This window comes from Mesorhizobium sp. CA5 (assembly GCF_020165105.1).
In the GTDB taxonomy this organism is placed as follows: Bacteria; Pseudomonadota; Alphaproteobacteria; order Rhizobiales; family Rhizobiaceae; genus Mesorhizobium.
Genome location: NZ_JAIUHJ010000002.1, coordinates 1 through 57388 on the forward strand (window position 1 = coordinate 1; position 57388 = coordinate 57388).

General features: G+C 63.3%; 51 protein-coding genes and 2 pseudogenes (1 of these 53 cut by a window edge). 26 read left to right on the top strand and 27 right to left on the bottom strand.

The window, feature by feature from the left end; genetic code table 11:
* Nucleotides 1-381: 381 nt before the first annotated feature.
* On the bottom strand, nt 382-1500 hold the full coding sequence (locus tag LB529_RS02960) for an NAD(P)/FAD-dependent oxidoreductase (RefSeq protein ID WP_224710128.1): 1119 nt from the start codon (nt 1498-1500) through the stop codon (nt 382-384).
* Between the two features lie 111 nt (nt 1501-1611).
* Here LB529_RS02960 and LB529_RS02965 point away from each other — a divergent pair, with 111 nt between their 5' ends.
* The 5 genes from LB529_RS02965 (at nt 1612) to LB529_RS02985 (ending at nt 8333) form a co-directional block, all read left to right on the top strand.
* Nucleotides 1612-2517 (top strand): LysR family transcriptional regulator, encoded by a 906-nt coding sequence (locus tag LB529_RS02965; protein WP_224710129.1) that lies wholly within the window; start codon nt 1612-1614, stop codon nt 2515-2517.
* 90 nt (nt 2518-2607) lie between these two features.
* Nucleotides 2608-4683 (top strand): hydantoinase/oxoprolinase family protein, encoded by a 2076-nt coding sequence (locus LB529_RS02970; RefSeq protein WP_224710130.1) that lies wholly within the window; start codon nt 2608-2610, stop codon nt 4681-4683.
* A gap of 4 nt (nt 4684-4687) precedes the next feature.
* Nucleotides 4688-6673: a hydantoinase B/oxoprolinase family protein gene (locus LB529_RS02975; protein ID WP_224710131.1), complete on the top strand. Its 1986-nt coding sequence runs from the start codon at nt 4688-4690 to the stop codon at nt 6671-6673.
* The gene (locus LB529_RS02980) at nt 6670-6969 is read left to right on the top strand and encodes a (2Fe-2S)-binding protein (protein WP_224710132.1); all 300 of its coding nucleotides are present in this window, start codon (nt 6670-6672) and stop codon (nt 6967-6969) included. The genes LB529_RS02975 and LB529_RS02980 overlap by 4 nt, the downstream gene beginning before the upstream one ends.
* Nucleotides 6966-8333: an NAD(P)/FAD-dependent oxidoreductase gene (locus LB529_RS02985; RefSeq protein WP_224710133.1), complete on the top strand. Its 1368-nt coding sequence runs from the start codon at nt 6966-6968 to the stop codon at nt 8331-8333. Before LB529_RS02980 ends, LB529_RS02985 begins: the two co-directional genes overlap by 4 nt.
* 2 nt (nt 8334-8335) lie before the next feature.
* Here LB529_RS02985 and LB529_RS02990 read toward each other — a convergent pair whose 3' ends face one another.
* The gene (locus LB529_RS02990; protein WP_224710134.1) at nt 8336-9661 is read right to left on the bottom strand and encodes an NAD(P)/FAD-dependent oxidoreductase; all 1326 of its coding nucleotides are present in this window, start codon (nt 9659-9661) and stop codon (nt 8336-8338) included.
* A 224-nt stretch (nt 9662-9885) separates the two neighbouring features.
* On the opposite strand from LB529_RS02990, the gene LB529_RS02995 reads away from it, so the two are divergent.
* The gene (locus LB529_RS02995; RefSeq protein ID WP_140541160.1) at nt 9886-10362 is read left to right on the top strand and encodes an Lrp/AsnC family transcriptional regulator; all 477 of its coding nucleotides are present in this window, start codon (nt 9886-9888) and stop codon (nt 10360-10362) included.
* A gap of 15 nt (nt 10363-10377) precedes the next feature.
* On the opposite strand, the gene LB529_RS03000 is transcribed toward LB529_RS02995, so the two are convergent.
* From LB529_RS03000 to LB529_RS03035, 8 genes are all read right to left on the bottom strand, one after another.
* Nucleotides 10378-12033, bottom strand: a complete 1656-nt coding sequence (locus LB529_RS03000; protein ID WP_224710135.1) for an ABC transporter ATP-binding protein — start codon at nt 12031-12033, stop codon at nt 10378-10380.
* On the bottom strand, nt 12030-12881 hold the full coding sequence (locus LB529_RS03005) for an ABC transporter permease (protein ID WP_140841411.1): 852 nt from the start codon (nt 12879-12881) through the stop codon (nt 12030-12032). The genes LB529_RS03000 and LB529_RS03005 overlap by 4 nt, the downstream gene beginning before the upstream one ends.
* On the bottom strand, nt 12878-13828 hold the full coding sequence (locus LB529_RS03010) for an ABC transporter permease (protein WP_224710136.1): 951 nt from the start codon (nt 13826-13828) through the stop codon (nt 12878-12880). The genes LB529_RS03005 and LB529_RS03010 overlap by 4 nt, the downstream gene beginning before the upstream one ends.
* Nucleotides 13829-13911: 83 nt before the next feature.
* On the bottom strand, nt 13912-15522 hold the full coding sequence (locus LB529_RS03015; RefSeq protein WP_224710137.1) for an ABC transporter substrate-binding protein: 1611 nt from the start codon (nt 15520-15522) through the stop codon (nt 13912-13914).
* A 64-nt stretch (nt 15523-15586) separates the two neighbouring features.
* A complete protein-coding gene (locus tag LB529_RS03020) occupies nt 15587-16279 on the bottom strand; it encodes an HAD-IA family hydrolase (protein ID WP_411962430.1) in 693 nt (230 codons plus the stop codon).
* Between the two features lie 58 nt (nt 16280-16337).
* Nucleotides 16338-16550 carry a hypothetical protein gene (locus LB529_RS03025; protein ID WP_224710139.1) on the bottom strand — a complete coding sequence of 71 codons (213 nt, stop codon included), beginning with the start codon at nt 16548-16550 and terminating at the stop codon, nt 16338-16340.
* Complete coding sequence (locus LB529_RS03030; RefSeq protein ID WP_224710140.1) at nt 16547-17920, bottom strand: aspartate aminotransferase family protein; 1374 nt, start codon at nt 17918-17920, stop codon at nt 16547-16549. Before LB529_RS03030 ends, LB529_RS03025 begins: the two co-directional genes overlap by 4 nt.
* Before the next feature lie 14 nt (nt 17921-17934).
* A complete protein-coding gene (locus tag LB529_RS03035) occupies nt 17935-18774 on the bottom strand; it encodes a GNAT family N-acetyltransferase (protein WP_224710403.1) in 840 nt (279 codons plus the stop codon).
* Nucleotides 18775-19095: 321 nt separating this feature from the next.
* Between LB529_RS03035 and LB529_RS03040 the strand changes: the two genes are divergently transcribed.
* The gene (locus LB529_RS03040; RefSeq protein WP_224523329.1) at nt 19096-19764 is read left to right on the top strand and encodes a haloacid dehalogenase type II; all 669 of its coding nucleotides are present in this window, start codon (nt 19096-19098) and stop codon (nt 19762-19764) included.
* 16 nt (nt 19765-19780) lie between these two features.
* Nucleotides 19781-21055 (top strand): NAD(P)/FAD-dependent oxidoreductase, encoded by a 1275-nt coding sequence (locus LB529_RS03045; protein ID WP_224625823.1) that lies wholly within the window; start codon nt 19781-19783, stop codon nt 21053-21055.
* Between the two features lie 12 nt (nt 21056-21067).
* Here LB529_RS03045 and LB529_RS03050 read toward each other — a convergent pair whose 3' ends face one another.
* The 6 genes from LB529_RS03050 to argE (LB529_RS03075) form a co-directional block, all read right to left on the bottom strand.
* Complete coding sequence (locus tag LB529_RS03050; RefSeq protein ID WP_224523327.1) at nt 21068-22525, bottom strand: NAD-dependent succinate-semialdehyde dehydrogenase; 1458 nt, start codon at nt 22523-22525, stop codon at nt 21068-21070.
* Nucleotides 22526-22542: 17 nt separating this feature from the next.
* Nucleotides 22543-23586: a tartrate dehydrogenase gene (locus LB529_RS03055; protein WP_224523326.1), complete on the bottom strand. Its 1044-nt coding sequence runs from the start codon at nt 23584-23586 to the stop codon at nt 22543-22545.
* Nucleotides 23587-23596: 10 nt separating this feature from the next.
* Nucleotides 23597-25060 carry an aldehyde dehydrogenase family protein gene (locus tag LB529_RS03060; protein ID WP_224523325.1) on the bottom strand — a complete coding sequence of 488 codons (1464 nt, stop codon included), beginning with the start codon at nt 25058-25060 and terminating at the stop codon, nt 23597-23599.
* A gap of 150 nt (nt 25061-25210) precedes the next feature.
* Nucleotides 25211-25564: a cupin domain-containing protein gene (locus LB529_RS03065; RefSeq protein WP_224523324.1), complete on the bottom strand. Its 354-nt coding sequence runs from the start codon at nt 25562-25564 to the stop codon at nt 25211-25213.
* A gap of 23 nt (nt 25565-25587) precedes the next feature.
* A complete protein-coding gene (locus LB529_RS03070) occupies nt 25588-26511 on the bottom strand; it encodes a 2-hydroxyacid dehydrogenase (RefSeq protein WP_224710141.1) in 924 nt (307 codons plus the stop codon).
* A gap of 13 nt (nt 26512-26524) precedes the next feature.
* Nucleotides 26525-27649 carry an acetylornithine deacetylase gene (gene argE / locus LB529_RS03075; RefSeq protein WP_224710142.1) on the bottom strand — a complete coding sequence of 375 codons (1125 nt, stop codon included), beginning with the start codon at nt 27647-27649 and terminating at the stop codon, nt 26525-26527.
* A 200-nt stretch (nt 27650-27849) separates the two neighbouring features.
* Here argE (LB529_RS03075) and LB529_RS03080 point away from each other — a divergent pair, with 200 nt between their 5' ends.
* On the top strand, nt 27850-28782 hold the full coding sequence (locus LB529_RS03080) for a GNAT family N-acetyltransferase (RefSeq protein WP_224710143.1): 933 nt from the start codon (nt 27850-27852) through the stop codon (nt 28780-28782).
* A 489-nt stretch (nt 28783-29271) separates the two neighbouring features.
* On the opposite strand, the pseudogene LB529_RS29190 reads toward LB529_RS03080, so the two are convergent.
* Nucleotides 29272-29765, bottom strand: a pseudogene (locus LB529_RS29190) (SDR family oxidoreductase).
* A gap of 364 nt (nt 29766-30129) precedes the next feature.
* Between LB529_RS29190 and LB529_RS03090 the strand changes: the two are divergent.
* The 3 genes from LB529_RS03090 (at nt 30130) to LB529_RS03100 (ending at nt 32932) form a co-directional block, all read left to right on the top strand.
* Complete coding sequence (locus LB529_RS03090; protein ID WP_224600501.1) at nt 30130-31113, top strand: ABC transporter substrate-binding protein; 984 nt, start codon at nt 30130-30132, stop codon at nt 31111-31113.
* A gap of 134 nt (nt 31114-31247) precedes the next feature.
* On the top strand, nt 31248-32051 hold the full coding sequence (locus LB529_RS03095) for an ABC transporter permease (RefSeq protein WP_140839372.1): 804 nt from the start codon (nt 31248-31250) through the stop codon (nt 32049-32051).
* A gap of 122 nt (nt 32052-32173) precedes the next feature.
* Nucleotides 32174-32932, top strand: a complete 759-nt coding sequence (locus tag LB529_RS03100; RefSeq protein ID WP_210239545.1) for an ABC transporter ATP-binding protein — start codon at nt 32174-32176, stop codon at nt 32930-32932.
* Between the two features lie 83 nt (nt 32933-33015).
* Here LB529_RS03100 and LB529_RS03105 read toward each other — a convergent pair whose 3' ends face one another.
* A complete protein-coding gene (locus LB529_RS03105; RefSeq protein WP_224710144.1) occupies nt 33016-34635 on the bottom strand; it encodes a GMC family oxidoreductase in 1620 nt (539 codons plus the stop codon).
* Nucleotides 34636-34992: 357 nt separating this feature from the next.
* Here LB529_RS03105 and LB529_RS03110 point away from each other — a divergent pair, with 357 nt between their 5' ends.
* The 5 genes from LB529_RS03110 to LB529_RS03130 are packed head-to-tail and all read left to right on the top strand — an operon-like array spanning nt 34993 to nt 39898.
* On the top strand, nt 34993-36267 hold the full coding sequence (locus LB529_RS03110) for a flavin-containing monooxygenase (protein WP_224710145.1): 1275 nt from the start codon (nt 34993-34995) through the stop codon (nt 36265-36267).
* A 35-nt stretch (nt 36268-36302) separates the two neighbouring features.
* Nucleotides 36303-36719, top strand: coding sequence for a RidA family protein (locus tag LB529_RS03115; RefSeq protein ID WP_140839364.1), 417 nt, complete (start codon nt 36303-36305; stop codon nt 36717-36719).
* Nucleotides 36720-36724: 5 nt separating this feature from the next.
* Nucleotides 36725-37399, top strand: coding sequence for a DUF1028 domain-containing protein (locus tag LB529_RS03120; RefSeq protein ID WP_140839362.1), 675 nt, complete (start codon nt 36725-36727; stop codon nt 37397-37399).
* A gap of 22 nt (nt 37400-37421) precedes the next feature.
* A complete protein-coding gene (locus tag LB529_RS03125; protein WP_224710146.1) occupies nt 37422-38912 on the top strand; it encodes an aldehyde dehydrogenase in 1491 nt (496 codons plus the stop codon).
* A 50-nt stretch (nt 38913-38962) separates the two neighbouring features.
* Nucleotides 38963-39898 carry a LysR family transcriptional regulator gene (locus LB529_RS03130; protein WP_224710147.1) on the top strand — a complete coding sequence of 312 codons (936 nt, stop codon included), beginning with the start codon at nt 38963-38965 and terminating at the stop codon, nt 39896-39898.
* Nucleotides 39899-39904: 6 nt separating this feature from the next.
* On the opposite strand, the gene argE (LB529_RS03135) is transcribed toward LB529_RS03130, so the two are convergent.
* Nucleotides 39905-41062, bottom strand: coding sequence for an acetylornithine deacetylase (argE, locus tag LB529_RS03135; protein WP_224710148.1), 1158 nt, complete (start codon nt 41060-41062; stop codon nt 39905-39907).
* Between the two features lie 208 nt (nt 41063-41270).
* Between argE (LB529_RS03135) and LB529_RS03140 the strand changes: the two genes are divergently transcribed.
* Nucleotides 41271-43340, top strand: a complete 2070-nt coding sequence (locus LB529_RS03140; RefSeq protein WP_224710149.1) for an FAD-dependent oxidoreductase — start codon at nt 41271-41273, stop codon at nt 43338-43340.
* Nucleotides 43341-43514: 174 nt separating this feature from the next.
* Here the strand turns inward: LB529_RS03140 and LB529_RS03145 are convergent.
* From LB529_RS03145 to LB529_RS03155, 3 genes and pseudogenes are all read right to left on the bottom strand, one after another.
* Nucleotides 43515-44046 (bottom strand): annotated as a pseudogene (locus LB529_RS03145) (enolase C-terminal domain-like protein); the annotation flags it as partial.
* Nucleotides 44047-44206: 160 nt separating this feature from the next.
* Nucleotides 44207-44875 carry a DUF1236 domain-containing protein gene (locus LB529_RS03150; RefSeq protein ID WP_224710150.1) on the bottom strand — a complete coding sequence of 223 codons (669 nt, stop codon included), beginning with the start codon at nt 44873-44875 and terminating at the stop codon, nt 44207-44209.
* Between the two features lie 280 nt (nt 44876-45155).
* The gene (locus tag LB529_RS03155) at nt 45156-45491 is read right to left on the bottom strand and encodes a hypothetical protein (protein ID WP_224710151.1); all 336 of its coding nucleotides are present in this window, start codon (nt 45489-45491) and stop codon (nt 45156-45158) included.
* A gap of 617 nt (nt 45492-46108) precedes the next feature.
* Between LB529_RS03155 and LB529_RS03160 the strand changes: the two genes are divergently transcribed.
* On the top strand, nt 46109-47626 hold the full coding sequence (locus tag LB529_RS03160; protein WP_224710152.1) for a PAS domain S-box protein: 1518 nt from the start codon (nt 46109-46111) through the stop codon (nt 47624-47626).
* A 15-nt stretch (nt 47627-47641) separates the two neighbouring features.
* Here the strand turns inward: LB529_RS03160 and LB529_RS03165 are convergent, their stop codons facing one another.
* Entirely contained in the window at nt 47642-48280 is a 639-nt protein-coding gene (locus LB529_RS03165) for a hypothetical protein (RefSeq protein ID WP_224710404.1), read from the bottom strand.
* Nucleotides 48281-48450: 170 nt separating this feature from the next.
* On the opposite strand from LB529_RS03165, the gene LB529_RS03170 reads away from it, so the two are divergent.
* The 5 genes from LB529_RS03170 (at nt 48451) to LB529_RS03190 (ending at nt 51632) form a co-directional block, all read left to right on the top strand.
* Complete coding sequence (locus LB529_RS03170) at nt 48451-49014, top strand: DUF1003 domain-containing protein (RefSeq protein WP_224523298.1); 564 nt, start codon at nt 48451-48453, stop codon at nt 49012-49014.
* A 70-nt stretch (nt 49015-49084) separates the two neighbouring features.
* The gene (locus LB529_RS03175; protein ID WP_095770219.1) at nt 49085-49450 is read left to right on the top strand and encodes a VOC family protein; all 366 of its coding nucleotides are present in this window, start codon (nt 49085-49087) and stop codon (nt 49448-49450) included.
* A 29-nt stretch (nt 49451-49479) separates the two neighbouring features.
* Nucleotides 49480-50250: an exodeoxyribonuclease III gene (gene xth / locus LB529_RS03180; RefSeq protein WP_224706949.1), complete on the top strand. Its 771-nt coding sequence runs from the start codon at nt 49480-49482 to the stop codon at nt 50248-50250.
* A gap of 162 nt (nt 50251-50412) precedes the next feature.
* The gene (locus LB529_RS03185; protein ID WP_224710153.1) at nt 50413-50766 is read left to right on the top strand and encodes a hypothetical protein; all 354 of its coding nucleotides are present in this window, start codon (nt 50413-50415) and stop codon (nt 50764-50766) included.
* Nucleotides 50767-51344: 578 nt separating this feature from the next.
* Complete coding sequence (locus tag LB529_RS03190) at nt 51345-51632, top strand: hypothetical protein (protein ID WP_224710154.1); 288 nt, start codon at nt 51345-51347, stop codon at nt 51630-51632.
* Nucleotides 51633-51723: 91 nt separating this feature from the next.
* Here the strand turns inward: LB529_RS03190 and LB529_RS03195 are convergent, their stop codons facing one another.
* Together LB529_RS03195 and LB529_RS03200 are read right to left on the bottom strand one after the other, a co-directional pair.
* Complete coding sequence (locus LB529_RS03195) at nt 51724-51945, bottom strand: hypothetical protein (protein WP_176477092.1); 222 nt, start codon at nt 51943-51945, stop codon at nt 51724-51726.
* Between the two features lie 286 nt (nt 51946-52231).
* Nucleotides 52232-52453, bottom strand: coding sequence for a hypothetical protein (locus LB529_RS03200; RefSeq protein WP_095768511.1), 222 nt, complete (start codon nt 52451-52453; stop codon nt 52232-52234).
* A gap of 653 nt (nt 52454-53106) precedes the next feature.
* Between LB529_RS03200 and LB529_RS03205 the strand changes: the two genes are divergently transcribed.
* Nucleotides 53107-55809: a PAS domain S-box protein gene (locus LB529_RS03205; RefSeq protein WP_224710155.1), complete on the top strand. Its 2703-nt coding sequence runs from the start codon at nt 53107-53109 to the stop codon at nt 55807-55809.
* A complete protein-coding gene (locus LB529_RS03210; RefSeq protein WP_224710156.1) occupies nt 55784-56281 on the top strand; it encodes a response regulator in 498 nt (165 codons plus the stop codon). The genes LB529_RS03205 and LB529_RS03210 overlap by 26 nt, the downstream gene beginning before the upstream one ends.
* Before the next feature lie 40 nt (nt 56282-56321).
* Here the strand turns inward: LB529_RS03210 and LB529_RS03215 are convergent, their stop codons facing one another.
* Together LB529_RS03215 and LB529_RS03220 are read right to left on the bottom strand one after the other, a co-directional pair.
* Entirely contained in the window at nt 56322-56780 is a 459-nt protein-coding gene (locus LB529_RS03215; protein ID WP_224710157.1) for a hypothetical protein, read from the bottom strand.
* Nucleotides 56781-56965: 185 nt separating this feature from the next.
* Nucleotides 56966-57388 carry the end of a manganese catalase family protein gene (locus tag LB529_RS03220; RefSeq protein WP_095768513.1) on the bottom strand. It continues 540 nt past the right edge of the window, so only the last 423 of its 963 coding nucleotides appear in the window; its start codon lies beyond the right edge, outside the window; it ends in the stop codon at nt 56966-56968.

Sequence of the window (57388 nt, forward strand, 5' to 3'; positions counted from 1 at the left end):
GTCCCCGCAACCAACCTACTTGCGATGCTATATGCTCTGCCTCGTGATGCGGCCGACGTCTTAATCCAAGTGCCTAAAATGAGGTTCGCCGGACCACACAAAATCATACGAAGGACATGAATTGGCGAACCACCCCGCAAGCTATTGATCTTCATTGGTAAAGGCCGTCCCTCAGCGACTAACAAGATCGTTATTCGCCAATGGGTTGCGAAGCAGTTCGCCAAAGTCGATTCAAGAAGCTGATCCAGCCACTCGACGATCTTATTATCTTCTCTGAATGGCAGCTTTGCGCTGATATCGGCCGCCGCGTGGGCTCTGGCGTTTCCCAAAAACGGTCATTGCTAGTGGCCTGGGGACGCCAATCGCAATCGATTCGCTTCGTCAGGCTGCGCGGGCGAAGCGGTCGATCCTGAAATCGTCGAGCGGCGTTTCGCAGCGGCCGGTCATCATAAGCTCGGCCATGGCGTCGCCCACGCCCGGGCCGAGCTGGAAGCCATGCCCGCAGAAACCGAAGGCATGGAACAAGCCCGGCGTCGTCATTGAGCGTCCCATGACCGGCAGCATGTCGCGCACATAGCCCTCGCAGCCCGACCATGTGCGAATGACCGCGACCCGCGCGATCGCCGGCAACAGCCGCGCGACTGCGTGCAATTGCACCGGAAGGCGCATGGGATCGGCGGTTGCGTAACCGGGATCGAGGTCCACCGCCACCCGCTCGGCCGCGCCGCCGAAGACGATGTTGCCGCGTTCGACCTGACGCAGATAGGCGCCATGATCCTTGTCGCGCGTCCAGATGCCGACCACCGGCAGGATTCGGTGCGGCAACGGCTCGGTCACGCCCATCTGCGGGCCACGCGCGTCCAGCGGCACCTGTTCGCCGAACTGCGCGGCGACGCGCGCGCCCCAGGCGCCGGCGGCGTTGAGCAGGCACTCCGCGGCGAACGCACCTTTCGAAGTGTTGACAAGGAAGCCGGAGCCAGTGCGCTTCGTCGTCTCGACTTCGGCGTCCTGGACGATTTCCGCGCCGAGCTTACGGGCGGCTTCGGCAAAGGCCGGCGCGATCAGCCGCGGATTGCCGCTGCCGTCATGCGGCGAGAACGACGCCGCGATCGCCTCAGGACCGAGGCCGCGAAACCGGGAGCGGATTTCGCGCGGGGTCAGTTCCTCCAGCTCGAGCCCCCAGGGTCGTGCCGCCTGAGCGTAGGCCCGCATGTCGGCAAGACTTCCCTCATCGAAGATCAGTCGGATGTGACCGGTGGCCCGGAATTCCACGTCGCGGCCAAGCATTTTTTCGGCCTCGCCCCAGAGCGTGAGCGAACGATTGGCAAGCGGCAGCTGGGACAAATGGCGGCCGGTGCGCCGGATGTTGCCGAACGAAGCGATGGTCGCCCCGCTGCCGATCCGGTTGCGCTCGATCAGCGTCACGCGCGCGCCTCGCCGGGCGAGGAAATAGGCCGAAGCCGTCCCTATCAGGCCGCCGCCCAGCACGATCACATCCATGGCGGCTCCTTGCAAATAGCATTCGATCCTCACGCGATCTTGTCCGCGCCGCTTCATTGCGTCAAAGATAGGTTTGGACGAAAGCCATAAGCTCGACCTATGGAGTTGGAATTGCGGGCCCGGCAGCTCGAAGTGTTCATTGCCGTCATGCGCGCGGGCACCGTGACTGCCGCGGCGCGGATGCTGAACATCTCGCAGCCTGCGCTCAGCCAAATCCTGCTCCATACAGAGGATGAGCTCGGCTTCACGCTGTTCGAGCGGGTCAAAGGCCGGCTGCGGCCGACGCCGGAAGCGCTCGAGCTCTTCGCCGATGCCGAGCGTTTGTCGGCGGGGCTCGACGGCCTGCGCCGCAAGACCACCGACCTGCGGCTTGGCCGGACCGGGCTGGTGCGAGTGGCGGCCTCGCCACCGCCGGCCATGGCGATCTTGCCGCGCGCCTTCACCGCATTCCGGGCGCAGCATCCCGACATATTGCTGCGTTCCCACAGCGCGCCGATCGCCGCGATCGTCGACATGCTGCGCGCCGGCGATGCCAGCCTCGGCGTGGCCTTGGACGACCGTCTGCCTCCCGATATCGAGGCTGAGGTCCTCGGCAGCGTCGGCTTCGCCTGCCTGCTGCCCGCCGGGCATGCCTTGGCCGGGAAAACCGAGTTGACGCTGGCCGATCTCGTCGGCGAGGAGCTGATATCCTATCGCGGCAACACCCGTCCCGCTGACGAACTGGCCCACGCTGCCCGCGCGCAAGGTGTGGCGCTCTCGCCGTCGCTGGAGATCGATGTCTCCATCTCCGCGGTCAGTTTCGTCCAGGCCGGTCTGGGCATTGGCCTGGTCGACGCGCTGCTGCCCTGGCACCAGTTTGCCGGGCTTGCCGTCAGGCCACTCGCGGCCGGACCGGAATTTCCTATCGCGCTGCTCACCTCGCGTACGCGGGCGCTTTCGCGGGCCGACGAGATGATGCGCGACCAGATCCGTCTGGCCTGTTCAGTTGCACTGGGTGGCGTCGAGACGATTGCATAAGCAAGGCTTATATGCTTGCCCATCATCCATCTTGGACCCGGACCGTCCGGTCGTGCCAGCTTCCTGCGGGCAGATAGGAAGGGACGCATCATGGATCGTGCCATCGCGGCGGACGAGGCGCAGAACGAAGCCGACTGGAAGGTCGGCGTCGATATCGGCGGGACCTTCATCGACTTCTGCGCGCTCGAGACCCGTTCCGGCCGGGTCGCCTCGCTGAAGGTGCTGACGACGCCGGACCATCCGGGCGCCGAGCTGATGACGGGTCTTGGCCTTCTCTCTGAACGCGAAGGCTTCGATCCGACCCGCATGACGCGCTTCGTGCATGGCACCACCGTCGGGATCAACACCATCATCCAGCGCAAGGGCGCGCCGCTGGCGCTGTTCACCAATGCGGGCTTCGAGGATGTGATCGAACTGGCGCGGCTGCGCATGCCGGACATGTATTCGCTGTTCTGCGCGCGCCCGGAGCCGCTGGTCTCGCGCGACATGGTGTTCGGTATCCCGGTCCGCATGCGCGCCGATGGCAGTGAAACTCAGGCACCCGACATCGCCGTCGTCGAACGGGCGGTTGCGGCTGCGAAAGCAGGCGGAGCGCAAGGGATTATCGTGTCCTTCCTCCATGCCTGGCGCAACGCCGCGCAGGAGGCTTCGGTGAAGGCGGCGATCGCGCGGCTCGCGCCCGAGCTCTTCGTCTTCACCTCGGCCGAGGTGTGGCCGGTGATCCGCGAATATGAGCGCAGCTCGACCGCCATTCTGAACGGCTATGTCCATCCGCGCGTCTCCGGCTACCTGACGGCGCTGGAAGAGCGGCTACACCGCCGCGGCGTGCCGGCCCGGCCGATGCTGACGAAATCGAATGGCGGGTTGATGAACGCCGCCGAGGGCAAGCGCGCCTGCGTCAACATGCTCCTGTCGGGAACCGCCTCCGGGGTCATTGGCGCCTCGTGGCTGGCGCGTCAGGCCGGTGAGGACAAGATCCTTACCCTCGACATCGGTGGGACCTCGGCAGACTTTGCGCTCATCATCGGCGGCGAGGCGCAGTTCGGCACCGGCGAGCTGATCGGCGAATTCCCGCTCCACATCCCATCGGTGTCGGTGAGCTCGATCGGCGTCGGCGGCGGCTCGATCGCCAGCGTCGACGCGCAAGGCGTGCTGCGGGTCGGGCCGGAATCGGCCGGTTCGACGCCGGGGCCGGCCTGCTACGGCCGCGGCGGCGACCGGGCGACGGTGACTGACGCCATGGTGGTGTGCGGATGGCTCGGCCACAGCGAGATGGCCTACGGCCAGCTCAGGATCGACACTGGATTGGCGCATCGCGCCATCGGTGAACTCGCCGCCAGGCTCGGACGCTCGGTCGAGCAGACCGCGCAGGCGATCCTCGACGTCGCGGTGTCGGAAATGTTCGTCGAGGTCGAGAAGCTCGCCTCGCGCGCTGGTGTCGACCTGCGCGATTTCACGCTGATGCCTTTCGGCGGCGGCGGCCCGATGCTCGGCGCCTTCCTCGCCCGAGAGCTTGGGATGAAACGAGTGATGGCGCCGCGCCGGCCGGGCGTGGTTTCGGCGCTCGGTGGGCTGGTGGCGGATCTGCGCGGCGACTTCATCCGCACGATCTTCAGCCCGCTGTCCGCAGCGTCGCTTCCCGCCATCCGCGAGGCCTTCGAAGCGCTTGCGGGTGAGGGGCGTCATTGGCTCGCAGAGCAGGGGCATGACGCGGCCGCGGAACTCAACCTCTTCTGCGACATGCGCTATGTCGGGCAGAGCTATGAGATCGAAGTCGTCCTTTCGCCGCAATGGCTGGCGAATGATGCGGCGGCCATCGCGCAGGCCTTCCACCTCACTCATCAGCAGCTCTACGATTTTCACGATCCGGACGGCGATATTGAGCTGGTGAACATCCGGCTGTCCGCCATAGGCGCAGGGCCGAAGCTTTCCTTCCCGCAAACCGATGAGGTCGACGCCCCAGCCAATCCGGCGCGCCGGCTCCCGGTCTATACGGGCCTTGGCGTCGAGACCGTCGACCTCCACGACCGGCAGACGCTGGTGCCTGGCAGTACGTTTAACGGACCTGCCGTGGTCGTCCAGGAAGACACGACCTTCGCCATCCCCGCCGGAGCGCGGGCGCGCGTCGACCGCCATCTCAACCTTCTGCTGACCTTCGCGGAGTGACGCCATGTTCGACCGCACTAATCTTCAGGTTCTGGCTAACCATGCCCGCGCGGCGGCCGAGAACATGGCCCATACGCTGCATCGCACGGCGCATTCGGCCTTCGTCAAGGAGACGCAGGATTTTACCGTGATGCTGATGGACCGCTCGGGCGCGACCTTCGCCGTCCCGATGGAACTCGGCGCCACTTGGTATCCGGGGCTTTCTTATCACCGCGCGATCGCGATGGTGGACGACTACCGGCCCGGAGATGTTGCGTTCACCAACGATCCCTATTCCGGTCACGTCGCCACGCATGCGCCCGACACGCATCTGTGGAAGCCGGTGTTCGTCGACGGCGAGATCGTCGCCTGGACCGGAGGGCATATCCACAACACTGACATGGGAGGTGCGGTGCCGGCTTCGCTCAGCCGCGCGCTTACCGAGATCCATCAGGAAGGCATCCGCTTTCCGCCGATGAAGCTGGTGCGGGAAGGCGTTTTCGACGGCGCGATCCTCAGGATCATGAGCACCAATGTGCGCAAGCCCGACCTCAACATCGGCGACATCAAGGCGCTGGTCGGCGCGCTCAACACCGGCGAGCGCAAAATCCAGGCGATGGTGCGAAAGTTCGGGAAGGCCGGCTTCATCGGAGGCGTCGCCGCGCTCCTCGACCATGCGGAGGCGCAGGCGCGCGATGTGTTGCGCTCCATGCCCGACGGCACATGGGAATTCGCCGACTACGCCGACGAGGATTCAGTCGAGGCCAATCCCTGCCGGCTTAAGCTGACGCTGACCATCAGGGGCGACGAGGCGGTGCTCGACTTCAACGGTTCCGATCCGCAGCTCGGCTCTTCGCTCAACGTGCCTTCGGGCGGCGACCCGCGCCACACCATGCTGCTCGTGGGCGTCTACTACGTGCTCTACACGCTCAACCCGAAGATCCTGCTCAACACGGGCCTTACCCGGCCCTTCACCTGCATCACGCCTGAAGGTTCGGTGCTGAACCCGGTCCACCCAGCCGCCGTTGGCATGCGCTCGCTCACCTGCGCCCGATTGCGCTCGGTGATCTTCGGCGCCTTTTCGCAGGCCGTACCGGAGCGGCTGCCCGCGGCACCGGCGGGCAACAACTGCATCGTCAACGTCATGACCACGGACGAGCGCACCAGCCGGACCGTCATCGCGGCGGTAAACCCAGTGGTGGGCGGCGGCGGCGCGATGCCGCATCGCGATGGCACCAACGGATCGGGCGCCGATGCCGCCTATCTCAAGAACACGCCGATCGAGATCACCGAGACCGAGACCCCGGTCGAGTTCGTCAAATACGGCCTCGCCAGGGACAGCGGCGGCGCCGGGCGTTGGCGGGGCGGGCTGGCGACCGAAATGGCTTTTCGCGTTTTCGCTCCAGACTCCAGGATCACGGCGCGCAACCGCGACCGCAGCTTCTTCCGTCCGTGGGGCGTGCTGGGCGGCAAGGCGGCAGGCCTGTCGGACATGGTCATCAATCCGGGGACAGAGCACGAGCGGCGGCTGGGTAACATCGATACGGCGGTGCTGCAGCCCGGCGATGTGCTCGAGATCCGCTCCGCCGGTGGCGGCGGGCGCGGCGATCCGTATGAACGCGAGCCGTGGCGGGTTGCACAGGACGTGCGGCGCGGGTATGTCTCACCGGCGGCAGCCGAGTGTGACTATGGCGTCGTCTTCCGCGGCGGCGAGGTCGACGAGCAGGCGACCGCGCAACTGCGAGCGCGGCATAAGCCGGCCGCCAGCTATTTCCATTTCGGGCCGGAGCGCGAAGGCTACGAAGCGCAGTGGACTCCGGCCGCCTACGACCAATTTCATGCCATATTGGACGCCCTGCCGATCCACTGGCGGTTCTTCGCCAAGACGGAGATTTTTCGGCGCATGAAAGACCGCTCTGGGGCGCATGGCGTCCAGGCCGCCTTCGATGCGGTCTGCGAACGCTTCCCTGAATTGCCACGCCCGAGGCCGGTGCGAGAGGCCGCGGAATGAATACCGGCCGCATCGTTCGGCTGGCCGAGCGCGACCGCCCAGAGGTGCGTTTTGTTATCGACGGTGAGACATGCAATGCGCTTGCCGGCGACACCGTGCTGACCGCCATGCTGGCGTCCGGACTCGCGTTACGAAACTCCGAGTTCGGGCCCGAGCCGCGCGCCGGCTTCTGCCTGATGGGCGCCTGCCAGGATTGCTGGGTGTGGCAGGAAGAGGGACCGCGCCTGCGCACATGTTCCACGCCGGTTATTGAGGGCATGCGGTTGCGCACGACCCCGCCGGAGAGCTGGCCGTGAGCGAGGCCTCATCGTCGAGGATCGTCATCGTCGGCGCCGGTCCGGCCGGCATAAGGGCCGCGGCGACGCTGGTCGAGGCAGGGCTTCACCCGGTGGTGATCGACGAAGGGCATCGCGCGGGCGGGCAGATCTATCGGCGCCCACCGGATGGGTTCGTCCGCACGCTGAAACAGCTCTACGGGTCGGAGGCGGCGAAGGCGCGCGCGCTGCATGCTCTCTTCGACCGGCTGGCCGAGGAAGGGCGGCTTACCCATTGTGCTGACAGCTCGGTCATCGCCGTGCATGAGGGTCGGCTGCACGTGCTGGGGGAGGGCGACGTAAAGGTGATCGGCTATGACCGCCTGATCCTCACCACCGGCGCGTCCGACCGTGTCGCTCCGGTTCCTGGCTGGCAGATCGCCGGCGTCGACAGCCTCGGCGCGGCGCAAATCGCGCTCAAGGCGCAGGGCGTGGCGCTCGGACGGCGGATCGTGCTGATCGGATCGGGGCCTTTGCTGACGCTGGTCGGCGCGCAGATTCTCAAGGCTGGAGCGGATGTGGCGGCGGTGCTGGACACCTCCCCTTGGCGCCAGCAGATGTCGGGGCTCTGGGGACTTGCGACCCGTCCGGTCGTTGCGCTGCGCGGCCTGGTCCTGCGGGCGAGGCTCGGCGGCCGCTATCGTGCGGGCGTGACGCTGGAGCGCATCGAGGCCGACGCGTCGGGCGTCACGGCGATGCGCTGGCGCGACGCCGGCGGCCGGGAGCGCCTCACCCCATGCGACATGATCGGCATGGGCTGGCACCTGCGGGCAGAGACGCATCTGGCAGACCTGGTTGGATGCGTCTTCGACTATGATGAGAAGTGGCGGCAATGGCTGCCGAAGACCGACGCGATGGGTCGGGCCGGCAATGGAGTCTACCTTGCGGGCGACGGCGCTCGTCTCCTCGGCGCGGATGGAGCGGAGATCGCGGGGCGTCTCGCGGCCGTGGCATGTCTCATGGATCTCGGGCATGTAGCGCCTCCCATCCAAGCCGATTTGCGCAAACTGGCGCGGCTCGAGCGCTTTGCCCGCGGTCTGGCTCGTGCCTTTCCCTGGCCGGCCGAGATGGTCCGAACACTGCCCGACGAAACAGTCATCTGCCGCTGCGAGAACGTGACGGCCGGAGCAGTGCGCGAGCGCGCGGATTTCGGCGGCGGCGAGGCCAACAGGGTGAAGTCGCTGTCGCGCGCTGGCATGGGACGTTGCCAGGGCCGCTATTGCCAGTTGGCTGCCGTCGAACTCGTGGCGGCGAAGGCCGGATGCGCGCCAAAGGATGTCGGCCGGTTTCGCGGACAGGCGCCTGTGCGGCCCGCGCCTGTCGGCGCCTTCCTTCGAGAGGACTGATGCTAGAAGTCGGCGACCTTGCCCCAGGACGGAGCGTCGAAGCGCCGCGGATCGTAGGATGCCGGATCGACGATCGGTTCCGCCCCGGTCACCAGATCGGCGACCAGGTGCCCGGCGCCAGGTCCGATGCCGAAGCCGTGTCCGGAAAATCCCGCGGCCAGGAAAAGGCCCGGAACGGAATGGATCTCGCCGATGGCCGGCACGCCGTCCGGCGTGCTGTCGATGTAGCCTGCCCAGGCAGCACTTATCCTGGTCTTTCCGAGGTCGGGCAGAAGATCGAGCGCCCGGGCGTGGGTGAGGCGGATCGTCGCCTGATCCGGGACCGGGTCGAGGATCCGCACCCGCTCCATCGGCGTCGGCCGGTCGAGCCGCCAGCGTTTCAGCGTTTCATGGCCCGAAAGCGCGCCTTGCAGGCCGCCGGGCGCGAGGCTTCGCCAGCGCTTCAGGAACATGGGCACGAATTGCGAAGAGAAGCGCAGTTGCTGCGGCGTCACGTCGACGCGTCCGCGCCCGCTGATCGCGAGCGTGTAGCCGCCGTCGCCGCGGCGCGTCACCGAGATCTTCGCCGTGTGCAGCGCATCCGGCAGGCCTTCGGCGCCGGGCGAGACGGACAGGATGGAGGAGCGGACCGACGCCTGCGGAAAGCGGAAGCCGAACTGATGGCAAAAGGACGACGCCCAGGCGCCGCCAGCCATCACCGCCATCTTCGTGCGGATTGTTCCACTTTCCGTGACCACGCCGCTCAGGCGCCCACCTTCGGTCTCGATGCCGCGCGCGGCGCAATTCTGATGCACGCTGCCGCCAAGCTTGAGGATGGCGCGGGCGACCGCGGGCGCGGCTTGCGACGGATCGGCGGTGCCGTCGGTCGGGGAGAAGACGCCGCCCTTCCAGCTCCGGCCGGTGGCGCGGCCACGCTCGCTGGCTTCGCTGCTGTCAAGCATATGCGTGATGACGCCGGCCGTTCTGGCGAAGTCGCGCCAGCGCGCCCACCTGGCCAGTTCCGCCTCGTCATTGCTGAGGTAGAGCAGGCCGCAGCGGCGAAAGCCGGTGTCCTCCCCGCTGTCCGCCACGAAACGCTCCCACAGATCGAGGCTGCGTGTCGCCATCGGCAGTTCACGGGCGTCACGGTTCTGCTGGCGGCACCAGCCCCAGTTGCGGCAGGACTGCTCGGCGCCGATGCGCCCCTTTTCGACGAGCACGACCTTCATGCCGCGCCGCGCCAGGTAATAGGCCGCAAAGACGCCGACGATGCCGCCGCCGATGACCACCGCGTCCGCGGATTGCGGCAGTTCGCGCGAAGTCTGAATTTGCTGCAGCGGTGCGCGCATGATTATCTCCGCCATGGGGCTTCAATCTACCGCGCTGCGCAGGCAGGCGCTGCTGCAGTTGAGAGCGAGGCAGAATTTTATTCCGGCAATCCGGTTGAATTCGGAAGCCGATGCGCTTCAAAGCGGTGTCCGATCCGATGGACAGGCCGTTGGGCTGTGCTAGTGTCGCTGGGTATTGGCAGCACGGCATTTTGTGCTGTGGCATGCGTTCCGTGGAGACGGCCATGAAGCTGGATCGGATCGACATCAAGATCCTGCACGAACTGCAGAAGAACGGCCGCATCACCAATGTCGAACTGGCCGAGCTGGTGCATCTGTCGCCGAGCCCATGCCTGATGCGGGTGAAAAAGCTCCAGTCGGAAGGCTACATCGAGGGCTATTCCGCACAGGTCAATATCGGCAAGCTCGGCCAGACGCTCACCGTGTTCACTGAGATCACATTGAAGAACCACCGCCAGGTCGACTTCGCCCGCTTTCTCGCCGTGGTGGAGAAGATCGACCAGGTCATCGAATGCCACCTTGTCTCAGGCGGCTACGACTATCTGATGAAATTCATGACCGCCGGCATCAGCGAGTATCAGACGATCATGGAACGGCTGACCGACATGGACATCGGCATCGACAAGTATTTCAGTTTCGTGGTGCTGAAGTCGCCGATCGTCAAGGCGCACATGCCGCTGCCCAGCCTGTTCCCGATGTGAGACTCCGTTGACTCCTCAGCGGTGACCGTACTGGCTGACGAGCTCGGGGTCGCGGACGAGGCCGTCGAGCCAGGTCGGATCGAGCTTAGGCACGGAGGAGAACAGAAGCTTGGAATAGGGGTGGGTGGCCGCCTTGACCTTGTCGGGCGTGATCTGCTCCACCCGCTGGCCATTGTACATCACCATGATCTCGTCGCAGATTGCCTCGACGACGGAGAGGTCGTGGCTGATGAAGATATAGGAAAGGCCAAGCTCGCGCTGCAGCTCCTTGAGCAGTTCGATCACCGCCGCTGCCACGACCGTGTCGAGCGCCGAGGTGATTTCATCGCAGATGATGAGCTTGGGTCCGGCCGCCAAGGCACGCGCAAAGTTCACCCGCTGCTTCTGGCCGCCCGAAAGTTCCGACGGACGACGATAGCGCAGTGCTCTCGGTAGGCGGACCATGTCGAGCAGTTCGTCGACGCGCTTCGAGCGCGCGTGCCTGTCGAGCCGGTGATAGAAGGCCAGCGGGCGGGAGATGATGTCCTCCACCGGCTTGGCCGGATTGAGCGCGGTATCGGCATACTGGAAAACGATCTGCATCTCGCGCAACTGGTCCTGGCTGCGTTTGCTTGCGGCGCGCTCCAGTTGCTTGCCTTCGAAGACGATGTCGCCGGCCGCCGCCGGATGGATGCCGGCGATGACGCGCGCGAGCGTCGATTTTCCGCAGCCGGATTCGCCGATGACGCCGAGATTGCGCCCTTTCTCGACGACCAGGCTGACGGTATCGACGGCCCGGATAAGCGGCAGTCCATCGTCCCGCAAAGCGCCATAGCCGGCCGTCACATTGTCGATGCGCAGCAACGGCTTCGCGCCGGCATCTGCGTCCGCATGCGCTTGCCGCGGCTTCGGCTCGAAGGCAGCCAGCAGTTCACGCGTGTAAGGATGCTGCGCGGCCGAAAGAATCTGAGGCGTGCTGCCGGTCTCCTGCACTTCGCCGCCCTTCAGCACCACGATGTGGTCGGCGATCTGGGCGACGACGGCGAGATCGTGGGAAACATACACGCCTGCTATCCCGCCAGCCCGCATCACCGACTTGAACGCCTTCAGCACGTCGATCTGCGTCGTCACATCGAGGGCCGTCGTCGGCTCGTCGAAGATGACCAGCTTGGGATCGCCGATAAGCGCCATGGCCGCCGATAGCCGCTGCAACTGGCCGCCGGAAACCTGGTGCGGATAGCGGGCGCCGATCCCTTCCGGATCCGGCAACGACAAGGCCCTGAACAGCTCGACAGCGCGCTTTCGCGCCTTCTCGAGAGGCATCAGCCTGTGGATGCGCGTAACCTCGATCACCTGCTCCATGATGGTCGCCGAGGGATTGAACGAGGCCGCGGCACTTTGTGGAACATAGGCAATGTCGGTGCCCCGCAGCTTGGCTCGCTGCTTTTCGGAAAGTGCGGCCATGTTCTTGCCGTTCACATTGATCTCGCCGCCGGTTATCCGGCAGCCGGGGCGTGTGTGCCCCATGAGCGAGAGCGCCACCGTCGTCTTGCCGGAGCCGCTCTCGCCGATCAGCGCGACGATCTCGCCGTCGGCAATGTCGAGGCTGATGCCCTTGATGATTTCGACGATCCGTCCGGAATCGGTCTTCGCCTCGATCCTCAGGTTCCTCACCTCGACGAGATTGGTCATGCGTCCCTGTCCCTGATCTTCTGCGGCAGGTTGTCGATCAGCAGGTTGACGCTGATGGTGAGGCTGGCGATCGCCAGCGAAGGTACGATGACTGCCGGCGCCGCGAACGGCAGGCCGCCGATGTTCTCACGCACCAGCGCGCCCCAGTCGGCCAGAGGCGGTTGCAGCCCGAGCCCGAGAAAGGACAGGCCGGAAAGCAGGAGCACGATGAAGACGAAGCGCAGGCCGAAATCGGCGAGCACCGGGCGGATAATGTTGGGAAGGACCTCCGAGCCGATGAGGTAGGCGGTGCTTTCGCCGCGCACGCGGGCGACGGTCATGAAGTCCATGGTGTTGATGTTGACGGCAAGCGCGCGGGCAAAACGGTAGGCGCCAGGGATATAGATCACCGCGAGCGTCAGGATCAGCACCGGGATCGACGAGCCGACCGCGGCAACGACGACGAGCCCGAATAGCTTGCTGGGGATGGAGTTCATGGCGTCGAGGAAGCGGCTGAGGCAGGTGTCGAACCACCCGCCGGTGACGGCCGCGACCATGCCGAGCACGACACCTGAAAAGCAGGCGATGAAGACGGCGGCAAGCGATATGCCCACGGTGTAGCGCGCGCCCATCAGCACCCGCGAGAGCATGTCGCGGCCGAGATAGTCCGAGCCCAGCCACAGGCCTTGGCGCATCGGGCCGAAATAGTCGTCATCGACGATGTCGCCGATCGGATGCGGGATGATGTAGGGCGCGAAGATGGCGATCAGCGTCCACGCCAGGATAACCAGCGAAGCCACGACGCCGACAAGATTGTAGCTGTGGCCGAGCAGAGATCGTCGGGAGGCTGCAGCGCGGGCCATCGTCATCTCAGCCTCGGGTTGGACATGATGGCCACGATGTCCGCGGCCGTGATGAGCAGCAGATAGCCGAGGCAGAAGATCATCGCGCAGCTCTGGATCAGCGGCAGGTCGCGAGTCGCGACGGCATCGACCATCAGCTTGGCGATGCCGGGATAGTTGAAGATTGTCTCAACGATGATGACCCCGCCAACCAGATAGGACAGCGACAGCGCAACCGCGTTGACGATCGGGCCGAGCGCATTGGGAAGCGCGTGCCTCAGCACCATGCGGCCGCGCGAAGCGCCCTTGAGAAGCGCCATCTCGGCGTAGGGCGTGGAGAGCGTTTCGATCACCGCGGCCCGCGTCATGCGTACCATCTGGGCGGAGATGACGAAGGTGAGCGTGATCACCGGCATCGCATAGATGCGCACCAAGTCGGTCAGCGAATGCGCCTCGTTGACGGAAGACAACGCCGGCAGCCATTTGAGATAGACCGCGAAGAGCAGGACCGCCAGCGTCGCGACCATGAACTCCGGCACCGAGATCACGCCGATCGAAAGCACGGTAACGGCGCGGTCATAGAGCGAGCCGCGCAGCATCGCGGCGGTGATGCCGAGCGTCAGCGCCAGCGGCACGGACAAGAGCGTTGTGATGGCGGCGAGCTTCATGGTATTGACCAGACGGCCGCCGATCAGCGCTGCCACCGGCATATTGTTGGCATAGGACGTGCCGAGGTCGCCATGCAGCAGGCCGAGAAGCCAGCGCAGGAAGCGCAGGATCGCCGGATCGTTGAGGTGCATGGCCTCGCGCAGGCCGGCGACCGCCTCCGGCGTCGCCGCCTGGCCCAGCAGGATCGACGCGGTGTCGCCAGGCAGCATGCTGGTGGCGAAAAACACGGCGAAGAGCACGATCAGAAGCGTGACGAGCGCGATCCCAAGCCGCTTCACCACGAGGTTCAAAACCCCAGACGTCATGGAGGCTCCTGCGGTTGCGTTCGGCCGAAATATTGCTCGACGCGATGCCGGAGGCCGGCTGACCGGCCCCCGGCAGGCGCCTCTCAGGCTTCGAGCCAGAGATACTCGGCCATTGCGTAGCCCATCATGCCACCAAGCGGGTTCGCTTCCAAACCCTTCACCTTGCTGGAGAGGGCATCGACGTTCGAGATATAGGCCGGGATGATGGTGCCCGCCTCCTGGGACACCATGGTCTGCATCTGGTCGTAGATCTCCTTGCGCTTGGCCTGGTCGAGGGAGCCGCGCGCCTCGACAAGCATCTTGTCGAACTTCTCCGACTTGTACTGGCTTTCGTTCCAGGGCGCATTCGATGCGTATAGCAGCGAAAACAGGATGTCCGGGGTCGGGCGCGGATTGATATTGCCGAAATGGACCGGCGCCTTGAGCCAGTAATTGTCCCAGTACCCGTCGGAGGGGACGCGCTGGACATCGAGCTTCATGCCGATATCCGCCCCGGCCGCCTGGATGATCACGGCCATGTCGATCGAGGAGGTGGCAGCGTCGGAGGCAATCACCGGGATGGACTGGCCGAGCACGCCTGCCTTCTGGAAGTGGAACTTCGCCTTGTCCGGATCGAAAGCCTTCGGCTTGAGGCCGGCGTTGTGGAAGATGTTGGCCGGCGAGACCGGCTGGTCGTTGCCGATCTCTCCAAGGCCGCGCAATGCCGATTTGACGATCTGCTCGCGGTTGACGAGATATTTCATGCCGGCCACGAACTCGGCCTTGCTGCCGGGGTCCATATCGAGCCGAATGTTGAGGTCGGTGTAGTTGCCCGAGGTTGTCTTCGACAATTCGAAACCCTGCTGGCCGCTGATGAGCTTCATCGCGCGCGGATTGATCGAGGCGGCGAAGCCGATATCGCCCGACAGAAGCGCGTTGACGCGCGCGCTGTCGTCGCTGATGGCGATGAACTCGAAGGAATCGAGATAAGGCTTGCCCGACTTCCAGTAGTTCTTGTTCTTGGTGACCACCGAGCGCACGCCCGGCTCGAAGGTCTCCAGCACGAAAGCGCCCGTGCCGTTGCCTTTGGAAAAGTCGGTGGTGCCGTCCCTTACGATCATGAAGTGATGGAGCGCCAGGATGGTCGGCAGGTCGGCGTTCGGGTCGGCGAGCGTGATTTCGACGGTCGACTTGTCGACAGACTTGAAGCCCGTCATCTGCGCGGCGATCTTGGCGACCTTGGAGCCGACTGCCTTGTCGAGGTGACGCTTCAGCGAGAAGACGACGTCGTCGGCGGTGAGGTCCTTGCCGTCATGAAACGTGACGCCCTTGCGCAGCTTCACCGTCCAGGTCTTGGCGTCCTTGCTGTCGACGCTTTCGGCCAGCTCCATCTGCGTCTTGCCATCCCTGTCGAGGAAGGTCAGGCGGTTATAGAGCGAGCAGCAGCGGACATAGTCGGTGGAGAGCGACGCCTTGGCCGGATCGAGCGTATCGGCCGTCGAGGACGACCAGCCGGCAGCCTTGAGGTGGCCGCCTGAGACTGGCGTGGCGGCGACGGCATTGGTGGCTCGGCCGAGCACAGCGCTTCCCGCGGCAAAGGCTGCGCCGCCTGCCAGCAGCATTTTGAGGAGTTCGCGGCGGCTCGCACCTCGCCGGATGGCCTTTTCGACCATCGCATCGTCTGCTCCGGTCCAGTTGGTGATCTTGTCGCTCATGTCATTCCCCTTTCTGTTGTTTGGCCGGGATGCGCGTCTTGATGCGGCTTTCCGGGTCTTGAGCTCAGGTTCGTTCCTTCAGGCTTTCCCGCACGGCCGCCGCAAAATCGGCCATTGAGGTGAAATGGCAGTCGGGCACGGTGAAGTGCTTGGGCTCTATCGTGCCGCCATATCCCTTCTGGGCGTGGCGGCGCTCGATCCAGCAGTTGGTCATGCCGAGCGTCCGGGATATGCCGATGTCGTGATACTGGCTTTGCGCAACGTGCAGGATGTCGTCCTTGCTGTCGCCGCGGGACGCCACGAAGTCGAAGACCTTTTGAAAGAAGGCAGGGTCCGGCTTCTCGGTGCCGGTATCGTCGGCGGTGAAGGTAGCGAAGAAGGGCGATCCAAGCTGCTTCTCGAAGTGGTCGAGAGCCCAGCGCCGGGCATTGGTCATGGCAATCAGCTTGTGGGACTTCGCAAGGCCGGCCAGTGCCGCCCTGCTGTCGGAAAAGCCTTGCCAGCCGCTCGCCGAATCCCGGAGGCGGGCGCCGTATTTCTCCTCGGCCGGCAGGCCGAGCCGCGGTGCGATGACCATGTAGACACGCGCGAGATCGTCGGGGAAAAGCTTCGCATCGGGCATGTAGCGGGCCTGCCGGTAGAGGGCGAGCGCTTCTTCGCCGTCGACGGAAGCCCCGGCCTCCGCGGCGATCTCGGCAAGGCAGGTCGTGATGCCGCCTTCGAAGTCGATCAGCGTACCGACCACATCGAAGGTCATGTACTTGAACTCGTTGAAGCCCCTGGCCAAGACTGGCTCTCCTCTGCGCGCGGCCGAATTACTCATGCTGAACAGAACAATATTCCGTGCTGTCCGGGGCGTCGGCCTTTTTCGAAAGCCCGGAAATGCGGGCTTTCTGGCCTTGTCTTAAAAAGCAGTCTGGCACTTCCCCCGCGCTGGATTCGCCGAAAAGGCGCGAGGTAGCGGCACAAAATTGCGAAATCGTCCACCCCAGCGATATTTCGAGATGCGAAAAATGCGTCGCCTTCATGCAAGGGCTCGGCGGACATCGACATCATCCAGCGTCTGGTCCAGCGTTCGCCGCGTGCGCTCGATAATGGCATCGATGTCGCTGTCCGTGCAGCAGAGCGGAGGGGCATAGCCGAGAACACCGTGCGCAAAGGCGCGGATGATCAGGCCATTGTCCCAGGCCCGATCGAAGACGCGCCGCGCCGGCATGGCCGAGGCTGGAAGCGCCGTTTTCTTCTTTTTGTCGACCACCAGCTCGATCGCGGCAAGCATGCCGCGACCGCGCACGTCGCCGACCAATGGATGGTCGCTCAACCCTGATAGCCCCGCCATCAGACGGGCGCCGGCCCTGGCGCCGTTCTCCAGAAGGCCTTCCTCATAGAGCTTCAACACCTCGAGCGCGACGGCGGCGCTGACCGGATGGGCGGAATAGGTGTAGCCGTGGCCGACCGCAGAAGCACCCGCGCCATCGGCGATGACGTTGTAGACGTGGTCAGCCATGAACACGGCGCCCATTGGGACATAGCCCGAGGTCAGGCCCTTCGCGGTCGTCATGAAGTCAGGAACGATATCCTCCTCCGTGCAGGCAAACAGGGGGCCGGTGCGGCCGAAACCAGTGATCACCTCGTCGGCGATGAACAGGATGCCGTATTCACGGCAGAGTTCGCGCATGGCCTTGATCCAACCCTTCGGCGGGACGATGACGCCGCCCGAGCCCTGAATCGGCTCGGCATAGAAGGCGGCGACCCGCTCCGGCCCGATCTCCTCGATCTTGGCCTGCAGCGCCGCAAGCGATGCGGCGATGATCGCGCTACCATCCTCGCCTACCGGATTGCGATAGGGATAGGGCGAGGGGATCTTGTGCTGCCATTCGAACGGAATGCCGAAACCGGCATGAAAGGCGGGCAGGGCGGTCAGGCCTGCGCCGACCACCGACGATCCGTGATAACCCTGCTCAATGGAAATGAACTGGTCGCGTTGAGCCTCGCCTCTGGCATTCCAGTAATAGCGGACGAACCGGATTGTGCTGTCGACCGCGTCCGATCCCCCGAGCGTGAAATAGACGTGGTTGAGATCGCCGGGCGCGCGGTCCGCCAACTCCGAGGCGAGCCGGATGGCGGGCTCCGAGCCGAGATCGAAATAGGCGGTGGCGTAGGGCAACTCGCGCATCTGCCGGGCCGCCGCCTCGACGATGCTGTCATGACCATAGCCTGCATTCACGCACCACAGCCCGGCGAAGCCATCGACGAGTTGCTTGCCGGACGCGTCGGTCACGGTAGCGCCCTTCGCCGATTTCAGCACCCGCACGCCGAGCGCCTCGTGGCCGCGATAGGAGGAGACCGGGTGGATGAGGTGGGCGCGGTCGAGTTCGATCAGGGAATTGGCGAGCATTGTTGTCCTCCGGACTATCCGAGCGCCTGGTTGGCGAGGGCGTAAACTTTCGGCCTGACCGTTGCCGCATCCGCCCTGGCAGGACGGTCCATGGCGACTCCGCCGCCGACATGGGCGAGGCCGATTTCCGCAAGCCAGCCCGCGAGGCCGGTGCGGCTGTCGGTATCGACGCGCAGGAAGGCGCCGGGACGCGACGCGGCGAAGTAGCTGATCAGCACTTTGGCGTCCGCGGCGCTGCCCGCAATGACCGGGCCGATCACTTCACCGCGTCCGAATGGGCGGATCACGGCATAGGCCTTGATAGCGCCATCGCGGCGGATGACGGCGAATTGGCCGCGCTCGGCGAGCGCGTCGATCAAAGCTTGGCGATCAGCTCCGTAGGCGTCACGGTCCATCGCCTTGATCTCAGGCTGGTCACTGGCGCTTGCTGCTTCCACGCCATCGGGTGCGCCAAGCTTGGCGACGTTGCCTTGATGCTGCAGGATCGTGCCCGAGGGCGCGAAGCCGAGCTTCCGATAGAGCGGCATCCCGTCGGTTGTCGCGACAAGTCGCAGTGGCCGGTCGCCGGCAAGGGCGAAGGCCTGTTCCATGAGCCGGCGCCCGAGTCCTTTGCCCCGCGCGTTCCTGTCGACGATCACCATGTTGATCATGGCGCAATCGGCGCCGTAGGGCGTTACCAGGATTGTCCCGGTGACCCGGCCCTGGTCGTCGAGCGCGACCGCGCCGCTGGAGAGTTGCAGCGCCATCTGCCAGTCCTGCGGGCGATGCGGCCAGTTCTCCTGGCGAGAAAGCGCGACTGCGCCCTCGATATGATCCGGCCCAAAGTCCTGGAGTTCGATCTCGCCTTGCTGCATGAGGCACCTTTCCATCTGGCCCCAAGTCTCGGTCATCGGTGCGCCGCAGATCGTCTGAAGGTTTCGACTTCGGCAGTATCATCCGCCTTTGCGCAGGGGGTGCGCCGCATCTTGTGCTGGCGCGGGGCCGCGGGCAGAAACTCGGGAAGCCGCGGACGACCCTCTCGACCGACCGCAAGATGCTACAGCGTGCCAAACCGGCCGGCGGATACGCAACTTTCTGCTTTCGCGGGGCCGATTTCGGTCAAGTGACCGGCCGCCCGCCCGCATATGATGACGAAATCCCAAAGCGGGGCGCGTTTCCACCGGAGATCGACGGACATGGCTTCCTTCAGGCCCAAATACATCACCTTCGACTGCTACGGCACGTTGACTTTTTTCCAGATGGCGGAGGCGGCACGCGATCTTTATGGCAGCCGGCTTGACGAGCCGCGCATGCAGGAGTTCATCAAGAACTTCGCGGCGTACCGGCTAGATGAGATCCTGGGCGACTGGAAGCCCTATGCCGAGGTCATCCACAATGCGCTGGAACGCGCCTGCAAACGCAATGGCGTCGGCTTCAGCCCCGATGACGCCAAAATGGTCTATGAGCGCGTGCCGACCTGGGGGCCGCACGCCGACGTTCCGGCCGGCCTTGCCAAGGTCGCCAAGGAAATTCCGCTGGTCATCCTCTCCAACGCCATGAACGCGCAGATCATGTCCAACGTCGAAAAGCTCGGCGCACCGTTCCATGCCGTCTACACGGCCGAGCAGGCACAGGCTTACAAGCCTCGCTTCAAGGCCTTCGAATACATGCTCGACAGGCTTGGCTGCGGTCCAGAAGACATCCTTCACTGTTCGTCTTCCTTCCGCTACGACCTGATGTCGGCCCATGATCTCGGCATCAAGAACAAGGTTTGGGTCAACCGCGGCCACGAGCCGGCCAATCCCTATTACGGCTACGTGGAGATATCCGATATTTCCGGGCTGCCGGGTGTGGTCGGGCTCTGAAACAGGCGGGTTACCGATGAAGTTCGTCTCCTACTGGCACGACACCGCCCCGGTCTTTTCCGGCGGGGCGCAAGGCCCGGTCGAGGGGCACTATGATGCGGCGATCATCGGCGGCGGCTTCACCGGTCTCGCCGCCGCCCGCCAGCTGGCGAAGGCCGGCGTCAAGGTGGCCGTGCTGGAAGCGGAGCGGGTGGGCTGGGGCGCATCCGGACGCAATGGCGGGCACCTGAACAACGGTCTCGCCCACAGCTACCTTTCGGCCAAGGCGGAGCTTGGCAAGGAACGCGCGATAGCCCTCTACCGGGCGCTGGACGAGTCCGTCGACACCATCGAGGCGCTGGCCGCCGAGGAAGGAATCGATTGTAACTTCCGGCGCGCCGGCAAGCTGAAGCTCGCCTCCAAGCCGCAGCATTTCGAAGCGATCGCCCGCAACTTCGAAGCCGTCCATGCGGAAGTGGACCCGGATACGGCGCTGCTGTCGCCGGCCGAACTCAAATCCGAGATCGGCTCGCCCTTCCATGGCGCAATGCTCTCGAAGAAAAGCGCCATGATGCATATGGGCCGCTATGTGGCTGGGCTGGCGACAGCCGCGGTTCGCCATGGCGCCGTTATCCACGAGAATGCTGCGGTGACGGATCACAGGCAGTCCGGTACGCGGCATCAGCTGACCACCTCCCGCGGACGCATCAGCGCCGACAATGTGCTGCTGGCCACGGGCGCCTACACGACATCGAATTTCGGCTATTTCCGCCGCAGGCTTATCTCCGTCGGCAGCTTCATCATCGCCACGCGGCCGCTGAGCGACGCCGAGATCGCCGTGACCATGCCGGGCAACCGGACATGCGTGACCTCGATGAACATCGGCAACTACTTCCGACTTTCGCCGGACAAGCGCCTGATCTTTGGCGGCCGCGCCCGCTTCTCGGCAACATCGGACCAGCGCTCCGATGCCAGGAGCGGACAGATATTGCGGGCAAGCCTCGCGGCGATCTTCCCGCAGCTCGCGAACGTCGAGATCGACTATTGCTGGGGCGGGCTGGTCGACATGACCAAGGACCGGTTCCCGCGGGCCGGCTACCATGACGGGGTCTGGTACGCGATGGGCTATTCCGGCCACGGCGCGCAGCTCTCCACCCATCTCGGCATGATCATGGCCGATGCCATGCTCGGCCGCGAGGACCGCAATCCGGTGAAGGGGGTCGAGTGGCCTGCCATTCCCGGCTATTCTGGCAAGCCTTGGTTCCTGCCCATGGTCGGTCTCTACTACAAGGCGCTCGACCGGATCCAGTGATCGGGCTGGGGTTTAGCCCAGCCCGCCTATGTGGAAGCTCTTCATCTCCAAATATTCCTCGATGCCGGCCTGCGCGCCCTCGCGCCCGAGGCCGGACTGCTTGACGCCGCCGAAGGGGGCTATCTCCATCGAGACCGAGCCGGTGTTGAGACCCACCATGCCGAACTCCAGCGCCTCGCCGACGCGCCAGGCGCGCTTCAGATTCTCGGTGTAGAAATAGGAAGCAAGCCCATAGGGCGTGCCGTTGGCCAGTGCGATCGCGTCCTCTTCCGTCTCGAAACGGAAAAGCGGTGCGACCGGACCGAAAGTCTCCTCGCCGGCGAGCTGCATCTCAGCCGTGGCGCCGGCCAGCACGAGTGGCGCGACATACTGAGGGCCCTCCGGCAGCACCGGCTTCTCGGTGACGATCGTCGCGCCCTTGGCGAGCGCGTCCTCGACGTGCCGATTGATCTTCTCGACCGCCGCCATGTTGATCATCGGTCCGATCGCGACGCCGGGCTGCGTGCCCGGTCCCACCGTCAACGCATTGACGCGGGCGCTGAGCTTGGCGGCGAAGTCTTCATAGACTGCGGTCTGAACGAGGATGCGGTTGGCGCAGACACAGGTCTGGCCGCCATTGCGGAATTTCGAGGCGAGCGCGCCTTCGACGGCGAGGTCGAGATCGGCGTCATCGAAGACGATGAAGGGCGCGTTGCCGCCGAGCTCGAGGCTGAGCCGCTTGACGCTGTCGGCCGCCCCGCGCATCAGCAGCGAACCCACGCGAGTCGAACCGGTGAAGGAAATCTTGCGCACGGTCTCGTTCGCCATGATCTCGTTGCCGATCTCGGCCGGCATGCCCGTGACGATGTTGACGACGCCGGCCGGAATGCCCGCCCGTTCAGCGAGCACGCCCAGCGCCAGTGCCGAATAGGGCGTGAACTCGGACGGCTTGATGACCACGGTGCAGCCGGCGGCCAACGCCGGCGCGACTTTGCGGGTGATCATTGCATTGGGAAAATTCCACGGCGTGATGATGCCGCAAACGCCAACCGGCTCTTTCAGCACGATGATGCGACGGTCGGCCGTGGGCGCGGGAATGGTGTGGCCGTTGATGCGGCGCGCCTCCTCGGCGAACCATTTGACGAAGGAGGCGCCGTAGCGGATCTCGCCCCTGGCCTCGTCCAGCGGCTTGCCCTGTTCGGTCGTCAGGATCAGCGCAAGATCGTCCAGGTGCTTGAGCATCAGGCCATGCCAGGCCTCCAGCAGGGCGGCGCGTTCGGCGTGCGTCTTCTTTTTCCAATCCTGATAGACGGAAGCCGCGGCCTGTATGGCCGTGCGGGTCTCCGGACCAGCCATGTCGGGCACTGTGCCGACCGATAGCTGTGTCGCAGGATCAATCACATCGACCGTCCTGCCGGAACCTGCCGCGACCCATCTCCCGCCGATGAGGCCGGCCTCGCGGAAGAGACTTTTGTCATTCAGGTTCTTCATCAATACGACCTCGCAAATCAGGTGAGCGCCGCGACGACGGCGGCTGTGATGGCTTCCGTGCTGTCCTTGCCAGGGGCGGTGCCAATGCCTTGCGCTGTTGTCGCCTCGAGCGCCTTCATGACGCGGCCGGCCGCATCCTTCTCGCCAAGGTGATCGAGCATCATGGCGCCGGACCAGATGGTGGCGATCGGATTGGCGATGCCGAGATGGGCGATGTCGGGCGCGGAGCCGTGCACTGGCTCGAACATCGACGGCGCCGAGCGGTCGGGGTTGATGTTGGCGGAAGCCGCGTAGCCGAGCCCGCCCTGGATGGCCGCGCCGATATCCGTCAGGATGTCGCCGAAGAGATTGGAAGCGACGACCACGTCGAGACTTTCCGGCGCCATGATCATGCGCGCGGCGAGCGCGTCGACATGATAGCTGGTGACGGCGACATCAGGATATTCCGCCGCCAGCTTGCGGGTGATCTCGTCCCAGAACACCATCGAGTATTTCTGCGCATTGGACTTGGTGACGGAGGCGAGTTTGCCGTGCCGCGACCGCGCCTGCTCGAAGCCGAAGCGCAGGATGCGCTCGACGCCGGCCCGGGTGAAGATCGAGGTCTCCACAGCGACCTCGTCCAGTGTGCCCTGATGCACGCGCCCGCCGGCGCCGGAATATTCGCCTTCGGTGTTTTCGCGGATGCAGAGGATGTCGAAGCTCTCGGCCCGCAGCGGACCTCTGACGCCCGGCAGCAGGCGGTGCGGCCGGATATTGGCGTATTGCACGAAGGCCTTGCGGATCGGCAGCAGCAGGCCGTGCAGCGAGACGGAATCCGCCACCTCCGCCGGCCAGCCGACGGCGCCGAGAAGGATGGCATCGAAGCCGCGCAAGGTGTCGATTCCGTCCTCCGGCATCATGCGGCCGGTCTCCTTGAAGAAGCGGCAGGACCAGGGGAACTCCGTGCCTGCAAGGCAAAAGCCTCCCTGCTTGGCTACCGTTTCCAACACCGCCCAGGCAGCGGCAATGACGTCGGGGCCGATGCCGTCACCGGGGATCAGGGCAATAGAGTAGGTTTTCATCGACATCTCTTCACAGGGTGATCAGGACGCTCTTGGTCCTGCGATTGGCGAGGTAGGCTTCGCGGCCAAGGTCCTTGCCAATCCCGGAGCGCTTGTAGCCGCCGGTCGGCAGGATGTGGTCGCGCGAGCGGCTGTAGCGGTTGACCCAGACGGTGCCCGCCTCGAGCCTGCGCGCGAAACGGATCGTGCGCGACAGGTCGGCGGTGAACAGGCCGGAGGCCAGCCCGTAGGTCGGATGGCTGGACAGCGCCAGCGCCTCCTCCTCGCTGTCGAAGGTCTGGACGGTCAGGACCGGGCCGAAGATCTCCTCGACGATCGCCGGATTGCCCTGACTGACATTGGCAATCAGCGTCGGTTCGTAAAAATAGCCGGGAGCTTCCATGGCCCCGCCACCGATCAGGCATTCGCCGCCGGCGGAGACAGCGGCTCGCACGATGCCATCAACGCGCGCCCGCTGCCCGTGCGAGATGATCGGCGAATATTGCGTCGTCTCCTCCCAGGTCGGACCGGGCCGCACGGCCTTCATCTTTTCCAGGATCGAGGCCGTCAGCCGGTCGGCCACGCTCTTCTCGACGATCAGGCGCGTGCCGGCCACGCAGGCCTGGCCGGCATTGAAAGTGACGCTGCCGGCGATTGCAGTCGCCGCTTTGTCGAGATCGGCATCGGCAAAGACGATCTGCGGGCTCTTGCCACCGAGCTCCAGCGTCATCGGCTTGACACCGGTGCGGGCGACGTTCTCCATGATGGCTGAGCCGGCGCGGGTCGAACCGGTGAAGCTGACCTTGGCGATCTCGGGATGACCGGTGAGCGCCGTGCCGGTCGTCGGGCCGTCGCCGAGCACCACGTTGATCAGCCCCGACGGCAGGCCGGCCCTGACCGCAAGCTCTGCCATGTAGATAGCCGAGAAGGGCGTCATTTCCGACGGCTTCAGCACGACTGCATTGCCCGCGGCCAGCGCCGGGCCGAGTTTCCATCCGGCCATCGAGATCGGAAAATTCCACGGCGTGATCGCACCGACCACGCCATAGGGCTCGCTCATGATCATGCCGAGACTGGCGTCGTCGGTCGGCACCAGCTCGCTGCCTTCCTTGTCGGCGAACTCGGCAAAGAAGCGGATCTGCTCGGCGGTGACGGCGATGTCGCCGGCGACGAGCTGGCCCACGGGCCGGGTCGAGCTCAGGGCCTCGATTCGGGCGAGCGTTTGGGCCTCCGCCTCCATCAGATCGGCCCAGGCGTGGAGCGCCTTGGTGCGCTCGCGCGGGCGGACGCCGCCCCAGTTGCTGGCTTTCAGCGCGGCCTTCGCGCTTTCCACCGCCCGGTCGACCAAATCCACACCGGCCACGGGGCAGGCGGCATAGGATTTGCCATCGGACGGACGGCGCATCTCCATCGCTCCCTCGGCCGAAACCAGCTCCCCATCGATGAAGTGGCCGACGGGATGGGCGATTGTATCGGGATTGAAGCTCAGGCTCATGGGCAACCCACTTGGCAGGATTGGCCTGAGCCTAGCCCGTGCCGGCACGCAGCATGCGCTGTTCGGTGATCCGCCGCCGACGAATGTTGCGTGCCGGGGACAAGAGACGGCAAAATCTTCCGCGGAGGTCGTGGCCTGTGCAGACGCTCGCTAGCCCACCGTGACGTAGATTTTGCGCACGGTCTCGATGGTCTTCCAGACACCGGTGAAGCCCGGCTTCATGACGAAGCTGTCGCCGGCCCGGTAGGTCACCTTTTCGCCGGCGTCGGGCGTGATTTCGACCACGCCGGCGAGGATATGGCAGAACTCGAAAGTCTCCCCCTTGATCGAGCGCGTTTCGCCGGGCGTAGCCTCCCAGACGCCGGTATGGACAAGGTCGTCCTTGGCGACGTCCTGAGCCCAGGTTTTGAAGGCGGGGTCGCCGGCAATCAGCCGCTCTGGCAACGCGTTCGATTCGCGGGGCGAAAAGCTTGGGTTGATATCGATGGACTTGAGCAGGGACAAAGGATGGCCTTTCCAGTTGAATTTCAATAACCGCGCGACCGGTCGACGAGCCCGATGGGGTCGAGACCGGCGCGATGGCGCCTGATGTTGTCGATGACGGCCTGCGCGGCGGTCGCGGGTTGGGTGACGCTGGCTATGTGCGGAGTCAGGATGATCTTCGGATGCGACCAGAACGGATGTCCCGCCGGCAGCGGTTCGGGATCGGTCACGTCGATCATTGCCGACGACAGATGGCCGCTATCGAGCGCGGCGACAAGCGCCTCTTGGTCGAGCTGCGGGCCTCGACCCGTATGAACGAGAGACGCCCCTTCAGGCAGTTTCGCAAACAGGCCGGCATTCAAAAATTCACGCGTCTCCTCGGTCAATGGCAGCAGGCAGACCAGAATGTCGCTGGTTGCCAGCATTTGCTCTAATCCGAGCTCGCCATGATGACAGGCCACGCCCTCGATCTGCCGTGGCGAGCGGCTCCAGCCGGCGAGCGGGAAGCCGAAGGGTTTCAGCCGGTCGAGGACGGCTTGGCCGAGTTGGCCCAGGCCGAGCACGCCGATCCGACGCAATGCTGCCTGGGGTTGCGGGATGTCGCGCCACTGTCCGGCGCGCTGCTGTGACAGATAGGTCGGCAGGTTGCGGTGGAGAGCGAGCACGGCGAGCGTCACATATTCCTGCATCATGCGCACGATGCCTTCCTCGATCATGCGCACGATTTTCAACTTCGCAGGCACTGCATCGAAGCGGAACTGGTCGACGCCGGCGCCGATGGAAAACAGGATCTCTAGATTCCTGTAGCGGGAGAGGTCCTGCGGAACGGTCCAGGTGATCAGATAGCGCACGGCGTCGGGATCGACCGTCGCCGGGTCCATCGCGAAGGGCAGCTCGGGGAATTGCCTGGCGAAGACATCGGCGAAAATCGCACCGCGCTGCGCATCGGAGTTGAACAGGAAGGTCATTCCGGCTGCTCCTTCAGCCCACGCAACGCGCGCCCAGCGCGTCGATCATCTGCCGGCAGGCGGTGAGTTCGCTGGCGAAGATGTATTCATCCGGCCTGTGGGCGCGGCCGATGTCGCCGGGCCCGCAGATGATCGCGTCCAGCCCTGCGGCCTGGTACAGCCCGGCCTCGGTGCCGTAGCTGACGGCGGCGAGCGGCGTCTGGCCGGTCAGCTCTTGCAACAGCGCCGCCAGCGGCGCGTCCTGCGGCAGCGACAGCGCCGGATAGGCGCTGACCGGCGTCCACTCGACACGATAGCCTTTGGCGGCAATGGCCCCGGTCCTCGCCTCGACGGGCGCGAGCAGGCTGGCCGGATCAATGCCGGGTACGGCGCGCGCCTCCAGATCCAGCGTGCAGGTATCGGGGATGATGTTGACCGACTGGCCGCCGGCGATCACGCCGGCCTGCAGCGAGGAATAGGGCGGCTCAAAGGCCGCATCGAACGGGCCGTGCGTCAGCCCTCCGGCTTCGCTCACGACCGTGCTCAGGACATCGGCCATGGCATGGATGGCATTGAGACCTAGATCGGGGCGAGAGGAATGGCCTGAGCCCCCCCTTATGGTCACGCGGGCGGCCGCCTTGCCCTTGTGGCCGCGCACAGCGCGCATGCCGCTCGGCTCGCCGACGATGACGCCGAGCGGCTTGGCGCAAAGTTCGGGAAGGCGGGCGATCAGATGCGGCACGCCGCGACACCCGACCTCCTCGTCATAGGAGAAGGCGAGGTGGATCGGCCGGGCGAGGCGCAGTCCCGCGAGCATGGGCGCGGCCGTAAGCGCGGCTGCCAAAAATCCCTTCATGTCAGTCGTGCCGCGTCCGTAGAGCCGGTCACCGTCCCGACGCAGTGCGAAAGGGGACGAGCTCCATTGCGGCTCGCAAGCGGGGACGACGTCCATATGGCCGGACAGGATGTAGCCCGGAACATCGGCGGGACCGATCGTGGCGAAAAGATTGGAACGATCGCCTTCCGGCCCGGGGAGCACGGCGACCTTCGCGCCCTGTTCTGCGAGATAAGCCTCTATCCAGCCTGCAATATCGCCGTTCGCCTTGCCGGCGACCGATGGAAAGGCGACGAGACGGTCGAGGATGTCGAAGACGTCCATTTCAGCCCTCAAGGCGTTTTGGGTTCGCCGGGTTCAGGGCCGACGGCCATACCTCCAGAATTGCCGCAGAGGATGGGCGCTTTCCTTCGCGATTGCGTGCCGAAAGCGGAAGTGTTTCAGTTGAATCTTGCGTTGGCACGCGTCATTCGAGCAAATCGTATCGGTCTGGTTGTTTAGCGTTGGCAGAGCAGGGACGTTGTATGTCGCCCGTTACGCAATCTTTCAGAGGCAAGGAATTGAAGCCGTCCGAAAGCTTGAAAATCGATGCCTTCTCGGTGCGGATGGCCGACATCAAAGGGGTTGAACTGGACCGATTGCATGCGCTCTCGCTGTCTGTGGGCTGGCCGCATCGGGCAGAAGACTGGCAATTCCTGCGCGAAACGGGACAAGGCTTGGTGGCTCTCGATGAGATCGGCCGGGTTCTGGGATCCGCGATGTGGTTTGGGCATGGCGCCAGCTTCGCGACCGTCGGCATGGTCATCACCTCGCCACGGCTTCAGACGCTCGGGGCCGCGCAATGGCTGATGAAGCGGGTTTTCGACAACATTCCCGGGCGCGACCTTCGCCTCAATGCAACCCGCGCCGCACGGCGGCTCTATCTCTCGCTCGACTTCCATCCGGAGAAGACTGTCTATCAATGCCAGGGCATCGCCCGCGTCCCAACGGCAGGTAGCCCCACGGAGGAGCGCAGCGACGTCCGGACTTTGGACGCAAGCGATATTCCGGCAGCGGTCGCCCTCGACGCGGCGGCGTTTGGCGTGAGGCGGACAGCGCTTATTGAAAAGCTCTTCGCGCACTCGACCGGCTATGGTCTTTTCAAGAATGACAAGCTGAACGCTTTCGCGCTCTGCCGGCCATTCGGGCGGGGCCATGTCGTGGGGCCGGTCGTGGCCGAAAGCGACGCCGACGCTGTGGCGATCGTCCGGCCGCACGTGGCCGACCATTCGGGGACTTTCCTTCGGGTCGACACCCACATGGACAGTGGCGAGTTCGCCGCCTTTCTGTCGCACGCTGGAATGCCAGTTTTCGATACGGTGCTCACTATGTCGATGGGCAAACGCATCAGCGATTTTGCTGCAGGTGGCCCGGTTATGCCGAAGACCTATGCTCTGGCGAGCCAAACTCTCGGGTAGGTTGATGTTCGACTTGGAAGGTTTTAGCCTTTGCAATCTGAACGTCCAAACATGGACAACGCCATAACCCGCCAGCCCGCTTGCGGCCCCTTTCGGCCATTGACCAGGAGAATTCTTGGCTCTCCGCTAATCGATATCCCTAGCCAGCATTAATCTCGTTCATCGTCATAAGGTTCGCCAGACCATACGAGAGAATACGAAGGAAATGGGGTGGCGAACCAGCCGCTAACGTATTGATTTCCTGTGGGAAACGACGGCCTCGGCGACTAACAAAATCGTTATTCGCCAAGGGGCTAGGAAGCAGTTCGCCAAAGTTGATTCAAGAAGCTGATCTGCCACTCGCCGACCGCATTTATCTTCTACGGAACGGCAGCTTTGCGCCTGTTCTGACGTACACGGGCATCTCAGCCCTGCCCAAAAGCAGGCCGAACGATTGACGCACCCGGAAAACGTCGGGCTTTTGCGAATGCCGCGGTTGAGTGTTGGCATTTACTTATTGTCACGGCGCTTAGGGAAAGGCATGCCGGGACTATGGGCGGCTGCGCCGCCATCGACCGGGATGATGGCGCCGGAAATGTAAGACGCTTCCGGCGAGACCAGGAACACGATCAGGTTCGCCACTTGCTCCGGGCGGGCCATGCGTTGCTGCGGTAATTGCAGTTGCTGGTTGGTCGATAAGGCCTCCATGACGCCGGACATCATTTCCGCGGCGGTCGGCCCCGGGCAGATGCAGTTTGCCCGGATGCCGAAACGCCATAGTCGACCGACCACAAGCGCGTGAGCGCCACCAGCGCGGCCTTGGAGGCCGTGTAGGCATCGGCGAGTGGCATCAAGAGCACGATCGCGCCGCCATCGCGCATTGTCGGGCGGAAGGCGCGCACGCTGAGCATCACGCTGGTCAGGTTGACGGCGATGGTTTTGTTCCAGGCCTCCAGCGTCAGCAGCGGATATCTTGTTGAACAGATGACCGGCAAAAAATACATTGCTGCTCGAAAAGCCTGCGTCGGCGTCTCAAGGGAATTAATCGGCACCTCAAGACCCGCGACGCTTGGAAAAGTCGCTGATCCATCTCAAAAGCTTGCAGTCATGATGTCGGCCTGTCGGCCAGGCTCCTTCGCTGCTTCGCTTTACAAGTGAGCCAAGATCGCCGCTGCTTCGGTTTCGGCGAAGCAAAGGACAGAAAAAGACTTCTTTTGGCGATCCGGCCCGGATGCTCTTTTGCAGGTCTAGAACACATAAGGCGCGCCCGGGAGGCGACGCATAACAAGAGAGCGGCCGCAAAACGCCGCCTGGCATAGGCCGCTTGAAAGGGGCCGATGCCGGCAACAGCCATGGGGAACCACGACAATGAAGACATTCCGCAATTGCCTGATGACGGCGGTCAGCGCAGGCCTGCTCAGCCTGGGGCTTGCCGCTCCCGCCAATGCCGGCGCCATTCGCCTCGGCATGACCACCTGGGTGGGTTATGGGCCACTGTTTCTCGCCCGCGACCTCGGCTATTTCAAGGAGGCCGGCGTCGATGTCGACCTGAAGGTCATCGAAGAATCGGCGCTTTACATGGCGGCGGTTGCCGGCGGCGATCTCGACGGCGCTGCCTCCACCGTCGACGAGCTCATGAAATACCGCTCCGACGAGCTCTGCTTCAAATATGTCGTGGCGCTCGACGACAGCCATGGCGGCGACGGCGTCGTCACGCAGGCCGACGTCAAGTCGCTCAAGGATCTGAAGGGCCAGCCCGTCGCCCTGAACGAGGGCTCCGTTTCCGAATTCTGGTTCAATGTGCTCCTGAAAAAGGAAGGCATGACCGAGGACGATGTCAGCGTCACCAACATGACCGCCGATGACGCCGCGACGGCCTTCATCGCCGGACAGGTTGCCGCCGCGGTGACCTGGGAGCCGCACCTCACCGAAGTCCGCAAGGGCGGCAAGGGCAAGGTGCTGATCGACTCCACGACCACGCCCGGCCTGATCGTCGATGTGATCGCGCTCAAATGCGACCTGATCGAGAAGCACCCCGAGGACGTGAAGGCCCTCGTCAAGGGCTATTACAAGGCGGTCGAATACATCAAGACCAACCCGGACAAGGCCTATGAGATCATGGCCAAGGGCATTGGCGGCTATCTCGAGAAGCCTGAGGATTTCGCGGCCGGCGCCAAGGGCGTGCGCTACTACGACCGCGCCCGCAACCTGGAATTCTTCGGCACGCCGCAGAAGAGCGAAGCGGCCGACCTGGTGAACTTCGCGCAGGACGTCTGGGGCAAGGCCGGCAAGCTCAAGATGACGATCGACTCGAAAACCATCCTCGACACCGATTTCATCAAGGAACAGTGAGCCATCGGAATGGCGGGGCCCGCCCGGCCGGGCCGGTCCCATCTTCCAAAAGCCGGATCTGGTCGGCCTCTCCGGGGCCGGCCTCCCTTTTCCCGAAAGCTTCAGCTTCGCGCTCAAATCACGGAGGCCATCTTATGGCACAAAGGCGGACGGCGTGGACGCGCCTGACGACTCCATTCGCCAATATCCCCGCCAGCACGGCAACCACGCTCGCTTTGGCGATGTGGGTCGTCGTGATCGGCGGCTGGGCCTTGCTGTCCTATGGCCGCGTCGTGCCGAACATGTTCCTGCCGACGCCCGGAACCGTGCTCGAGACGGCCTACCGCATGTCGCTCGACGGCAGCCTCTTCTACCACACGCTGACCAGCGCCAAAGTGGTCATCCTGGGCTTCATCGTGTCGTCACTGATCGCGGTGCCGCTGGGACTGTGGATGGGCACCTACCGGGCGGTGCAGGCGCCGCTGGAGCCGCTGGTCAACTTCATCCGCTACCTGCCGGTGACCTCCTTCGTGCCGCTGTTCATCCTTTGGATCGGCATCGGCATCGAACAGCGCATAGCGGTCATCTTCTTCGGCACGTTCTTCCAGCAGCTGGTGATGATCTCCGACTGCGCCCGCAGCGTCTCCAGGGACCTGGTCAACGCCTCCTACACTTTGGGCACCAAGCGCTCAGAAGCGGTGTGGCACGTCATTTTCCCCGCAGCGCTTCCGGCGATCCTCGACACGCTTCGCGTCACCATGGGTTGGGCCTGGACCTATCTGGTCGTTGCCGAGCTCGTCGCCGCGTCGAGCGGCCTCGGCTATATCAGCCTCAAGGCAATGCGCGGCTTCCAGGTGGATGTGATCTTCATGGCGATCGCCGCAATCGGGCTTCTGGGCCTGATCACCGACACGGCATTCCGCATTCTCCGGGCAAGGGTCGCGCCATGGGCACCCTGATCTTGAACGCATCCTCGCAAAACGCAGCCGGATCAAGGGTAGTGATGACCGAAACCGTCAAGGCGAACAATTTGGCCGGCACGGCCCATGCGGCCGGCGATCCGCGTTCGGCCGGCACCACGATGGCCATCGAGGACGTGACATTGCGCTATGGCGATGCCAATGGCGTGCTGGCGCTGGACGATGTGTCGCTGAAGGTGGCCAAGAACGAATTCTGCGTCATCGTCGGTCCTTCGGGATGCGGCAAATCCAGCCTGCTCTACCTCGCCGCCGGCCTCAATGACGCGACCTCGGGCAGCATCAAGGTCGACGGCCGGGAAGTGATCGAACCCGGCGCCGACAGAGGCATGGTCTTCCAGAGCTACACCTTGTTCCCGTGGCTCACGGTGCGCGCCAACATCGAATACGGGCCGAAGCGCAAGGGGCTGCCTGCGGAGCAGCGCAAGCAGATCGTCGACCAGTATCTCAACGAGGTCGGCCTCGCGTCCTTTGCGGACCACTACCCCGCCCAGTTGTCGGGCGGCATGAAGCAGCGCGTGGCGATCGCGCGCGCCCTGGCCAATGACCCGGCTGTCCTGTTGATGGACGAGCCGTTCGGCGCGCTCGACAGCCAGACGCGCGGCACCATGCAGAAGCTGCTTCTGCGCGTCTGGGAGCGGCAGCAGAAGACGGTGCTCTTCGTCACTCATGATATCGACGAGGCGCTGGTGCTCGGCGACCGCGTTCTGGTGATGACGGCAAGGCCCGGCAAGATCAAGGCCGAGATCAAAGTCGACATCCCACGGCCGCGTTCGATGGACGTCATCCTCGAACCCGACTTCATCGCGCTCAAGCGCCGTATCCTTGGCCTTCTGCACGACGAGATCGACGAGGATCACTGAGCGCAATTTCCAAGAGCAAAAGTCGAGGCAGTCCAGCAGTGCTGAACGCCGATCTGCCCCGATGTTGAAGGGTGAGACGGCCTCTACCTTTCGCCGTTGCGCGTCGGGCCGAGGATCATCTCCGAAGCCTTTTGCCCGATCATCATGCTTGGCGCGTTGGTGTTGCCGCCGATCAGCTTCGGCATGACGGAGGCATCGGCGACCCGGAGTCCGTCCACGCCTCGCACCTTGAGTGTCGCCGGATCGACGACGGCCATGTCGTCCGTTCCCATCTTGCAGGTTCCGACCGGGTGATAGACGGTCAGCGCCTCGGCGCGCAGATAGGCCAGGATCTCGTCGTCGGTTCGGACATCCTTGCCCGGCAGCATCTCCTGGCCGCGCACCGCGTCGAACTCGGACGAGGCAAAAATCCGGCGCGCGATCTTGATGCCCTCCACCAGCACCATGGCGTCGTCTTCATGCGTGAAAAAGCGGTGGTCGATCAGGACGTCGCGGCGAGAATTGTCGCGCGACAACCTGATCTCGCCCACGCTTTTCGGTCTGAGCACGCAAGTGTGAATGGCGTAGCCGTGGCCGTATTCGATCAGCCTGCCGCGATGGCTGCGATAGCCCGGCACGAAATGGAACTGAATGTCGGGCAGGCCGTTCGCGTGCTTGGTCTTCGCAAAGCCACCGGCTTCGACGTAGTTGGTGGTGAGCATGCCCTTGCGGCGGGCGAAATACTGGAAGGGCGCCGCTGCCATGCGCGGCAGGTTGGCGAGTGAGAGGCCGAGCGTCCTGGTGCTTCTAGACCGCACGATGATCATGCCATCGACATGGTCCTGCAGGTTCTTGCCGACGCCCGGCAGGTCGAGGATCGGCGCGATGCCGATCTGCTTGAGCTCGGCTGCCGACCCGATGCCGGATGCCATCAGGATCTTGGGCGAGTTGATGGCGCCGGCCGACAGCACGATCTCGCGGTTGGCCGAGAGCTGCTTCTGCTGGCCCTCGTGCCGCACGCGCATTCCCGTGGCGCGACCCCCGGCGATGACGAGGTCGATCACCTCGCATTGGCTGAGCAGCGTCAGGTTCTTGCGATCGAGGACGGGACGCATGAAGGCGCTGAAGCTGCTGAAGCGCTGTCCACGATCCTGCGTGACGTTGTAGATCCCGAGGCCGAACTGGCTTGCGGCATTGAAGTCGGTGTTGGCAGGCAGACCGGCGCTTGCGCCAGCTTTCACGAACATGGCGGAAAGCTCGTTCGGATCACGGGGATTGTCGACCAAAAGCTCGCCGTCGCTGCCGTGATAGCGTGGGTCCTGGGCAAGCAGGTTGCGCTCCAATTTCTTGAATACCGGCAGCACATCGTCATAAGCCCAGCCGGCGCAGCCGAGTTCGGCCCACTCGTCATAGTCCTGGGCGGCGCCGCGAATATAGACCATCGAATTGATCGAGCTCGATCCGCCCAGCGCCTTGCCGCGGTTGACCGGAATGCTGCGGTTGTTGAGGTGGGGCTGCGGCACGCCGACGAAACAATAGTCGTAGTTCGGGTTGCCGTAGAGCGAGAGGATGCCCGCCGGCACCTTGACGCGCAGACTGTTGTCGCTGCCGCCGGCCTCGATCAGGCACACTGTGACCGACGGATCGGCGCTCAGCCGATTGGCGACCACGCAACCGGCCGAGCCGGCGCCAACGACGATGTAGTCAAAGCTTTCGGTTTTCATGCCCAGCCCCTCGAGAATGCCGGCGCTCGAGGCATGGCAGAACCGGCCGCCGCGAAGGCGTATCCTTGTTCCGGAACCAGTTCCGCGCGGACACATGTCCGGCTTCGCCCGCCACCTCATGCAGCGCTGTCGATCCGACCGCCGGGACTCTAGGTGCGTCTATCGGTGCGAGAAATTCGGAAATGGTTACGCGTGACTTCGGAGATTCGTTATGGGCGCCCGCCGGCACGTGCTGCTACTTGTGAGCGCCAGCAGAGGAGCGGTGGGATGGCGCAGCCTGGCTGCATCCACCAACTGCCGGAGATCGTTTTCATCCCACGCGGCGGAAGCTGTCGGATGGTCAGAAGAGGACCGAGCATGTCGGTTGAGAAGGTAGACACGCTCGTCGTCGGCGGCGGCCAGGCCGGGGTGGCGATGAGCGAGCATCTGAGCAAATGCGGGGTGCCTCATCTTGTGCTTGAGCGCGGCCGGATCGCCGAGCGCTGGCGCTCGCAGCGATGGGACTCCCTGGTCGCCAATGGCCCGGCCTGGCATGACCGGTTTCCGGGCATGGAGTTTCCCGTGACGGGTCCCGACGGCTTTCCTTCCAAGGAGGAGGTCGCCGACTATTTCGTCGCCTACGCAAAGCAGATCAATGCGCCGATCCGCTGCGGCGTGGAGGTAAAACTAGTGCAGAGGAATGTCGGCCGTCCAGGATTTCGCGTCGAGACCTCGCATGGCGTGATCGAAGCCAACAACGTCGTGGCCGCGACCGGGCCTTTCCAGGTCCCTGTCATCCCGCCTCTCGTTCCTGGCGATGCCGGCATCCTGCAAATCCACTCCAGCGCCTACCGCAACCCGGCGCAATTGCCGAAGGGCGCGGTGCTGGTGGTCGGGGCGGGATCCTCGGGCGTGCAGATTGCCGATGAGCTGCAGCGCTCAGGCAGGCGCGTCTATCTCTCGGTCGGCCCGCACGATCGTCCGCCGCGCGCCTATCGCGGGCGCGACTTCTGCTGGTGGCTGGGCGTGCTCGGCAAATGGGATCTCGAAACCCCAGGGCCCGGCACGGAGCATGTCACGATCGCGGTGAGCGGCGCGCGCGGCGGCGAGACGATCGATTTCCGCCGTCTGGCGGCGGAGGGGCTTACGCTTGTCGGCATGACAAAGACGTACCAGGACGGCGTGATGAGTTTCGCGCCGGATCTTGCGAAGAACATTGCCAGGGGCGATGCCAGCCTGATGTCGCTGCTGGACGAGGCCGACGCCTATGTCGAGCGCAATGGTCTCGACCTTCCGGAAGAACCTGATCTTCGCAAAATCGATTCCGACCCGGAATGCGTGACCAATCCGATCCTCAAGCTCGATCTTGCCGAAGCCGGGGTAGCGACGATCATTTGGGCGACGGGCTTCGCCGTCGATTACAGCTGGCTGAAGGTCGACGCTTTCGACGAGAGGGGCCGACCAAGGCATCAGCGCGGCGTCTCGACAGAGCCCGGAATCTATTTCCTGGGTCTGCCCTGGCAGTCGCGCAGAGGCTCGAGCTTCATCTGGGGCGTCTGGCACGATGCCAAACACGTGGCCGACCGTATTTCGACGCAGCGCAAATATCTCGCCTACCACGCCGCCGCGACGCGCGAGACCGTGGACGCCTGATCAAAGCTGCGAGCCGATCCCTGATGGAGACCAAGATGGCGCATACGCGAATTCGCAAATTCAACACCAAGGACACCTATCCCGAGCAGAAGCTCGACAACGATCTCTGCCAGGCGATCGTCACGCGCGGCGGCCGCACCGTCTATCTGCGGGGACAGTGCCCGCAGGACCTCGACACGGCCAAGAACATCGACAGCCACGATCCGGTCGAGCAGACCCACAAGGTCATGCAGAATATTAGGCAGCTCATCGAGGAATGCGGCGGCACGATGGAGCATCTGGTGAAGGTGGTTGTCTACATCACCGATGTCCGCCATCGCGAGGCTGTCTACCGGACGATGGGCGAGTACATCAAGGGCGTCCACCCGGTTTCGACCGGCCTGGTCGTGTCGGCGCTCGCGCGGCCGGAATGGCTGGTCGAGATCGACGGCACCGCCGTCATTCCGGACTAAGCGCCATGACCTTCTCCATCGTCGCGCGCTGCAGGCGCACAGGCATGTTCGGCGTGGCGGTGTCGTCGTCGTCTCCCGCGGTCGCGGCGCGTTGCGCCTATGCGCAGGCGGGCGTCGGCGCGGTCGCCAGCCAGAACGTCACTGACCCGACACTCGGGCCGCGGGCATTGGAATTGATGGCGCGCGGCGCCTCCGCCGCGGAGACTGTCGCGATCCTGAAGCGCACGGCCGCCTTCAGTGAATACCGTCAGGTGCTGGCGGTCGACGCCGCAGGCGTCAGCGCGATCCACTCCGGGCCGAAAGCGCTCGGCATCTGGGCCGAGGCGCACGGCGAGGACGTTGCCTGCGGAGGCAACCTGCTCGCGAATGACGGCATCCCGCGTGCCATGGTCGACGCCTTCCTTGCTTCCGAAGGCCATCTCGGCGACCGGCTGATCGTCACGATGCGCGCCGCGCTTCATGCCGGCGGCGAGGCGGGGCCTGTCCGCTCCGCCGGCATGAAGCTGGTCCGCGATGTGTCCTGGCCCGTCGCCGACCTGCGTTGCGACTGGACCGAAGCGTGTCCGATCGAGCAGCTGGCAACGCTGTGGGAGATCTACAAGCCACAGCTCGATGCCTATGTCACCCGCGCCCTCAATCCGTCCGACGCGCCGAGCTACGGCGTCCCCGGTGACGAGTAGTCCGACCAGTTCTGGAGCGAGCATGAGCGAACTCAGCCACAAGGAGTGGGTCGGCAAGGCGTCCGCGATTCGCTTCCGCGACAAGGCGTTCATCGACGGCAAGCCGGTGCCGGCGCGCTCCGGCCGGACCTTCGCCAGCGTCAATCCGGCCACGGGAGCGACGCTCGCCGAAGTCGCCTCCTGCGGGGAGGAGGATATCGATTTCGCCGTCGCGGCGGCGCGGCGTAGTTTTGAGGCCGGCGTCTGGTCCCGAACGAGTCCCCAACATCGCAAGCAGGTGCTGCTGCGGCTGGCGGAGTTGCTGCGCGAGAACCTGCAGGAGCTCGCGCTGCTGGAATCGCTGGATATGGGCAAGCTGGTCAAGGATGCCGCCACCATCGACGTGCCGGGCTCGGCGGCGATCTTCCAGTGGTACGCCGAAGCGATCGACAAGATCTATGACGAGGTGGCGCCGACGGGCCAGGGTGACCTAGCTCTGGTGCGGCGCGAGCCGGTTGGCGTCGTCGGCGCCGTGGTGCCATGGAATTTTCCGCTCGACATGGCCACCTGGAAATGCGCGCCTGCGCTGGCGGCGGGCAATTCGGTGGTGCTGAAACCCGCCGAGCAATCGCCTTCCTCGGCACTCAGGCTGGCGGAACTCGCCATGGAAGCGGGCCTGCCCGCCGGCGTGCTCAATGTGGTGCCGGGCCTGGGTGAGACCGCCGGCCAGGCGCTTGGGCGGCATATCGATGTGGATTGCCTCGCCTTCACCGGGTCGCCCGCGGTCGGCAAGCTGTTCCTGCAATATTCCGGCCAGTCGAATATGAAGCAGGTCTGGCTGGAGACCGGCGGCAAGAGCCCCAATCTGGTGTTCGCGGATTGCGGCGACCTGGACGCGGCTGCCGACATGGCCGCCTTCGGTATCTTCTTCAACCAGGGTCAGGTCTGCTCAGCCAATTCCCGGCTTCTGGTGGAGCGCGGCATCAAGGACGCGCTGGTCGAGAAACTGGCCGAGCGCGCGGCGGCGACGCAACCCGGCGATCCCCTCGACCCGGCATCCAGGATGGGTGCGATGGTGGATGCGCGGCATGCGGCGACGGTCATGCGTTTTATCGATGGCGGCAGGAAGTCAGCCCGGCTGGTCGCCGGAGGCCGCCGGGTGGCCGTCGACGGGCGCGGCAGCTTCGTGCAGCCGACGATCTTCGACAATGTCTCGCCCGAGGATCCGCTCGCCCGCGACGAGATATTCGGTCCGGTGCTGTCGGTCATCGCCTTCGATAGCGAAGAGGAGGCGCTGCGGATTGCCAATGACAGCGTCTACGGCCTTGCGGCATCGCTTTGGACCGACAGCCTGTCGCGGGCACACCGTATCGCGGAAAGACTGCGGGTGGGCACGGTTTCGGTGAACACCGTCGACGCGCTGAGCCCGATGACGCCCTTCGGCGGCTTCAAGCAGTCCGGCTTCGGGCGCGATCTGTCGCTGCACGCGCTCGACAAATACACCGCTCTGAAGACCACCTGGATCAAGTACTGAGGAGCGGCCGCGACTTGATTGCAGCGACCAAACGGGCATCATAGAAGCCCATGCCGCTTCGTTTCACACTCAGACAACTCGAGTACTTCGTCGCCGTCGGCGAGGCGGGCTCTATCGCCAAGGCGGCCGAGCAGGTCAATGTCTCGCCGCCGTCGATCTCGGCTTCGATCGCCCAGCTCGAAGCGGAGTTCGGTGTCCAGCTCTTCGTGCGCAAGCACTCGCACGCGCTTGCCCTGACGGCGGGCGGGCGCCTGTTCCTCAAGGAAGCCGCGCGGCTGCTCAACGATGCCGATGCGCTGCACGACATTGCCGGCGATATCGCCGAAAAGGTGCGCGGACCGCTGGCGATCGGCTGCCTTTTGACTTTCGCGCAGATCGTGCTGCCGACGCTGCGCCGGAAATTCGAGGACGCCTATCCGGACGTGCGCGTCCGGCAGTTCGAGCGCAACCAGGGTCAATTGTTCGAGATGCTGCAGCGTGGTGAAATAGACGCAGCACTGACCTACGATCTCGAACTGTCGCAGGACATGACCTTCGAGCCGCTGATGCAGCTGCCGGCCTATGTGATGCTGCCGGCCGCGCATCGCCTGGCGGGGAGGGCGGGCATCACGCCGGAGGAGCTGGTCGACGAACCGATGGTGCTGCTCGATCTGCCCTATAGCCGCGAATATTTCCTGTCGGCTTTCCAGCCCAAGGGCCTGCGGCCAAAGATCGCCGAGCGCACCGGCGACATCGCCGTGATGCGCTCGATGGTCGCCAATGGCTTCGGCTACGGCATAGCCAACATGCGGCCGCTCAACACCATGTCGCCGGACGGCAAGCTGCTGGTCTTCGTGCCCTTGCTGGGAGACATCAGGCCGCTGACCATGGGAATTGCGCTGCCGAACGCCGAGCATCGCACGCTGACGGTGCAGGCCTTCATCGACCATTGCCGCCACTTCGTCGTCGAGCAAGGCGTCTTCGGCACCGAACGCATTGTCAAATGAGGAGGGTCACGGCCAGCCGTCGGCGAGCCGCGACAACAGCCTCTCCAGCATCTCGTCGCAACGCCGCAATTGTTCGACGCTGACGAATTCGTCCGGCTTGTGCCCCTGCGCCATCGAGCCCGGTCCGCAGACGACGGCGGGCGTGCCGAGATCGCGGCTGAACAATCCGCCTTCCGTGCCGAACGCGACCTTCATGGTATCGTTGGCGCCGGTCAGCGATTTGACGAAGGCGACCGCTTCCGAAGCGACCGGCGTGTCGAGGCCCGGATAGGTGTTAGTGATCTCGATGTCGATCGCGGCTTCGGGCGCGATCGAAGCGGCGTCGGCCGCAATGCGCGCTGCGGCACCGCGAAGCCTGTCGAGAATGCCGGCGGCATCGTCGGCGGCGATGTTGCGTATCTCGAAATCGACCTGGCAGAGATTGGGCACGATGTTGAGCGCCACGCCGGCATTGATCTTGCCCACATGCACGGTGGTATAGGGAATGTCGTAGTCGCCGTCGGGGGCGCCTTCGCGAGCCAACCGGTCCTGCTCGTCGCGTAGCGCCCGCACGAAATCGCAACCGAGATGGATGGCGTTGAGTGCCAGCGGAGCAAGCGCCGAATGGCCTTCGCGTCCCTTGCAGATGGCGCGCGCCGCAAGCTTGCCCTTGTGCCCGGTCGCCACCTGCATGTTGGTCGGCTCGCCGACGATGCACAGCAGCGGGCGTTGGGGTGCCGCGCTTAGCATTTCGATCAGGTCGCGCACGCCGAGGCAGCCGACTTCTTCGTCGTAGGAGAGCGCCAGATGCAAGGGCGTGCGCAGCGTCATCTTCGAGGCCTTGAGACATGCCGCGAGAGCCGAGGCCACAAAGCCCTTCATGTCCGCCGCGCCGCGCCCATAAAGCTTGGCGTCACGCCCGGTCATCGCGAATGGCGGCAGCGTCCAGTTCTGGCCATCGACGGGAACGACGTCCGTGTGACCGGAGAGCATGATGCCGGGCGTATCGGCCGGGCCGATCGTGGCGAAGAGGTTGGCCTTGCGCCCGTCGGCGCTGTGGATGAGCTGGCTGGCTACGCCGCTCGCTGCGAGTAGGTCCACCGTATAGCTGATGAGGTCGAGGTTCGAGTCGCGGCTCACCGTCGGGAAGGCGATCAGCTTTTCGAGGATTCTGATGCTGTCCATGTATGTCGTCCCGTTGCCCCAATCGGCTGTTTACATCGCGCCGCGGCGGTCCTGAAGTCGCATTTGTCTCAGCCTTACTTCACCTGAGACTGATCCATGCAAGGGCGATTAGGCGCGTCCTAATCCGCACAGAAGAAATCCGTAGTTTTCCCGCGCACTCGTCAACTTATGAGTAATTTCCAGAGCAGCCGGCATCAAGGAGGCTACTATGCGCGACCCACGCTACGACATTCTGTTCGAGCCGATGAAGATCGGTCCGGTGACCGCCAAGAACCGCTTCTACCAGGTTCCGCATTGCAATGGCGGCGGCTATCGCGATCCGTCGGCCGCGGCCGAGATGCGTCGCATGAAGTCCGAAGGCGGATGGGGGGTAATCTTCACCGAGCAGACGGAGATGCATCACACCTCCGAGATCACGCCCTTCATCGAGCTCAGGCTGTGGGATGACGCCGACATTCCGGCCCTGGCCAAAATGGCCAAGGCGATGCACGAATATGGCGCGCTCGCCGGCATCCAGCTTGCCTATTCCGGCATCAACGGTCCTAACCTCTACACCAAGGAGGTTCCGCGTGGGCCTTCGGCCTTGCCGATCCGCACCTTCACCAACGATCCGGTGCAGGCGCGCGCCATGGACAAGCAGGACATCCGCGACCTGCGCCGCTGGCACCGCAACGCCTTCACGCGCGCCAGGCAGGCGGGTTTCGACCTGGTATGCCTCTACGGCGCGCATGGCTTCGGCATCATCCAGCACTTCCTGTCGACCGCCACCAACCAGCGCAGCGACGAATATGGCGGCTCGCTGGAAAACCGCTCGCGACTGATGCGCGAGCTGATCGAGGAAGGGCGCGACGCGATCGGCGACACGTGCGGCCTGACGCTCAGGCTGTCGCTGGACGAGATGATCGGCGAGCTTGGCTTCGCCAATTCGGAAGTCCGCGACATGATCGAGATGCATGCTGAGCTGCCTGATCTTTGGGACCTCGCTCACGGCGCCTGGGAAGATTGCTCCGGGCCGTCGCGCTTCAAGGAAGAGGCGGCGCAGGAAAGCCTGGTCTCCGGCATCAAAAAGCTTACCTCGAAGCCGGTCGTCGGCGTCGGCCGCTTCACCTCGCCGGACGTGATGGTGAGGATGATCAGGTCGGGCACGCTCGACTTCATCGGCTGCGCGCGCCCCTCGATCGCCGATCCTTTCCTGCCAAGGAAGGTCGAGGAGGGCCGCATCGAGGACATTCGCGAATGCATCGGCTGCAACATCTGCATTACCGGTGACATGACAATGTCGATCTCGCGCTGCACGCAGAACCCGACCTTCATGGAGGAATGGCGCAAGGGCTGGCATCCGGAGCGCATACAGGCCAAGGGCGATAGCGACAGCGTGCTGATCGTCGGCGCCGGGCCTGCCGGACTGGAGGCCGCCCGCGCGCTAGGCCTGCGCGGCTATCAGGTGGCGATAGCGGAAGCCGGCACCGCGCTTGGCGGGCGCGTGGCGCGCGAATGCCTGCTTCCGGGTCTCTCGGCCTGGGGCAGGGTGCGCGACTATCGCCAGTATCAGCTCAGCCAGATGCCGAATGTCGACATCTATTTCGAAAGCCGGCTGTCGGCGGACGAGGTCCTGTCCTTCGGCTTCCAGAACGTTGCCATCGCCACCGGATCGACTTGGCGGCGCGACGGCGTGGCGCGCGCCCATGTCGTGCCGATGCCGATCGACGCCGCTATGCCGGTCTACACGCCCGACGATCTGATGGGAGGCAAGGTGGCTTCCGGCAATGTCGTGCTGTTCGACGACGACCATTACTACATTGGCGGCGTGCTGGCGGAGCTGATGGCGCGGCAGGGTGCGAAGGTGACGCTGGTAACGCCGTCGGCCTATGTCTCGGACTGGACCCGCAACACGCTAGAGCAGGGCGCCATCCACCGCCGCCTGGCGCAGATCGGGATAGATATCGTCCTCAACAGGACTGTCACGACCATCGCGTCAGGCGGCGTCGTGACGGCCTGCGTCTATACCGGCGCGCGACAGGAGGTGGCGGCCGATGCCGTGGTCCTAGTCACGTCGCGCAATCAGGACGATGCCGTTTGGCGCGCGCTGAAAGCCCGGGAAAACGAGTGGGCCGGCAACGGCATCCGTTCGATCAAGGTTATCGGCGATGCCGAAGCGCCGGGGCCGATTGCTTGGGCAACCTATGCCGGCCACCGCTTCGCCCGCGAGCTGGACGAGGCCGATATTGGTGACGCCCTGCCTTTCCGGCGGGAAGTGACGGCGCTGGCGGTGCAATAGGATAGAAGAGGGCAGCCGCAACTTCCCTTCCACTCTATTCTGCCCGCAAGCGAAGCGCGTATTTCCAGCAAGTATCATCCAATAGAATGCTGCCGACAACAGCCGGGGGAGCTTCGCGTTGAGGAGCTCGATTGCCTCTCCCGGTGGCGACCTCTTCCGTCGACGGTCGCTTCAGTCGAGCTGCAGGCATGCGGCCAGCGCGATCGGCCCGAGCGGACAGTGCGGCGCCACAGCCACGTCATAGGCTTCGGCCATCGCCGCGATCTTGCGGCATTTGGTGATGCCGCCGGCGTGCGACAGATCCGGCCGACACCGCTTCCTCGAACACCGACTTGAAGTCCCACCCGCTGTAGAGCCGTTCGCCGAGCGCGATCGGCGTCGAGCCGAGCGCGGCGATCTCCTTCAGCGCCTCGCGGTTTTCGCTGAGCACCGGCTCTTCGATGAACATCAGCCGGTATGACTCCAGCTCCTTGACCAGGATGCGCGCCATCGGCCGGTGCACGCGGCCGTGGAAATCGACGGCCATGCCGATATTCGGCCCGACCGCCTCGCGCACCATGGCGACGCGCTCTATAGCCGTGTCTATCTTGTCGTGGCTGTCGACGATCTGCAGTGCCTAGGTGCTGTTCATCTTGAGCGCCTGGAAGCCGTGCGCCGCCATATTCCTAGCGCCGGCCGCCACTTCCGCCGGCCGGTCGCCGCCGATGTCTCGGCGGCATTGCGTGAACGACGCAGCCAACGCCGGAGATGTTCACCATAAATCGACGGTGTCGTTGTTCGCGGTCGTGTGTTGCCGTCAACACCCGCCTCGGCTTGACCGCCGTGCAACCCGCCCGGCGGTCGGTATTCATTGCCGATTGGCACTTTCAGCGTTCCACATACACGATGCGGCGCGTCGACGGCTCAACCAGCACCGGTCGGTTGTTCACATAGACATAGCGGTAGCGGTAGTTCGGGATATTCTGTAGAGCCACCGTCTCAGGCAAGGTCGCGCCGGTTACAACCTTTCCTTGAAGGTAAACAGGCTTGACCCGATGCGCGCTGATGTACGTGCGCACCTGTTCGGGCGGATTGATCACGGTGCCGGCTGCGCCGCCGCCAACGACCCCCGCCGCGCCGCCCACAGCAGCGCCTACCGGTCCTCCGATGATAGCGCCGGCGATGGCTCCGGTCGCGCCACCAGCGACGGCTCCGGCATCAGCCTGATCGCGAGGAGGTTTCACGACCGCGATGCCGGAATTGGCCGGTCGCTCGGTTAAGACGACCCGATTGCCACCGAATTCTGCGGTAACGTAGTCGGAATAAACCCAGCCCTGACCACCAGCTTCGGCGATGGTGCACCATTTCGAGTTTTGCAGACAGCCGTTCAATGTGGCCGTCTGGCCCGCCCGCAGCACGCCGATGACCGGATATTGCGAGCCTGGACCGGCGCGAACATTAAGGTTTGTAGCGGCTGATACGGGAGTGTCGGCAAAAGCTGCGCCAGACAAGGCGACAAGCGCGCCTGTCACAACGGGTAACAAAAGCTTTCTCATCGTTCTGTCTCCGTTTCATGGTTCCCTTCAGAGCCAAAAACGAGGAAGAGCCACGTGCGTTCCGCTGGCAGGATCGCGGAACGGCTAGATTCCAAATGTCACCATCGGGTCCCTCTGCTGCTCCCGCTTGAGTCGAGATATGGTCGGGTTGCCATCATCGGAGCGGCCGATCTTGCCGCACCCTGCGCGGTCGGCCCTGGAGTCGCTGAGGTCTGATCGGTGGGACAGCCATCGTTGCGGGCGAAGCCGGACAGGTATTGAAATGTCGGCATTACTGACGCTACCGGCTCGCGCCAGCCGATGCCATGCCGAAGGGCATGAAGCGGCCCGCCACGCAATGGGTTCGGCCGGCTTTAATAGGGCGAATGAAACACATGCGCGGCGAAGCTGTAGGCACGCGATAGCGTTGGACAACAGCCACGCTGCGTTGCCCGTCGCCTTCGATATGCGTGTTGTTGCTGTGCGGATTAAACGGATCGACCGTTTGCAAAAGCGAATTGGTGTTGTTTGCGTCGCCGGACGCAAGCGTCATCGTGTCGTAATTGTTGAAATAGTCGGCAGCACAACCCGACAAAAGTGTCACGCTCGCCGCGGCAAAATACGATCGCAAATCCATTGAGGCATCCCCCGACACCGGCTGGCATAATGCTCCATCTGCATTTTGTTGTCGAATCCGAGTTTGACCGCTTGCCATCCGTGCCAAGCTAAGCAACGTTGGCAGCGGGTTTGAGATTTTGGGGGGGAACATAAAGCGGTTTGCTTTAACCGTCGCTGCTTTCGTTTGCATTGCGGGCTGCGCGACGCCACCGGACAAAATAGCAGGCGTGCCGAATGCTGGCCCCTGTACGCAGGCTGACAAAGAGCGCCTGGCGGTTCTGACAAACCAACAGAACAAGGCGGCTACGGGTGACGCGCTTGGCGTCTTCCTCATTGGCGTGCCGGTCTCATCAATGTCCGGCGGCGACCATGAGACCGAGATCGCCGTGCTGAAAGGACGCTGCGGGCCGCCGAAGACGTGACAGGCTGAGTCGCAGTCAGCGTAAAGCCGCACGGACAACGACTGACGGTCCTAATCAACGTCATGCCCCAAGTCCCTATTGCGAAACTGCGCAAGGCGCATATTCTTTGGCATGGGGTCTTGATCGAGCAGTCCAAGGACCTGGACCCTGGACGCGGTGCTATTTGGTCGAGGATGGCCGAACTTTTCAATAGAGCCATCCGTGGGACAGAGCCATGCAGCACGGAGCCGTGAGTGATCCGGGCATGGGCCGAGGCCAGCTTGAGCCGGCCGACGGCGATATTGTCCGCGAGCAGGCCGTCCTCTTTCGTCTCACCGACCGACTTTACCGTGCCAACGGCCTTGGCGAGATCTACGATGCGGCGCTGGATGCCATATGCGACGCCCTCGGTTCGTCACGCGCCTCAATCCTGAGATTTGACAGCCACGGTGTCATGAGCTTCGTCGCCTGGCGCTCACTCTCTAATGAATACCGCGAGGCAGTTAACGGTCACACGCCGTGGACGCGCGGGGAGCACGATGCCGAGCCTATTTTTGTCGAGGATATTCGTCTCAGCGGTGAATCTCGGCAGATCATCGACACGGTCCTTGGCGAGGGAATCGAAGCGCTGGCTTTCATCCCGCTTGCCACCTCCCGCGAGCTCATCGGCAAGTTCATGGTCTACTATCCGGCACGCCATCGCTTCGGGGATCGTGAACGCGAACTTGCGTTGACCATTGCCCGTCAGCTCGGGTTTGCGATCGAACGGGAGCGGGCGGAAACCAGTGCGATGCGACTGAGCGCGCTCGTCGAATCCTCGGATGATGCAATCATCGCGACCGATTTGGATGGCATCGTCACGGACTGGAACAGCGGCGCTGAGCGTCTCTACGGCTACGGCCGCAAGGAAATGGTCGGACGTCCGCTTATGTTGCTGATACCGCCCGATCGGCAGATCGAGGAGCGGCAGATCCTGGTCCGCATTCGCAATGGAGAGCATGTCGAGCATTTCGAGACCGTTCGCCTGCGCAAGGATGGCAGCAGCATTCCCATCTCTTTGACCGCTTCCCCCATCGCGGACGCGTCTGGCGCAATTGTCGGTGTCTCCAAGATCGGCCGTGACATTTCCGAGCGGCTGCGGGCGCAGGAGCAGCGGGAGTTGCTGCTTCGCGAGATGGACCACCGCGTGAAGAACCTCTTTACCATCGCAAGGACCATCGTCAATTTGAGCGCGCCAGCTGCTGAAACTCCGGCCGCGCTCGCCTCCACCGTTTCTGACCGCCTCGGCGCCCTCGCGCGGGCGCATGCGCTGACGATGCTCCCCTCGACTGGCCCCTCTGTTCATGGCGCGACGAGCCTACATGCATTGATCGCCGCAATCCTCGCGCCATACCGGCATGGAACTGACGAGCAGCCCCGCTTCGCGATCAGTGGCATCGATCTGCCGGTGCCTCCAGCGATGATCACGCCGCTTTCTCTCCTGCTACACGAATTCGCCACAAACGCTGCCAAACATGGGAGCCTCTCGGCGCCCGCCGGCTCGATCGAGATCGCTTGCTCCGATAGAGACGGTAAGGTGAGTGTCCAGTGGAGAGAGGTAGGAGGACCACCTCCGGTCGCAACCGAAGACGAAGGCTTCGGGAGCCGCCTGATCCGCGCCGCCGCGAATGAGCTTGGCGGAGTCGTGCGAGATTGGGACCCCGCCGGAATTGTCCTTGAGATCACGATCGATAGTGAAAGATTCTTGGTCTGATGCCCGAGCCGCTTGTCAGCGCAGCAGCCCATCGCTCACAAAATCTTCCCATCCGCGCAGTTTGGCCTCCGAGTTTTCGTCTCGGCCATTCCTGGCTGAATGGGCAGCCTCGCGGCCCTTCTTTTGTGCGCGCTTGACTGCCGCCTTTGCGGCAGCGCGTCGCCGGTTCTCGGCGGCGGCTGCCGCGTCTTCCTCGCGCCAGACGGTGACAAGGTCGCGGTCAAGCACATCCTCTATGTGGCGCAGATCGAAAACATGGAAGGTGATCTTTCTGGCGCGGCCGCGAAGCTTGACTGTTCTGGTCCCCGCGCTCTGCAGCCGGCCATCCTTCAGCCAGCGGTGCCGTTCGCCCGACGAGATCGTCAGGATGTCCTCGACTTCGCGAGGGATGACCGGAAGGTCCTCGATGTCGCGCATGGCTTTGGACACGATCGCCGCGGCCGCTTCAACATCGGCATCCGAATTCTCAGGAAGGCGCAAGGTGAGCACGCGGGATTCGATGTGAAGCAGCTTTCTCAAGTGCGCTGGAAGGCGCGCGCGGATCTCGAGGAAAATGCCCCTGGCCCGCATGGACGATCCCAGAGTCGCCGCCGGTGAAAGCGGCCACTCAGCCATTAATTTGGCGGTCGGTTCGGTTTTTCGGCGCCCGGACATATCCCATAAATAGGCCGGGCTGGGCCAGGCACAACGCCGGTGCAAGAGGCAACCCGGTGTGACGCGGCGCCACCGGATTCCTCCAATATCCGCCATCTGAGGACCCTCAACGGAGCGAATTGTCGATCGGCGAGTTAGGCTGGCTAGACAGAAGAGACTGGATTGGACGGATGGCAGCATCGAAAAGCAACGGTCACTTCACGCCAACCAAGGCGGCGCCGGAAGGCCTTGCCCCTGCCCTAGCGCGAAACATTGAGGCGCTGATCGAGAGGCGTAAACGAGAAGCCACGGCCGCATCGCTGGAGGAGCGCGCGGCCGCAGCGATAAGCGGCTTCGCAGGAAGCATGGTCTTCGTCTACTTGCACATTGTCTTCTTCGGGATCTGGATCGCCCTCAATCTCGGCATCCTGAGCTTTGTCAGACCCTGGGACCCATCACTGGTCATCTTGGCTATGTTCGCCTCGGTCGAGGCCATCTTTCTCTCGACCTTCGTGCTGATCAATCAGAACCGAATGAGTGCGGAGGACAATTCCAGGGCAGACCTCGATCTGCAGGTCAGTCTGCTGAACGAGCACGAAACCACCAAGCTTATCAAGCTGGTGGAGGAGATTGCCAAGCGTCTGAACATAGATACCGATGCGGATCACGAGCTCAAGGAACTCAAGCGCGATGTGGCGCCGGAGGCGGTTCTGGACAAGATTGAAGAGGTGGATGACCGTCGGACGCCCAAGTGACAGCTCGCCAATAGAAGCGGCAATTTGAAACTGAGGCGCTACCAGGTTGGGTCAATCAGAGGATAGGAGCATGTTCGACCACATCGGCTTCAACGTCGGGAATTTAGAAAAATCGCTCGCCTTTTACAAAGCAGTGCTCGCTCCTCTCGATCTTGGCGTGCTCGAATCCGGAGAGGGCTGGGCAATGTTGGGTGGCCATGCCGGTCGTCTCTGGATAGGGGCATTCGGACCTCCTCCTGCACCTATCCACATAGCGTTCCGAGCCGGCTCCCGCGCTATGGTGCACTCGTTCTACAAGGCAGGCCTCGCCGCCGGAGGTCGCGACAATGGCGCGCCTGGCATTCGCGCCCAATACGCACCGGATTATTATGCAGCTTTTGTGCTCGACCCGGACGGCCACAATGTCGAAGCCGTAGCCTTCGCCGCAGATGTCTGAAGCAGCGCACTCCATGTAAGGAAAACATTGTGACCCGGATCGCGACCTTCAACGTCAACGGGGTCAACGGCCGCCTGCCGGTGCTCCTGAAGTGGCTTGGCGAGACCGACTATGACGTGGTCTGTCTTCAGGAACTGAAAACATCCGACGAGAAATTTCCCATCGAAGCAATTCGGGACGCCGGTTTCGGCGCGATCTGGCACGGCCAGAAATCCTACAACGGAGTGGCGGTGCTGGCGCGAGGGAGGGATCCGGTCGAACGTCGCCGGGGCTTGCCTGGCGATCCCGACGACACGCACAGCCGATATCTGGAGGCTGAAATCGACGGCCTGGTCGTCGGTTGCATCTACCTCCCGAACGGCAATCCGGCGCCGGGCCCGAAATTCGATTATAAGCTGCGCTGGTTCGAGCGTCTTGTCGACTACAGCAAATCGCTCTTGGGCGAGCGCACGGTGCTTTGTGGTGACTTCAACGTCGTCCCGACTGAGATCGATGCCGTAGTACCTCGCCGCTGGTTGGGTGACGCCGTCTTCTTCCCGGAAAGCAGGAAAGCCTATGCCCGCATGCTGGGCCTGGGTTGGGTGGATGCGATGCGTCGGATCCACCCGGGCAAGGGCATCTACACCTATTGGAATTTTTCGTATCGCGGCGGCTACGATCGAAGCTCCGGCCTGCGAATGGATCATCTGCTTGTAAGCCCGTCCCCTGCGGAGAGCATTCTGGCCGCAGGTGTCGACGTCGAGACCCGTGGATGGGAAAAGCCGAGCGATCACGCACCCGCCTGGATCGACCTCGGTTAAGACAGTTTGCTTGACCGCTCAAAAGACAAGGTGCTTGCGCTTTCGTCCGGTCTTTCTCGGATAGGCCTTCATGTCAACCGCGTTCCAGACGCCCCTCGCGGGTGGCGGGCTCAGCGCACCTTCACAAGCGGAACCTAATGTTCGCCTGCCGCTTATGCCGGAATGAGCACCAGAGGCATCAACTTCCTCGATAAATGGATGGCAGAGCACCTGCCGAACGCCATGACAGATGATCCCATGGCCGTCAGTGATCTCGCCGATGAGATGATGAAAGCGGCAGAGCGAGAAGGCATTCCGGCCAGCGAAATCCACGAGGAGGTTGATTGTGTGTTCGGGGTGATCTTCGAGGCGATGCATCATCGGGAAGGCAGCTTGCCCGAGGCTGAGAAAGCCGTGTTGGATCAGTTAGCGGCACGGCTGGCCAGGGAGGCCGGCATCTCAGATGACCAAGCTGGCGAACTGCTTAGCGCATCGGCACGGACTGGGACTCGCTCCTTAACGAAGCGCATTTTCTGAAGGAGCTTGAAGGCAGGCTAGAGCAGGAATAAATACCTCTTCGGTGCGGTGACCCCTGCGCGAAGCACCAAATCGTCTGGACGGACGATCGGGGAACAGGATGCGAAATCCTCTACCTTTTCCAACAGCGTCTGTTGACCTCGACCTGCTTCGGACGAACTTGAAAAGGCAGGCTAGCCCCGGCTTGGTTCAGGCAGGCGGGTTCGCCGGTTCGTGAGGCCCCCGGGTCAGACGGCCCAACGGAAGTCCAAACGGGACTCCATTTTTCCGAGTGGTAAGCGCCTCATATCGAACTTCTTGACCGCGTCGCTTTCGCTAGAAGCGGACAATCAAAGCGTAGAATCGGCAGCTGGATGGGCCAGCACAAGCGGTCTATGAAAAAGACCAGCACGCCGTAGATAGACGACAAGCTAACTTTCACCAGCCGCGCCTGTGCCCTGTTGCTAGAAGTTCAAATTTGACCTTTCATGATCATGATTTGTCTAGAGTCTTTCCCATAGATTTTATAGCGTCTGCGCTATGAGTTTCGGCAGTTGTGAATCGCCGCCGGCTTACTATGCCGACGATAGGAGAACGCAATGACCCGCACTCACGTTAAACGTCTTGGAGAGTTCAGGGAAATCCTGGTCGCGACTCGACGCGAAGGCGTCCGTAATGTGCACCATACGCGCGACGCAATGCGGGCAAGTGGCTTTCAGATCGGGGATAGCGAAGGCTCCAGCTATGGTGCTCAGCTGAAAGCGCTCCAAGAAGAAATTGAGGCAGTTGATCGCGCCATCGAAGACGAGAAGCGGCTGGCCTTGGCTCTCGAAGGACGAACTCAATCCCGCCGCCCGACCAAGCCAAGGATCGTGAAGGCAACATAGAGTTAGCGCAATCGTTGGAGCTGGTTCGCGGCCCAACTCGGCTACTCTAAAAATTATGCTGATGTTTGCCCCTCGACCAGGCTTTACACCGTCAGCGAGTATTCCGCATCGTTGCTGAGATCTCGCCATAGGGCGTGAGCCCGCACCGGCCCACCGACATAGCCTTGGCGCACGCCTTGCTACCCCAGCCGAACGCCTGCACATCCTCCTCGGCGACGCCGCCGTCGACCATTAGCTGCTTGAGCCCAGCTGGCGTCCAGCGGTAGTAGTCATGCTGGCGCGCATGCACGTAGAACGGGAAGGGTGTGGCCACCAGCGTCCAGCCGCGGCTTGCTCATGACGTGGATGTTCGCTTCGGCCGCTTGCGGGCCCTGCACATGTTCCAGCGCGCTGACGGTCGGTTCGGCAAAAGGGCCGAGAGCCATGACCGTGAGCCTTGCGGACAAGTCGCGGCTTATCGAAAATCCGCGGCATGCGCCCGTTCTGATCAATCTGGCAAAGGCGTGCACGATGGCGAAGCCCGCGCCGACAGCAACCCCGTAATGGAGGCTTACCATGGCGCGGGCTCTCCGCTTCTGAACCCGGGATACCTGAAACTGTCAGTTCAGCGTCGGTTCGCCCATCGTCTCGGCAAGAAAGGACGCGGCGATCAAATCGTCCGCGTCGATGCGTAAGGAGCCTTCGCCGCGCCCCATGATGGCCGCTACCTTCTGGAAGGTCTTGATCTCATGCTCGGTGATCCTGGCGTCCCGCATCCTGGTTCTCAGATCGGCGACACGCATCCCGAGCGACCGGGATGTTCCGATTTCTCTATTCGACATTGGTCAGTCCTCCTCCCCCCGCTCGTGTCTGTTTCGCCGCCGCCCGAATTCGCAGCCTGCCCACAGTGAGGAGCATCAGCATGCAAGCTCGTGAGAATCTTCTGATATTATGAATTAATGATGAATTCGCGCGACTGTAGTTCAGCCCTGGATCGACCATCGTGATCACCGCGCCGCGCTCGGAGTATTCGAACGTGTCCAGAATCTTGTGAATGACGAAATCAGCTACATTGGCGCCGAGCCGGCGTGATCTTCCCTCCATCCCGAAATCAGCGCGTGTGCCTATTAAGTCTCCGACAACTGCACGACCGTTAAACATGTAGCGACTTGTATTAGCGTCCAGAATTATTAACGCTCCGCAGCATCGGTTGCGTCCTTGGAGCGGGCAGCCTCTCGGCAGAAGCCAGGCCGGGAACCGGATCTTTGACTGGCTGCTTTCCAAATGGGGTCTGGTCAGATCGCGGTGTCGTGCAAGCGAGCGGCAAACGACTAGAAAATAGCGGCGTCATCGAGTTGCCGGATTTGTCGGCCCAGCACCGGCGAACGCCTTCCAGCATCAACCCTTGCGGCTACTGGCCAGGTGAATTGCCCAGCGCGTTGGAACCTCTTGCGAAACCGGGTGTTAAGCTGCGTTCAGGGGAATTCAACCTTTCATGGAACGACGAGTCTTGCCCTCCAGCATTTCTGGCGCGAAATCCCTGGCCCATGGCGAGCAGGTCGAAGGGCCCCGTGCGGTCCTGCTCCTCGGCAACGAGATGGAAGATTTCTTCGAGAATGCAGCCGTGGCTCTCCACCTGGTGGCCAATGACGGCACCATTTTGCGCGCCAATCGAGCCGAACTGGACTTGCTCGGCTATTCCGCGGAGGAATACGTCGGCCGCAACATCCGGGAATTTCACGCCGATGCCGCCGCAATCGACGACATTTTGAACCGCCTTTCTCGGCATGAGCAGCTTCAACACTATCGCGCGAGGTTGCGCGCCAAAGACGGCTCCATCCGTTGGGTGGAGATAACATCAAATGTTCGTTCGGCTGGTGGTCGGTTCCTCAACACGCGCTGCGTCACCCTCGACGTAACTAACAAGGTCGAAGCGGAAGAGTTGTTGCGCGAACAGGAGCAGAGACTTGCCCTGACCTATCACAGCGCTGGTGTGGGAATCGTGGAAGCTGACGCCGAAGGCCGGCTGCTGCGGGTGAACGGACATTTGTGCCGTCTTTTGGGCTATACGCAGGAGGAGCTTGTCGGCCGATCGATTTTCGATCAGACCTTTCCTTCCGACGTCGAGGCGGATCGCACCAAATATCGCCGACAGGTCGCCGGGGAGATCAAAAGCTACACGATCGAGAAGCGGTTCGTCCGCAAGGACGGGTCGCTTTTCTGGGCTGTCGTAACCTCTTCCAGCGTTTACGACGGCATCGGGCGGTTTCACTACGCAGTACGGGTGCAGCACGATATCACCGAGCGCAAAGAGATCGAGGCGACACTCGCGCAAAGGGCCGAGGAGCAGGCTGCGCTGCATCAATTGACCGAAATGCTGCAGCACGCCCATACCCGCGAAGACGTCTACGAGGCTGCGCTCGATGCGATCCAGCGCGGGCTAAGATGTCAGCGCGCTTCTATTCTGCTTTTGGAAGGCGGAGTGATGAAGTTTGCCGCCCGGCGGGGCTTGTCGGACGCGTATCGAAGCGCCGTGGAGGGCCATTCGCCCTGGTCCGCAGCAGACCACGATCCGCAGCCAATTTGCATGCGCGATGTGGAACACGCCGAGCTCCCGAGCAACTTAAGAGACGCAATCCGAACAGAAGGCATCGGCGCGGTCTGTTTCATTCCGATAATCGAAGGCGGGCGTCTGCTGGGCAAGTTCATGGCCTATTTCGACGAGCTGCACGAATGCTCGGCAGAAGAGATTGAAGTCGCCCGGACAATCGCGCGCCAGCTCGGGTTCGGCATTGAACGTGTCAGAGCACAGAATGCGACCCAGCGACTGGCGGCAATCGTGGAATCCTCCCATGACGCCATCGTAAGCAAGGATCTCAACGGCATCGTCTCGACCTGGAACCGCGGCGCCGAGCGCCTCTTCGGCTATACGGCCGCGGAGATGGTAGGCAAGCCCATCACCACCATCATTCCTAAGGATCGGCAGCACGAGGAGCCGCTGATATTAGGCCGCATCCGCAACGGCGAACTCGTCGATCATTTCGAAACGGTTCGCCGCCGCAAAGACGGAACGCTGATAGATATCTCTCTCACAATATCCCCGGTGCGGGATGCGTCAGGCCGTATCGTCGGAGCTTCCAAAATAGCCCGAGACATAACTGACAAAAGGATAGCGGAAGCGAAGATAGAAGACAGCGAACGCAAGCTTAAAGACCTGCTCGCTGCCATTCCTGCCGCGATCTACACCACCGATCGCGACGGCAAGATCACCTATTTCAACGAAGCGGCGATGCAACTCGCCGGCCGAACGCCCGTGATTGGCACCGACGAATGGTGCGTGACATGGAAGCTCTACTGGCCGGACGGAACGCCGCTTCCCCACGATCAGTGTCCCATGGCCATCTCGCTGCGCGAAGGGCGGCCCGTCCGAGGATATGAAGCGGTGGCCGAGCGGCCGGATGGAACCCGGGTTCCATTCATCCCCTACCCGACCCCGATGCGCGATGCCGCGGGAAACATCACCGGCGCCGTAAATATGCTGGTCGATGTGAGCGAGCGTAAGCAGGCCGAAACCCAGCAACGGATCTTGCTCGACGAGCTCAATCATCGCGTGAAGAACAACATGATGATGCTGAAGTCCCTGCTTTCGGTTGCGGCGAGGACCAGCAAGAGTTCAGAGGCCCGGACCGTTCTGGATGAGGCCAGCAAGCGGGTGGCCGCCATGGCTGCCGCTCAGCGAGTCCTCTATGACACGCCCGACGCCATCAACTTCGGTGCCGGACCTTTCTTGGGAGCTGTTTGCGAGACCGCAAGACAGATGTTCCCCCCGGCTGTTCAGTTGTTCTGCGAGGCAGATCCGATCCAACTGCCAAACGACATTGCGATGCCGCTGGCGCTCACTATCAACGAGCTTTTGATCAATGCCGTGAAGTACGGCTTGCCCGGAAATGGGCCTGGAACCATCCGTGTTTCCATCAGACAGAACGGCCGAGCCATTAGCCTTGTGGTCGAGGATGAGGGCCCGGGCTTCGAACTGAGTTCGGTGCGCTCGTCGTCGTCAGGCCTGCGACTTGTCGAAGGCCTAGTGCGACAGATCGGCGGGACTTTTGAAGTTAGCCGGCACCCGTCCAGATGCACCGTGACCTTTTGTCTGATGCCCCAGGAGATTGGCCTTGCGACCGAAAGCAGCGATACCTGAGTTGAGCCGTGCGGGGGATATTAATCGATCGTTCGGGCCGCAGGTCGTCTTCTCCCGAGATGATGTGAGCGGACGACACGCTGAAACCACTCTGAACCAGTCGATCTTGGTCGTCGAAGACGACTACCTGATCGCGCTGGATATAGAGGCCGGACTGCTGGCCGAAGGCTTCTCGCTAGCGGGCGTCGCGACCAGCGCCGATGAGGCGATAAGTATGGCGCTCTCGACCAAGCCGGTGCTTGCCCTGATGGATATCCGCTTGCTTGGCAAGCGGGACGGCATCGACGCGGCCGTGGAATTGTACCGCGAGCTTGGCATACGATGTATCTTTACGACGGCGCACGGTGATCGCGACTTGAGGCTTCGAGCCGAGGCGGCCAGACCGCTGGGCTGGGTGCAGAAACCCTATTCTATAGCGACGCTAGTCGCAGCCATTCGAGATGCCTTTCAGGAGCTCAAGAAGGAGAGCTGAACGCGCGGGGAGGGCAGTTGGATCCGCCGAGCGCGCCACATCAGTGCTTGATTTTGGGTGCCAAGGTGCTCTGCTCTCTTCGCCTTGAGGCAGGTTCGTCTCGGTCGCGGCCTTGCTTGTACATGATCACGGCTTTTAACGTTTGGGGGCTGTCGCGCCCCATCTTCGGAAGATCTGCAAGGCCGTCCGGATATATCGTGACCCTGCCTTCCTCGACATGCGTGACAGCGCCCATGCGCTCGATCTGGTGGGAGCAGGATATGGAAGGGCCGGCGAACGCTGCGGGATTGCCTCCGCTCCGGATGATTTTCGACACCAACAACAGGTTGATGTACGAGCCGCTGCTGGGGAGATCGAGCCATCGCGCGCCGAATTCGCCGGGCGCATGATCGGGGCCTTTGCACGCGTGGCCGCAATCTGTTGGCTGATGATCACACGGTCCGCAATCGAGCTGTTCTGAAGGGTTCGCGAACCCTGCGCAACCGAAACGCAACGACAACGTCTGGCGACCAACGCTGACTAACGTCTCGCACCCAAGGTGCTCGAAACATCAAGCGAAAAGTGCAGACAGGTGCGGGAGACGATTCCGCCTCTCCGCTCTTGCAGGCTCGTCTACCCGTCAGGACGGTGACGGGTAGACGAAACCGAGCCTCGTCAGGTCGGCAGGTTCAATCAGCCCGAATCTTATTTTTTCTTGCGAGCGGCGGCTTCGGCGCGCACAGGCGCCTCGTTGATATTGGCCGCGCCGCCCATGTCGCCATTCTTGGTTCGTCCGGCCCCCGGGCCGGCGCCAATATCGGCGCCTGTGGTCGGATCGGAGGAGGGATCCGAAAGCGTCCGCTCTCCCATTTTTGTAACCACTTTCATGTCTTTGGCCGCCAGCTTGACTGTTGCTGTCCCATCGCCATCGTCCGCTGGCATGACTTCCTCAAGATCGTCCACGCGGTCCCATTCGTCTCCCGAATTCCATGGCCCATTCGTGTCCCCTTCACCCTGCGACGTGTTGACGTACATACTCGCATATTTCTCAATGCCGGGGAGCTTGCCCGTCGGAAAGTTGTTCTCGATCGCGTAGAGTGCTTTCTCGAAAGATTTTTGATGCGCGAT

Excerpts from the sequence above, each read along its gene's own strand:
- LB529_RS02960 (WP_224710128.1), bottom strand. The coding sequence starts at position 1,500 with ATGGATGTGATCGTGCTGGGCGGCGGCCTGATAGGGACGGCTTCGGCC.
- LB529_RS02970 (WP_224710130.1), top strand. The coding sequence starts at position 2,608 with ATGGATCGTGCCATCGCGGCGGACGAGGCGCAGAACGAAGCCGACTGG.
- LB529_RS02975 (WP_224710131.1), top strand. The coding sequence starts at position 4,688 with ATGTTCGACCGCACTAATCTTCAGGTTCTGGCTAACCATGCCCGCGCG.
- LB529_RS02980 (WP_224710132.1), top strand. The coding sequence starts at position 6,670 with ATGAATACCGGCCGCATCGTTCGGCTGGCCGAGCGCGACCGCCCAGAG.
- LB529_RS02990 (WP_224710134.1), bottom strand. The coding sequence starts at position 9,661 with ATGCGCGCACCGCTGCAGCAAATTCAGACTTCGCGCGAACTGCCGCAA.
- LB529_RS02995 (WP_140541160.1), top strand. The coding sequence starts at position 9,886 with ATGAAGCTGGATCGGATCGACATCAAGATCCTGCACGAACTGCAGAAG.
- LB529_RS03000 (WP_224710135.1), bottom strand. The coding sequence starts at position 12,033 with ATGACCAATCTCGTCGAGGTGAGGAACCTGAGGATCGAGGCGAAGACC.
- LB529_RS03005 (WP_140841411.1), bottom strand. The coding sequence starts at position 12,881 with ATGACGATGGCCCGCGCTGCAGCCTCCCGACGATCTCTGCTCGGCCAC.
- LB529_RS03010 (WP_224710136.1), bottom strand. The coding sequence starts at position 13,828 with ATGACGTCTGGGGTTTTGAACCTCGTGGTGAAGCGGCTTGGGATCGCG.
- LB529_RS03015 (WP_224710137.1), bottom strand. The coding sequence starts at position 15,522 with ATGAGCGACAAGATCACCAACTGGACCGGAGCAGACGATGCGATGGTC.
- LB529_RS03020 (WP_411962430.1), bottom strand. The coding sequence starts at position 16,279 with ATGACCTTCGATGTGGTCGGTACGCTGATCGACTTCGAAGGCGGCATC.
- LB529_RS03025 (WP_224710139.1), bottom strand. The coding sequence starts at position 16,550 with ATGAAGGCGACGCATTTTTCGCATCTCGAAATATCGCTGGGGTGGACG.
- LB529_RS03030 (WP_224710140.1), bottom strand. The coding sequence starts at position 17,920 with ATGCTCGCCAATTCCCTGATCGAACTCGACCGCGCCCACCTCATCCAC.
- LB529_RS03035 (WP_224710403.1), bottom strand. The coding sequence starts at position 18,774 with ATGCAGCAAGGCGAGATCGAACTCCAGGACTTTGGGCCGGATCATATC.
- LB529_RS03040 (WP_224523329.1), top strand. The coding sequence starts at position 19,096 with ATGGCTTCCTTCAGGCCCAAATACATCACCTTCGACTGCTACGGCACG.
- LB529_RS03045 (WP_224625823.1), top strand. The coding sequence starts at position 19,781 with ATGAAGTTCGTCTCCTACTGGCACGACACCGCCCCGGTCTTTTCCGGC.
- LB529_RS03050 (WP_224523327.1), bottom strand. The coding sequence starts at position 22,525 with ATGAAGAACCTGAATGACAAAAGTCTCTTCCGCGAGGCCGGCCTCATC.
- LB529_RS03055 (WP_224523326.1), bottom strand. The coding sequence starts at position 23,586 with ATGAAAACCTACTCTATTGCCCTGATCCCCGGTGACGGCATCGGCCCC.
- LB529_RS03060 (WP_224523325.1), bottom strand. The coding sequence starts at position 25,060 with ATGAGCCTGAGCTTCAATCCCGATACAATCGCCCATCCCGTCGGCCAC.
- LB529_RS03070 (WP_224710141.1), bottom strand. The coding sequence starts at position 26,511 with ATGACCTTCCTGTTCAACTCCGATGCGCAGCGCGGTGCGATTTTCGCC.
- argE (WP_224710142.1), bottom strand. The coding sequence starts at position 27,649 with ATGGACGTCTTCGACATCCTCGACCGTCTCGTCGCCTTTCCATCGGTC.
- LB529_RS03080 (WP_224710143.1), top strand. The coding sequence starts at position 27,850 with ATGTCGCCCGTTACGCAATCTTTCAGAGGCAAGGAATTGAAGCCGTCC.
- LB529_RS03090 (WP_224600501.1), top strand. The coding sequence starts at position 30,130 with ATGAAGACATTCCGCAATTGCCTGATGACGGCGGTCAGCGCAGGCCTG.
- LB529_RS03095 (WP_140839372.1), top strand. The coding sequence starts at position 31,248 with ATGGCACAAAGGCGGACGGCGTGGACGCGCCTGACGACTCCATTCGCC.
- LB529_RS03100 (WP_210239545.1), top strand. The coding sequence starts at position 32,174 with ATGGCCATCGAGGACGTGACATTGCGCTATGGCGATGCCAATGGCGTG.
- LB529_RS03105 (WP_224710144.1), bottom strand. The coding sequence starts at position 34,635 with ATGAAAACCGAAAGCTTTGACTACATCGTCGTTGGCGCCGGCTCGGCC.
- LB529_RS03110 (WP_224710145.1), top strand. The coding sequence starts at position 34,993 with ATGTCGGTTGAGAAGGTAGACACGCTCGTCGTCGGCGGCGGCCAGGCC.
- LB529_RS03115 (WP_140839364.1), top strand. The coding sequence starts at position 36,303 with ATGGCGCATACGCGAATTCGCAAATTCAACACCAAGGACACCTATCCC.
- LB529_RS03120 (WP_140839362.1), top strand. The coding sequence starts at position 36,725 with ATGACCTTCTCCATCGTCGCGCGCTGCAGGCGCACAGGCATGTTCGGC.
- LB529_RS03125 (WP_224710146.1), top strand. The coding sequence starts at position 37,422 with ATGAGCGAACTCAGCCACAAGGAGTGGGTCGGCAAGGCGTCCGCGATT.
- LB529_RS03130 (WP_224710147.1), top strand. The coding sequence starts at position 38,963 with ATGCCGCTTCGTTTCACACTCAGACAACTCGAGTACTTCGTCGCCGTC.
- argE (WP_224710148.1), bottom strand. The coding sequence starts at position 41,062 with ATGGACAGCATCAGAATCCTCGAAAAGCTGATCGCCTTCCCGACGGTG.
- LB529_RS03140 (WP_224710149.1), top strand. The coding sequence starts at position 41,271 with ATGCGCGACCCACGCTACGACATTCTGTTCGAGCCGATGAAGATCGGT.
- LB529_RS03150 (WP_224710150.1), bottom strand. The coding sequence starts at position 44,875 with ATGAGAAAGCTTTTGTTACCCGTTGTGACAGGCGCGCTTGTCGCCTTG.
- LB529_RS03155 (WP_224710151.1), bottom strand. The coding sequence starts at position 45,491 with ATGGATTTGCGATCGTATTTTGCCGCGGCGAGCGTGACACTTTTGTCG.
- LB529_RS03160 (WP_224710152.1), top strand. The coding sequence starts at position 46,109 with ATGCAGCACGGAGCCGTGAGTGATCCGGGCATGGGCCGAGGCCAGCTT.
- LB529_RS03165 (WP_224710404.1), bottom strand. The coding sequence starts at position 48,280 with ATGTCCGGGCGCCGAAAAACCGAACCGACCGCCAAATTAATGGCTGAG.
- LB529_RS03170 (WP_224523298.1), top strand. The coding sequence starts at position 48,451 with ATGGCAGCATCGAAAAGCAACGGTCACTTCACGCCAACCAAGGCGGCG.
- LB529_RS03175 (WP_095770219.1), top strand. The coding sequence starts at position 49,085 with ATGTTCGACCACATCGGCTTCAACGTCGGGAATTTAGAAAAATCGCTC.
- LB529_RS03185 (WP_224710153.1), top strand. The coding sequence starts at position 50,413 with ATGAGCACCAGAGGCATCAACTTCCTCGATAAATGGATGGCAGAGCAC.
- LB529_RS03190 (WP_224710154.1), top strand. The coding sequence starts at position 51,345 with ATGACCCGCACTCACGTTAAACGTCTTGGAGAGTTCAGGGAAATCCTG.
- LB529_RS03200 (WP_095768511.1), bottom strand. The coding sequence starts at position 52,453 with ATGTCGAATAGAGAAATCGGAACATCCCGGTCGCTCGGGATGCGTGTC.
- LB529_RS03205 (WP_224710155.1), top strand. The coding sequence starts at position 53,107 with ATGGAACGACGAGTCTTGCCCTCCAGCATTTCTGGCGCGAAATCCCTG.